General features: G+C 62.5%; 33 protein-coding genes and 2 rRNA genes (2 of these 35 cut by a window edge). 22 read left to right on the top strand and 13 right to left on the bottom strand.

The window, feature by feature from the left end:
- The 8 genes from REH59_RS24775 to REH59_RS24740 form a co-directional block, all read left to right on the top strand.
- A 23S ribosomal RNA gene (locus REH59_RS24775) occupies positions 1-1877 on the top strand; it begins 1016 nt to the left of the window's first position.
- Positions 1878-2008: 131 nt separating this feature from the next.
- Positions 2009-2124, top strand: a 5S ribosomal RNA gene (gene rrf / locus REH59_RS24770).
- Between the two features lie 306 nt (positions 2125-2430).
- Positions 2431-5913 carry an exodeoxyribonuclease V subunit gamma gene (gene recC, locus REH59_RS24765; protein ID WP_014859462.1) on the top strand — a complete coding sequence of 1161 codons (3483 nt, stop codon included), beginning with the start codon at positions 2431-2433 and terminating at the stop codon, positions 5911-5913.
- Positions 5910-9584, top strand: a complete 3675-nt coding sequence (gene recB / locus REH59_RS24760; RefSeq protein ID WP_014859461.1) for an exodeoxyribonuclease V subunit beta — start codon at positions 5910-5912, stop codon at positions 9582-9584. Before recC ends, recB begins: the two co-directional genes overlap by 4 nt.
- Positions 9581-11656 (top strand): exodeoxyribonuclease V subunit alpha, encoded by a 2076-nt coding sequence (gene recD, locus REH59_RS24755; protein ID WP_014859460.1) that lies wholly within the window; start codon positions 9581-9583, stop codon positions 11654-11656. Before recB ends, recD begins: the two co-directional genes overlap by 4 nt.
- 100 nt (positions 11657-11756) lie before the next feature.
- Entirely contained in the window at positions 11757-12323 is a 567-nt protein-coding gene (locus REH59_RS24750) for a YfiR family protein (RefSeq protein ID WP_014859459.1), read from the top strand.
- Positions 12320-13591, top strand: a complete 1272-nt coding sequence (locus REH59_RS24745) for a diguanylate cyclase domain-containing protein (RefSeq protein ID WP_014859458.1) — start codon at positions 12320-12322, stop codon at positions 13589-13591. The genes REH59_RS24750 and REH59_RS24745 overlap by 4 nt, the downstream gene beginning before the upstream one ends.
- 4 nt (positions 13592-13595) lie before the next feature.
- Positions 13596-14087: an OmpA family protein gene (locus REH59_RS24740; protein WP_128573579.1), complete on the top strand. Its 492-nt coding sequence runs from the start codon at positions 13596-13598 to the stop codon at positions 14085-14087.
- 270 nt (positions 14088-14357) lie between these two features.
- On the opposite strand, the gene REH59_RS24735 is transcribed toward REH59_RS24740, so the two are convergent.
- Positions 14358-15308, bottom strand: coding sequence for a LysR family transcriptional regulator (locus REH59_RS24735; protein WP_014859456.1), 951 nt, complete (start codon positions 15306-15308; stop codon positions 14358-14360).
- 132 nt (positions 15309-15440) lie between these two features.
- Here REH59_RS24735 and REH59_RS24730 point away from each other — a divergent pair, with 132 nt between their 5' ends.
- Positions 15441-16967 (top strand): CoA-acylating methylmalonate-semialdehyde dehydrogenase, encoded by a 1527-nt coding sequence (locus tag REH59_RS24730; protein WP_003251574.1) that lies wholly within the window; start codon positions 15441-15443, stop codon positions 16965-16967.
- A 10-nt stretch (positions 16968-16977) separates the two neighbouring features.
- On the top strand, positions 16978-17865 hold the full coding sequence (gene mmsB, locus REH59_RS24725) for a 3-hydroxyisobutyrate dehydrogenase (RefSeq protein WP_014859455.1): 888 nt from the start codon (positions 16978-16980) through the stop codon (positions 17863-17865).
- A gap of 191 nt (positions 17866-18056) precedes the next feature.
- On the opposite strand, the gene REH59_RS24720 is transcribed toward mmsB, so the two are convergent.
- Together REH59_RS24720 and dmeF are read right to left on the bottom strand one after the other, a co-directional pair.
- On the bottom strand, positions 18057-18401 hold the full coding sequence (locus tag REH59_RS24720; RefSeq protein ID WP_003251579.1) for a cupin domain-containing protein: 345 nt from the start codon (positions 18399-18401) through the stop codon (positions 18057-18059).
- A 96-nt stretch (positions 18402-18497) separates the two neighbouring features.
- Positions 18498-19442 carry a CDF family Co(II)/Ni(II) efflux transporter DmeF gene (dmeF, locus tag REH59_RS24715; protein ID WP_014859454.1) on the bottom strand — a complete coding sequence of 315 codons (945 nt, stop codon included), beginning with the start codon at positions 19440-19442 and terminating at the stop codon, positions 18498-18500.
- Between the two features lie 70 nt (positions 19443-19512).
- Between dmeF and REH59_RS24710 the strand changes: the two genes are divergently transcribed.
- On the top strand, positions 19513-19788 hold the full coding sequence (locus tag REH59_RS24710) for a metal/formaldehyde-sensitive transcriptional repressor (RefSeq protein WP_003251584.1): 276 nt from the start codon (positions 19513-19515) through the stop codon (positions 19786-19788).
- 106 nt (positions 19789-19894) lie between these two features.
- Here REH59_RS24710 and REH59_RS24705 read toward each other — a convergent pair whose 3' ends face one another.
- Entirely contained in the window at positions 19895-20776 is an 882-nt protein-coding gene (locus REH59_RS24705) for a LysR substrate-binding domain-containing protein (RefSeq protein ID WP_014859453.1), read from the bottom strand.
- A 77-nt stretch (positions 20777-20853) separates the two neighbouring features.
- On the opposite strand from REH59_RS24705, the gene REH59_RS24700 reads away from it, so the two are divergent.
- The gene (locus REH59_RS24700) at positions 20854-21618 is read left to right on the top strand and encodes a sulfite exporter TauE/SafE family protein (RefSeq protein ID WP_014859452.1); all 765 of its coding nucleotides are present in this window, start codon (positions 20854-20856) and stop codon (positions 21616-21618) included.
- Here REH59_RS24700 and REH59_RS24695 read toward each other — a convergent pair.
- Positions 21608-21922 carry a putative quinol monooxygenase gene (locus REH59_RS24695; RefSeq protein ID WP_003251589.1) on the bottom strand — a complete coding sequence of 105 codons (315 nt, stop codon included), beginning with the start codon at positions 21920-21922 and terminating at the stop codon, positions 21608-21610. The two genes, REH59_RS24700 and REH59_RS24695, sit on opposite strands and share 11 nt — an antisense overlap.
- Before the next feature lie 164 nt (positions 21923-22086).
- On the opposite strand from REH59_RS24695, the gene REH59_RS24690 reads away from it, so the two are divergent.
- The 3 genes from REH59_RS24690 to ggt all read left to right on the top strand — a co-directional run bounded on the left by REH59_RS24690 (position 22087) and on the right by ggt (position 25542).
- Positions 22087-22677, top strand: a complete 591-nt coding sequence (locus REH59_RS24690; RefSeq protein WP_012053714.1) for an NAD(P)H-dependent oxidoreductase — start codon at positions 22087-22089, stop codon at positions 22675-22677.
- A 183-nt stretch (positions 22678-22860) separates the two neighbouring features.
- The gene (locus REH59_RS24685; protein ID WP_003251593.1) at positions 22861-23757 is read left to right on the top strand and encodes a LysR family transcriptional regulator; all 897 of its coding nucleotides are present in this window, start codon (positions 22861-22863) and stop codon (positions 23755-23757) included.
- Positions 23758-23874: 117 nt separating this feature from the next.
- Positions 23875-25542, top strand: a complete 1668-nt coding sequence (gene ggt, locus REH59_RS24680) for a gamma-glutamyltransferase (protein WP_014859451.1) — start codon at positions 23875-23877, stop codon at positions 25540-25542.
- Between the two features lie 121 nt (positions 25543-25663).
- On the opposite strand, the gene REH59_RS24675 is transcribed toward ggt, so the two are convergent.
- Together REH59_RS24675 and REH59_RS24670 are read right to left on the bottom strand one after the other, a co-directional pair.
- Entirely contained in the window at positions 25664-27631 is a 1968-nt protein-coding gene (locus tag REH59_RS24675) for a methyl-accepting chemotaxis protein (protein WP_370626823.1), read from the bottom strand.
- A gap of 123 nt (positions 27632-27754) precedes the next feature.
- Positions 27755-28645, bottom strand: coding sequence for a neutral zinc metallopeptidase (locus tag REH59_RS24670; protein ID WP_003251596.1), 891 nt, complete (start codon positions 28643-28645; stop codon positions 27755-27757).
- Positions 28646-28844: 199 nt separating this feature from the next.
- On the opposite strand from REH59_RS24670, the gene pcaH reads away from it, so the two are divergent.
- Complete coding sequence (gene pcaH, locus REH59_RS24665) at positions 28845-29564, top strand: protocatechuate 3,4-dioxygenase subunit beta (protein WP_003251597.1); 720 nt, start codon at positions 28845-28847, stop codon at positions 29562-29564.
- A 10-nt stretch (positions 29565-29574) separates the two neighbouring features.
- Positions 29575-30180 (top strand): protocatechuate 3,4-dioxygenase subunit alpha, encoded by a 606-nt coding sequence (pcaG, locus tag REH59_RS24660; protein WP_003251601.1) that lies wholly within the window; start codon positions 29575-29577, stop codon positions 30178-30180.
- A 188-nt stretch (positions 30181-30368) separates the two neighbouring features.
- Here the strand turns inward: pcaG and trmA are convergent, their stop codons facing one another.
- The 3 genes from trmA to REH59_RS24645 all read right to left on the bottom strand — a co-directional run bounded on the left by trmA (position 30369) and on the right by REH59_RS24645 (position 34196).
- Positions 30369-31454: a tRNA (uridine(54)-C5)-methyltransferase TrmA gene (trmA, locus tag REH59_RS24655; RefSeq protein WP_014859449.1), complete on the bottom strand. Its 1086-nt coding sequence runs from the start codon at positions 31452-31454 to the stop codon at positions 30369-30371.
- Positions 31451-32746: an NCS2 family permease gene (locus REH59_RS24650; RefSeq protein WP_003251606.1), complete on the bottom strand. Its 1296-nt coding sequence runs from the start codon at positions 32744-32746 to the stop codon at positions 31451-31453. The genes trmA and REH59_RS24650 overlap by 4 nt, the downstream gene beginning before the upstream one ends.
- Positions 32747-32975: 229 nt before the next feature.
- On the bottom strand, positions 32976-34196 hold the full coding sequence (locus REH59_RS24645; protein ID WP_003251608.1) for an MFS transporter: 1221 nt from the start codon (positions 34194-34196) through the stop codon (positions 32976-32978).
- Between the two features lie 343 nt (positions 34197-34539).
- On the opposite strand from REH59_RS24645, the gene REH59_RS24640 reads away from it, so the two are divergent.
- The 3 genes from REH59_RS24640 to REH59_RS24630 are packed head-to-tail and all read left to right on the top strand — an operon-like array spanning position 34540 to position 37152.
- Positions 34540-35976, top strand: coding sequence for a cytochrome ubiquinol oxidase subunit I (locus REH59_RS24640; protein ID WP_010955309.1), 1437 nt, complete (start codon positions 34540-34542; stop codon positions 35974-35976).
- 3 nt (positions 35977-35979) lie between these two features.
- On the top strand, positions 35980-36987 hold the full coding sequence (cydB, locus tag REH59_RS24635; protein ID WP_003251612.1) for a cytochrome d ubiquinol oxidase subunit II: 1008 nt from the start codon (positions 35980-35982) through the stop codon (positions 36985-36987).
- A 9-nt stretch (positions 36988-36996) separates the two neighbouring features.
- The gene (locus REH59_RS24630) at positions 36997-37152 is read left to right on the top strand and encodes a DUF2474 domain-containing protein (RefSeq protein WP_003251614.1); all 156 of its coding nucleotides are present in this window, start codon (positions 36997-36999) and stop codon (positions 37150-37152) included.
- A gap of 105 nt (positions 37153-37257) precedes the next feature.
- Here the strand turns inward: REH59_RS24630 and REH59_RS24625 are convergent, their stop codons facing one another.
- Complete coding sequence (locus REH59_RS24625) at positions 37258-38382, bottom strand: methyltransferase (protein WP_014859448.1); 1125 nt, start codon at positions 38380-38382, stop codon at positions 37258-37260.
- 96 nt (positions 38383-38478) lie between these two features.
- On the bottom strand, positions 38479-39186 hold the full coding sequence (locus REH59_RS24620) for an autoinducer binding domain-containing protein (protein ID WP_014859447.1): 708 nt from the start codon (positions 39184-39186) through the stop codon (positions 38479-38481).
- A gap of 215 nt (positions 39187-39401) precedes the next feature.
- On the opposite strand from REH59_RS24620, the gene REH59_RS24615 reads away from it, so the two are divergent.
- Entirely contained in the window at positions 39402-40178 is a 777-nt protein-coding gene (locus REH59_RS24615; protein WP_003251619.1) for a ferredoxin--NADP reductase, read from the top strand.
- Positions 40179-40453: 275 nt separating this feature from the next.
- On the opposite strand, the gene mscL is transcribed toward REH59_RS24615, so the two are convergent.
- Positions 40454-40873 carry a large-conductance mechanosensitive channel protein MscL gene (mscL, locus tag REH59_RS24610; protein ID WP_014592354.1) on the bottom strand — a complete coding sequence of 140 codons (420 nt, stop codon included), beginning with the start codon at positions 40871-40873 and terminating at the stop codon, positions 40454-40456.
- 176 nt (positions 40874-41049) lie between these two features.
- Between mscL and radA the strand changes: the two genes are divergently transcribed.
- On the top strand, positions 41050-41705 hold the start of the coding sequence (radA, locus tag REH59_RS24605) for a DNA repair protein RadA (protein ID WP_003251626.1). It continues 715 nt past the right edge of the window; 656 of the gene's 1371 nt are visible here — the first part of the coding sequence; it begins with the start codon at positions 41050-41052; its stop codon lies beyond the right edge, outside the window.

Raw genomic sequence — 41705 nt, 5'->3', positions numbered from 1 at the left:
GAAACGATGTGGGAAGGCTTAGACAGCTAGGAGGTTGGCTTAGAAGCAGCCACCCTTTAAAGAAAGCGTAATAGCTCACTAGTCGAGTCGGCCTGCGCGGAAGATGTAACGGGGCTCAAACCATGCACCGAAGCTACGGGTATCATCGTATGATGATGCGGTAGAGGAGCGTTCTGTAAGCCTGTGAAGGTGAGTTGAGAAGCTTGCTGGAGGTATCAGAAGTGCGAATGCTGACATGAGTAACGACAATGCGAGTGAAAAACTCGCACGCCGAAAGACCAAGGTTTCCTGCGCAACGTTAATCGACGCAGGGTTAGTCGGTCCCTAAGGCGAGGCTGAAAAGCGTAGTCGATGGAAAACAGGTTAATATTCCTGTACTTCCAGTTATTGCGATGGAGGGACGGAGAAGGTTAGGCCAGCCTGGCGTTGGTTGTCCAGGTTTAAGGTGGTAGGCTGAAATCTTAGGCAAATCCGGGATTTCAAGGCCGAGAGCTGATGACGAGTTGCCTTTAGGCGACGAAGTGGTTGATACCATGCTTCCAAGAAAAGCTCCTAAGCTTCAGATAACTGGGAACCGTACCCCAAACCGACACAGGTGGTTAGGTAGAGAATACCAAGGCGCTTGAGAGAACTCGGGTGAAGGAACTAGGCAAAATGGCACCGTAACTTCGGGAGAAGGTGCGCCGGCGAGGGTTAAGGACTTGCTCCGTAAGCCCATGCCGGTCGAAGATACCAGGCCGCTGCGACTGTTTATTAAAAACACAGCACTCTGCAAACACGAAAGTGGACGTATAGGGTGTGACGCCTGCCCGGTGCCGGAAGGTTAATTGATGGGGTTAGCGCAAGCGAAGCTCTTGATCGAAGCCCCGGTAAACGGCGGCCGTAACTATAACGGTCCTAAGGTAGCGAAATTCCTTGTCGGGTAAGTTCCGACCTGCACGAATGGCGTAACGATGGCGGCGCTGTCTCCACCCGAGACTCAGTGAAATTGAAATCGCTGTGAAGATGCAGTGTATCCGCGGCTAGACGGAAAGACCCCGTGAACCTTTACTATAGCTTTGCACTGGACTTTGAATTTGCTTGTGTAGGATAGGTGGGAGGCTTTGAAGTGGGGACGCCAGTTCTCATGGAGCCATCCTTGAAATACCACCCTGGCAACTTTGAGGTTCTAACTCAGGTCCGTTATCCGGATCGAGGACAGTGTATGGTGGGTAGTTTGACTGGGGCGGTCTCCTCCCAAAGAGTAACGGAGGAGTACGAAGGTGCGCTCAGACCGGTCGGAAATCGGTCGTAGAGTATAAAGGCAAAAGCGCGCTTGACTGCGAGACAAACACGTCGAGCAGGTACGAAAGTAGGTCTTAGTGATCCGGTGGTTCTGTATGGAAGGGCCATCGCTCAACGGATAAAAGGTACTCCGGGGATAACAGGCTGATACCGCCCAAGAGTTCATATCGACGGCGGTGTTTGGCACCTCGATGTCGGCTCATCACATCCTGGGGCTGAAGCCGGTCCCAAGGGTATGGCTGTTCGCCATTTAAAGTGGTACGCGAGCTGGGTTTAGAACGTCGTGAGACAGTTCGGTCCCTATCTGCCGTGGACGTTTGAGATTTGAGAGGGGCTGCTCCTAGTACGAGAGGACCGGAGTGGACGAACCTCTGGTGTTCCGGTTGTCACGCCAGTGGCATTGCCGGGTAGCTATGTTCGGAAGAGATAACCGCTGAAAGCATCTAAGCGGGAAACTTGCCTCAAGATGAGATCTCACTGGGATCTTGAATCCCCTGAAGGGCCGTCGAAGACTACGACGTTGATAGGTTGGGTGTGTAAGCGCTGTGAGGCGTTGAGCTAACCAATACTAATTGCCCGTGAGGCTTGACCATATAACACCCAAGCAATTTGCTGACGCAGATTGCGGTGGTGAAGACGAAAGACCCGAAAATTCGTAAGACCACAAATATCGCATATCCGAATTCGCTGGGCTGTCCATCTGGACATTCTGGCAACAGAATTTCTTGACGACCATAGAGCATTGGAACCACCTGATCCCATCCCGAACTCAGTAGTGAAACGATGCATCGCCGATGGTAGTGTGGGGTTTCCCCATGTGAGAGTAGGTCATCGTCAAGATTCATTTCGCAAAACCCCTATCTGCGCATGCAGGTAGGGGTTTTGTCTTTGTGGGCAAAAAAGGAGATGGCACCGGCTTCGCCGGTGTTCGCGGGTAAACCCGCTCCTACGGGGAAGGGGGCAACGCCAGGCAGGGGCGCACACTCTCCAGGCCACCAACGTCACCTCCCCTATGGATCGGGAGTGCCACGCTGCGGATGGCACCGCGTTGAAGTGCCCGCTCCCACAGCCTGATGGCATTCGGCCGTTTCATGTGCGCGTGATATCGTTCCCCTCTCAGCCATCAGCGCCTCCAGAGACCTTCCGATGCTCAACACCGCCCATCTCCACCCTGGCTTCATGATCGTCCACGGCAACCGCCTCGACGACCTGCGTAGCCTGGTAGTGAGCTGGATGCGTCGCTACCCGCTGGCGCCTCTGGAAAACGAAATTGCCCTGGTGCAAAGCAATGGCATCGCCCAATGGCTGAAGCTGGCCCTGGCTGAAGATCCGCTGGAAGATGACCAAGGCGGCTGCGGCATCGCCGCTGCCATCGATGTGCAACTGCCCGGTAGCTTTATGTGGCAGCTCTACCGCAGCGTGCTTGGCCGTAGCGAAATTCCCGAAGTGTCTCTGCTCGACAAGGCACCACTGACCTGGCGGCTGATGCGCCTGTTGCCAGCGCTCATCGAGCGCCCGCATTTCGAGCCACTGCGGCGCTTCCTCACCGACGACAGTGACTTGCGCAAGCGCTACCAGCTAGCCGAGCGCCTGGCCGACCTGTTCGACCAGTACCAGGTCTACCGTGCCGATTGGCTCAAGGACTGGGCCAGTGGCGAGCACGTCATCAACACGGCCCGCGGCGAGCGCAAAGTACTGCCGCCAGGCAACCGCTGGCAAGCCGAGTTGTGGCGAGCATTGCTCGAGGATGTTGGCGAGCAAGGCATGGCGCAGAGCCGCGCCGGAGTACACCAACGTTTCATCGAGCGCATCAACAGCCTGGAGCAGGCGCCTGCAGGGCTGCCACCGAGGGTGATCGTGTTCGGTATCTCTTCGCTGCCGGCCCAGGCCCTGGAAGCGCTGGCAGGCCTGTCGCGTTTCAGTCAGGTATTGCTGTGCGTACACAACCCATGCCGCCACCACTGGGCCGATATCGTCGCCGACAAGGACCTGTTGCGCCACCAGTACAAACGCCAGCAACGCAAGCAAGGCATGCCCCTGCAACTGGACGACCAGACGCTGCACCAGCATGCCCACCCGTTGCTGGCTGCCTGGGGTAAACAAGGCCGCGACTACATCAACCTGCTCGACAGCTATGATGACCCGGGCAGCTACCAGGGCGTATTCAGCGACGGCCGCATCGACCTGTTCAGCGACGGTTCGCCCACCACGCTGCTCAACGAACTGCAGGACGACATCCTGGAATTGCGCCCGCTCGCCGAGAGCCGCGAACGGTGGCCACCAGTCGACACCACAAAAGACCGCTCGATCCGCTTCCATATCGCGCACAGCCCGCAACGTGAAGTGGAAATCCTCCACGACCAGCTGTTGGCCCGCTTCAGCGCCGACCCGACTTTGCGCCCGCGCGACGTAATCGTCATGCTGCCGGACATCGACACTTACGCGCCGCATATCCGCGCCGTCTTCGGCCAGTTGCAGCGCAACGACCCGCGCTACATCCCGTTCACCCTGACAGACCAGGGCCAGCGTGGTCGCGAGCCTTTGCTGATCGCGCTTGAGCACCTGCTCAAACTGCCTGACAGCCGCTTCGCGGTCAGCGAAGTGCTCGACCTGCTGGACGTGCCGGCAGTCCGCGCCCGCTTCGGCATCCGCGAAAACGATCTGCCCACGCTGCACCGCTGGATCGAGGGCGCTGGCATTCGTTGGGGCCTTGACGCTGCGCAGCGGGCGAGCCTGGGCTTGCCCGCCGGGCTCGAACAGAACAGTTGGCGTTTCGGCTTGCGCCGCATGCTGTTGGGTTATGCCGTGGGGGTGGGTGAGGCCTGTGATGGTATTGAGCCCTACGATGAAATCGGTGGCCTGGACGCGGCACTGATCGGCCCGCTGGTCGCGTTGCTCGATGCGCTCGAAGTCGCCTGCCAGGCCTTGTCCGAGCCTGCCACCGTCAGCCAGTGGGGCGAGCGACTGCATGCCTTGCTGCACGTGTTCTTCCTCGCCGAGGACGAGGGTGATGAATTCCTGTTGATGCAGTTGCAGGATCTGCGTGATAGCTGGCTTGAGGTGTGCGAGACCGTCGGCCTGCACGACCCGCTACCGCTGACCGTGGTGCGTGAAGCCTGGCTGTCGGGCCTCGATCAGGGCAAGCTGTCACAACGTTTCCTCGCCGGCTCGGTCAACTTCTGCACACTCATGCCCATGCGCGCGATCCCGTTCAGGGTGGTTTGCCTGCTGGGCATGAATGATGGCGATTACCCGCGTGCGCAGCCACCGCTGGACTTCGACCTGATGGCCAGCGACTATCGCCCCGGCGACCGCTCACGCCGCGAAGACGACCGTTACCTGTTGCTTGAAGCGCTACTGTCAGCACGTGACCAACTGTATGTCAGCTGGGTCGGGCGCAGTATCCGCGACAATAGCGAACGCCCGGCCTCGGTGCTGATCGGCCAGTTGCGCGATCACATCGCTGCGGGCTGGCATTTGGCCGACGCGCAGCAGGGCCAGCTCGCGAAACCGGGCGAGCAACTGTTGCACGCACTGACCCAGGAGCACCCGCTGCAGCCGTTCAGCCCTCGGTACTTCCAGAAGGGCAGCCCATTGTTCAGCTATGCCCATGAATGGCAGGTGCTGCACCAGCAAGGTGAGGCAGACGAGCAGAGCGAGCCGGGCCTGCCGCCTTATCAGGACGCTGAAGCCCTGAGTCTGCACCAGTTGAATGACTTCTTGCGCCACCCGGTACGGCACTTCTTCAGCCAGCGCTTGAAGGTGTACTTTGAGGCGCTGGAAGCGCCGACCCCGGACGAAGAGCCCTTCGTCCTCGATACCCTGCAACGTTACGGCGCCAGTGAAAGCCTGCTTGGCGCCGCCTTGGCCGAACCGGACAACGCTGAACAGGCCTTGCGCGCCCAGGCCCGACGCCTGCAGGCCTGCGGTTTGCTGCCGCTAGCCGGTTTCGGCGAACTGCTGCAAAACGAATTGATCGAACCGCTGCCGGACCTGCTGCAACGTCACCAACAATTGCTGCAACGCTGGCCACAGCTGGTCGAGGGCGCTTTACCGGTGCATTTCGAGCACGGTCAGCACCGTCTGGAGGGCTGGCTGGGCCGGGTGTTCCAGGCGGAAGATCAGAGCCTTCTCAGTATCACCACAGTACCCAACACCATCAGTGCCGGGCGCAACAACCTGAAGTGGCACCGTCTTATCGCGCCCTGGGTTACGCACCTGGCGGCCTGTGCAGCGGGCTACCCCTATAACAGTGCATTGGTAGCCAGTGACCTGACCCTGTTGCTTGCACCGCTGCCGCAAGCGCTGTCCGCGCAACTGCTGGGCGACCTGTTGGTGGCCCGTCAGGCGGCAATGAATGCGCCGTTGCCAGTCGCGGCCAAGACCGCGTTCGCCTGGTTGGCCCAGGACGATGCCGATAAAGCCATGGCCGCAGCAGCTCGCGCCTACGAAGGCGACGAACGCACCAGTTTTGGCGAGCGAAGTGAGAGCATTGCGCTGGCTCGCCAGTTCCGAGATTTTGCAGCACTCACCGCTGACGAAACGTTTGAAGGCTGGTGCGAGACCTTGTACCGCCCGTTGTTCACCGCCCCTTGGCAGACCTTGGGCAACCCGGAGAAAGGCGCATGACCCAGGACCGTCCTCTGGCACTGAGTTTCCCCCTGCACGGTAGCCAGCTGATCGAAGCCAGCGCCGGCACGGGCAAGACCTTTACCATTTCGGCGCTGTACCTGCGCCTGATCCTCGGTCACGGTGGCGAACAGGGCTTCGAGCGCGAGCTGCTGCCACCGCAGATCCTCGTGGTGACCTTCACCGACGCCGCCACCAAAGAGCTGCGCGAGCGTATCCGCGCCCGCCTGGCTGAAGCCGCACGGTTCTTCCGTGGCGAACTGGAAGGGGCCGATCCGCTGTTGCACCAACTGCGTGACGATTACCCACAAGAGAACTGGCCGCGTTGCGCCGGCCGGTTGGAAATCGCCGTGCAGTGGATGGACGAGGCTGCGGTATCGACCATCCATGGCTGGTGCCAGCGCATGCTGCGCGAGCATGCCTTCGACAGCGGCAGCCTGTTCACCCAGACCCTGGAAACCGACCACAGCGAGTTGTTGGGCCAGGTCATGCGCGATTACTGGCGGCGCTTCTGCTATGGGATGCAAGGTGACGCACTGGCCTGGGTGCGCGGCAACTGGGGGAGTCCAGACGCCTTGCTGCCGCGCATTCGCCCACTGTTCGGCCGTGTGCGCGCCCAGCAGGATGGGCCAGAGCCCGCCGCATTGATCCAGGCATCGCTGCAGCAACGTGGTGCACAGTTGGCCCGGATCAAGGCGCCATGGGCACAGTGGGCCGAGGAACTGCGGCAAATCTGCCGCGATGCGCTGGCCGCCAAACAGGTCGACGGCCGCAAGATGCAAGCCCGTTACTTCGAGCCCTGGTTCGACAAGCTCTGCGCTTGGGCCAGCGATGAGCAACTGGTAGAGCTCGACTTGGGCACCGGCTTTACCCGGCTGACCCCGGCGGGCATGGCCGAGGCCTGGAAGGGAGAACCTCCCGAGCACCCAGCCCTCAACGCCATGCAGCACTTGCAGCAACAACTGCAGGCCCTGGACAGCCCGGATGCCCCTCTGCTCGAGCACGCGGCCAGTTGGGTATCGGCACGTTTCGAAGTGGAGAAGCGCCGGCGTGCAGAAATGGGCTTCGACGACATGCTCGTGCGCTTGCAGCACGCACTCGCCAGCGAGGCCGGCGAGCGCCTGGCCAGCCTGATCCGTGAGCAGTTCCCGGTAGCGCTGATTGACGAATTCCAGGACACCGACCCGGTTCAGTACGGCATTTTCGAGCGCATCTACCAGATCAGTGAAAACCGCGCCGAAACCGGTCTGTTCATGATCGGGGACCCCAAACAGGCGATCTACGCCTTCCGCGGTGCCGACATCTACACCTACCTTGCGGCGCGGCGCGCCACCAGCGGCCGTCTGCACAGCCTGGACACCAACTACCGCTCCAGCAAAGCCATGGTGGCGGCGGTCAACCAGGTGTTCCTGCAGGCCGAGGGGCGTGAAGCGGGGCGGGGTGCATTCCTGTTCCGCGAGGCCGATGACAACCCGCTGCCATTCATCGAGGTGCGCGCTAAGGGGCGTGGCGAACAGCTGCTGATTGACGGTGAAGTCAGTGCAGCCCTGCAATGCTGGCAGCTGGAAAGTGAAGAGCCAGTCTCCAGCAGCGTTTACCGCCAGCAACTGGCCGCCAGTTGCGCCAGCCATATTGTGGCCTTGCTCAATGGCGGCCAGCAGGGCACGGCGGGCTTCCAGAATGCCGAAGGCGAATTGCGCGCCTGCTTGCCCTCGGACATTGCCATCCTGGTGCGCGATGGCCATGAGGCGCAGATGGTCCGCGCCGAACTGGCCGCACGCGAGGTGCGCAGTGTCTACCTGTCTGACAAGGACTCGGTGTTTGCCGCCCAGGAAGCCCACGACCTGCTGGCCTGGCTGAAGGCCTGCGCCGAGCCTGACTCAGAGCGCCTGCTCAAGGCTGCTTTGGCCAGCCTTACACTGGGCCTGTCGCTGGCTGCGCTGGACCGGCTTAACCAGGACGAGCGGGTCTGGGAGAGCTGGGTGATGCGCTTTCGCCTTTACCGCGACACCTGGCAGCGCCAAGGGGTGTTGCCGATGTTGCGCCACCTGCTGCATGACTTCCAGCTACCGCGTACGCTGATCCGCCGCAGTGATGGCGAGCGGGTGCTGACCAACCTGCTGCACCTGGCCGAGCTGCTGCAGCAGGCCGCTGGCGAGCTGGACGGCGAACAGGCGCTTATCCGCCACCTGGCCGAGCACCTGGCCAGTTCCGGTCAGGCCGGTGAAGAGCAGATCCTGCGCCTGGAGAGCGACGAACAGTTGGTCAAGGTGGTGACCATCCACAAGTCCAAGGGCCTGGAATATCCCTTGGTCTACCTGCCATTCATCTGCACCAGCAAACCGGTGGATGGTAGCCGTCTGCCGCTGGCCTGGCATGACAGCGAAGGTAACGCCCACCTCACCCTCACACCCGATCAGGAGCAGATCGAGCGTGCTGACGACGAGCGCTTGGCCGAAGACCTGCGCCTGCTCTACGTGGCCCTGACCCGCGCCCAGCATGCTTGCTGGCTGGGTGTCGCCGACCTCAAGCGCGGTAATCAGAAGAGCTCGCAGCTGCACCGCTCGGCGTTTGGCTACCTGCTGGGGGGCGGCCTGGCCCTGGCTGGCTCGGCGCAGCTGACGGACTGGTTGCAGGCGTTGGCGGCGAAGTGCCCGCACATCACTTGCCCAGGCCTGCCGCAGGCGGATGAGCAGATGTATCGCATGCCACACGCCGAACGTGAGCTGCTGCCAGCACGCAGGCCACGCCATGCGGCTGCCGAGCACTGGTGGATCGCTTCGTACAGTGCCCTTCGTGTCGGCGATCAGACCCTCGGCGCCGACAGCTCGCAGGCCCAGCAACTGCTGGATGACGAGGTGCCCGATGCCCAGGTGTTGCGCGAGGTCCCGGCCGACAGCGGCGATATCCATCGCTTCCCACGGGGGCCTAACCCCGGCACCTTCCTCCATGGTTTGCTGGAGTGGGCAGGCCGTGAGGGCTTCAGCGAGGTCAGCGGTAACCCTCAACTGATAGAGCGTACCGTTGGCCAGCGCTGCAACCGCCGTGACTGGGCCGGCTGGATCCCTACCCTGAGCCACTGGATGCAACGTTTGCTGGGCGAGGCGTTGCCGCTGCCGGGCAGCGACCAGAGCGTAACGCTGGGCCAGCTGCGTCATTACCAGATCGAAATGGAATTCTGGTTCGCCAGCCACCGGGTCGACGCAGAACAACTCGATCGCCTGGTGGCACACCACACCCACCCCGGTCTGGCGCGCCCAGCTGCGCAGCCGACCGTGCTAAACGGCATGTTCAAAGGGTTCATCGACCTGGCGTTCGAGCTGGACGGGCGTTACTACGTGACCGACTACAAGTCCAACTGGCTGGGTGCGGACATCCAGGCCTACGATGCCATGGCCATGGAAAAGGCGATTCTTGAGCACCGCTACGACCTGCAGTATGTGCTGTACCTGCTGGCCCTGCACCGCCAGTTGCGCGCGCGGCTGGCGGACTACGATTATGACCGCCATGTTGGCGGCGCCCTGTTCATCTTCCTGCGCGGTGCCAGCAGCAGCGGCCACGGCGTGTACCACGCCAAGCCACCGCGTGAGCTGATCGAAAGCCTCGATGCACTGTTCCGTGGCGAGCACGCGCCGGTACAGCAGGACCTGTTTGCCGGAGTTGCGCCATGAGCCGAAGCCTTGTCGACCTGTTGCCCACCCCGTTGCACGCCGAGCACCTGCTGGCGCTGGCACCGCAGCACAACAGCGCTGACCTGCTGCAATTACTCGACCGTTGGGTTGAGCGGGGCTGGCTACGTGCCCTGGACCGCGCATTCGTGTCGTTCCTGGAAGAGCGTGCCCCCGGCAGTGATCCCTTGCTATTGCTGGCAGCGGCGCTGGCCAGTCACCAACTGGGGCACGGACATGTCTGCCTCGACCTGCAACAAACCTTGGCCGAGCCGGATTTCGCCCTGTCGTTGCCGCCGGAAGGTGACGCCCTTATCGGCCCTTTGCTACTGCCATCGCAACTGCTGGCCAACCTTGACTTGAATGCCTGGCTTGAGCGCATCGTCGCCAGCCCGCTGGTGGCCGCAGGTGATACGCCTGGCCAGCAAGCGCGGCCGCTGGTACGCAGTGGCGAGCGCCTTTACCTGCGCCGTTACTGGCGTTACGAACGGCGCATCGACCATGCCCTGCGCCAGCGCCTGAGTCAGGCCGAAGCCCCCCCTTCAGACCTGCCAGAGCGCCTGGCGCAACTGTTCGAGGGCGGCGCGCCAGCTGGCCAGTTGGACTGGCAGAAGCTCGCCTGTGCCTTGGCCACCCGTGCCGGTTTCAGCATCATCACGGGTGGCCCCGGCACCGGCAAGACGACCACCGTGGTGCGCCTGCTGGCGTTGCTGCAGGCACCGGCAGTGGAGCAGGGCAGGCCACTGCGCATCCGCCTGGCTGCACCGACCGGCAAGGCCGCTGCGCGCCTGACCGAATCCATTGGTCAGCAAGTCGAGCGACTGCAAGTCAGCGCCGAAGTACGCGGGCAAATCCCTACTGAAGTCAGCACCGTGCATCGCCTGCTCGGCAGCCGCCCAGGCTCGCGGCACTTCCGCCATCATGCTGGCAACCCGTTGCCGTTGGATGTGCTGGTGGTCGACGAAGCGTCGATGATCGACCTGGAAATGATGGCCAACCTGCTCGATGCCTTGCCGCCGCGGGCGCGTCTGGTGCTGCTGGGCGACAAGGACCAGTTGGCCTCGGTCGAGGCCGGCGCGGTACTGGGTGACCTGTGCCGGGATGCTGAGGAGGGCTTTTACTCGCCGGCGACTGCAGCGTGGCTTCAGCAGGTCAGTGGCGAGTCGCTGGCCGGCAGTGGCCTCAAGGCCGGCGATGAGCAGCGCCACCCGTTGGCTCAGCAAGTGGTGATGCTGCGGTTTTCACGGCGTTTCGGTGAAGGCAGCGGTATTGGCCAGTTGGCCAGACTGGTCAATCGTCAGGATGCTCACGCGGCGCGCAACCTGCTGGCCGCGCCGCCTGCTGACGTGCACAGCCTGTCGCTCAAGCACGAGCAGGATCGTGCTTTCGACCGCCTGTTACTGGACGGTCTGAACCGCGGTACCGATGGACCGCAAGGCTACCGCAGCTACCTGCGCACCCTTGGGCGTTACCGGCCAGCACTTGATACCGCCTTTGACGACCCCGCCTGGGAGCAATGGGCGGGCAAGGTGTTGCGCAGTTTCGAGGATTTCCAGTTGCTGTGTGCGGTGCGCCGGGGCGCCTGGGGGGTCGAAGGCCTGAATGAACGGGTGGCGCGGGTGCTGCACAATGCCGGTCTGATCGACAGCCAGCAGCCTTGGTACGAAGGACGCCCGGTGCTGGTGACCCGCAACGACTACGGCCTGGGCCTGATGAATGGTGACATCGGTATAGCCCTGCGCTTGCCGGATGAGCAGGGCCAGCCGCTGCTGCGTGTGGCCTTCCCGCGCAACGACGGCAGTGGTGGGGTGCGGTTCGTTCTGCCGAGCCGGCTCAACGAAGTGGAAACGGTATTCGCCATGACCGTGCACAAGTCCCAGGGCTCGGAGTTCAGCCACACTGCCCTGGTGCTGCCGGATGCGCTCAACCCGGTGCTGACCAAGGAACTGGTGTACACCGGCATCACTCGGGCCAAGCACTGCTTCAGCCTGGTCGAGCCACGCCAAGGCATTTTCGAAGAAGCGGTGGCGCGCAAAGTACGGCGTATTTCCGGGTTGATGCTCGAGCAGGTCTAGGGCCATGACACCCATTACACGTGGCTGCAGGCTCATACATTAAAGCGGCCATGTGCTATCGTTGCGCCGATATCGGAAGGGGCTTAAAGGGATTTCCCACATGAACGTGGCCGCAAGGCGAGTGACAAGCTGTGCGCTTTCGCTATTGCTGGCCGTCCTGCTCCTTTCTGCAGGCGCTGCCCGGGCAGACCCCGGCACAACCGCCGCCCAGGCACAGCAACGCGCCAAGGCAGTCACCCAGGTAGTACTGGGTATCTTCAGTTACGCCCGCTGGCCCGTCGAACCCTCTCCTTTGCGCCTGTGCCTGGTCGGCCCGACCGAGTACGCCGACGATCTCATCAAGGGCCATGTCCAGGAGTCCGGCCGGCCGCTGCAGGTGCGGCGCTTGCTGGCAGAAGACACCCAGGTCGCCCAGGCCTGCGATGCCCTCTACATTGGCAAGCTTGACCAGGGCCAGCGGGATCGGCTGTTCCAGCGTATCGGCGGCCACCCGGTGCTGAGCATCAGCGAGGCGGATGACCCCTGCACGGTCGGCAGCCTGTTCTGCCTGCGGGTCAGCGACCAGCAGGTGGCCTTTGAAGTCAATCTCGACTCGGTGGCACGCTCTGGCGTGCGTATTCACCCCAGCGTGCTGCAATTGTCGCGGCGCCGGGCGGAGCAGCCATGAAACCGACCCGCAAGCGTACCGTGCGCCCGACCCTGCGCTCGGTGCTGGGCCGTGGTCACCTTAGCGTCGCCTTGCTTGCCGTTGGCCTGGCGGGTATCTCCCTCACCCTGCTGGGCGTGCTCGCCCTGCGTGTCTATGCCAACCATAACCTGCAGTTGATCGCCCGCTCGATCAGTTACACGGTAGAGGCGGCGGTGGTGTTCGATGACAGCGCCGCCGCCAATGAATCGCTGGCGTTGATTGCCAGTACCGAAGAAGTGGCCGAGGCCAAGGTCTTCAACAACGAGGGCGAGCAACTGGCGCACTGGCAACGCGACAATACCGGCATGCTCGCGCAGCTGGAGGTGCAGGTTGCCAGCACCTTGCTGGATGAGCCGGTCATTCTGCCGATCGTGCACCAGCAACAGCAGGTCGGGCATATCGAACTGGCAGGCCAGGGCAGGAGCCTGTTGCTGTTCCTGCTCAGTGGCTTGGCCGGTATCCTGTTCTGCACGGTCCTCAGCGCCCTGGCTGCCCAGTATCTGTCGCGGCGCCTGCTCAGCGATATCACCCGCCCGCTGCGTGGCCTGGCCAGTGTCGCCCATGCCGCCCGCCGCGAGCGCAGCTTCGACCGGCGCGTACCAGAAGCGCCGATTGCCGAGCTGAACGAGCTGGGTAATGACTTCAATGCCCTGCTGGATGAACTGGAGGTGTGGCATAGCCACCTGCAGAGCGAAAACCAGACCCTTGCCCATCAGGCCAGCCACGACAGCCTGACCGGCTTGCCCAACCGCGCCTTCTTTGAAGGGCGCCTGAGCCGCAGCGTGCGGAATGCGGCGCGTCAGCAGGACCACCTGGCACTGCTGTTCCTCGACAGCGACCACTTCAAGCAGATCAACGACACCCTCGGCCACGCCGTGGGTGACGAGGTGTTGATCAGCGTGGCCGAACGTGTGCGCGCCCAACTGCGCGAGCACGATCTGGTGGCGCGCCTGGGGGGCGACGAGTTTGCCGTGCTGTTGACGCCGTTGCATACGCGCAAGGACGCCGAACACATTGCCGAGAAGATCGTTGCCAGCATGAAGCTGCCGGTGCAACTGGACAGTGGCCGCAGTATCTCCACCTCGCTGAGTGTCGGTATTGCCTATTACCCGGATGACGGCGCTGACCCCGCCAGTCTTCTCAATGCCGCCGATGCGGCAATGTACCAGGCCAAGCGCGAACGCCGTGGCCATTGGCAACTGGCGCAGACGGAACGGTCCGCCAACGAAATCAGGAACAGGAGTTGAACCCGTGATGCAAGCTTTACGTTTTCCGCTTTGGGCCTTGTTGCTCGCCATGCTGGCGCTAACGGGTTGCCAGAGCGCCCCCCCGAAAGGCCTTACCGCAGAACAGATTGCCGTGCTCAAGCGCGAAGGTTTCACCCCGACCGATGAAGGTTGGGCCTACGACTTGTCTGGCAAAGTGTTGTTCGGCAGCGATCTGGACAGCCTCAATGGCCAGAGCCAGGCGATTGTCGAGCGCATCGGCAAGGCGCTGCTCGGCGTTGGTATCCAGGGCGTGCGGGTGGACGGGCATGCCGACTCGTCGGGCAAGGCGGCGTATAACCAGCAGCTGTCCGAGCGCCGCGCGCAAAGCGTGACCAAGGCGCTGGTGGGGATTGGCATGCAGGCGCAGAACATTCAGAGCCGTGGCCTGGGCAGCAGCCAGCCGGTGGCGGACAACCGCACCAGCGCCGGGCGTACCGAGAACCGTCGAGTGTCCATCGTGGTAGCGTCCTACTGATCGTCGCCGCTCGGGCAGTCACATATATATCCTGTGGGAGCAGTCAACGCGCTGTCTGGCACCGGCTTCGCCGGTGTTCGCGGGCAAGCCCGCTCCCACAGGGTCTGTGCTTGACTTTGGAAATGCGCAGCCCCATGAGTCACATATCCCCTGTGGGAGCGGGCGTGCCCGCGAAGCAGGCAACGCGCTGTCTGGCACCGGCTTTGTCGGTGTTCGCGGGCAAGCCCGCTCCTACAGGGGCTGTGTTGCCTTCGGAAATGCGCAGGCCCATCAGTCCTGGGCGAAGCGCATCTCGCGGGTTTGCCCCATCAACAATGGCGCATTCGCCTCGGTCACCGACCGGATGTAATCCCACAGCAAGGTAATCCGCTTCAGCTTGCGCAAATCCTCCCGGCAATACATCCAGAACTGCCGCGTCACCTCGATCTCCTCCGGCAACACCGTGACCAATCGCGGGTCCTGCGCGGCGAGGAAGCACGGCAATATTGCCAGCCCACGCCCCTGCAGCGCTGCCGTGTACTGCGCGATCACGCTGGTACTGCGCAAATGTGCGCTGGCGTTGGGGATCAGGTTGGCCAGGTACAGCAGCTCGGAGCTGAACGCCAGATCATCCACGTAACTGATGAAGGGGTGTTTGGCCAGGTCCGTCACCTGGCGGATCGGCGCGTGGCTGTCCAGGTAGCCCTGGGTGGCATATAGCCGCAGGCGGTAGTCGCACAGCTTGCAGCACACATAAGGCCCATGCTCGGGCCGCTCCAGCGCGATGACGATGTCCGCCTCACGCTTGGACAGGCTGATGAAGTGCGGCAGCGGCAGGATGTCCACCGAAATCGCCGGGTAGGCGTCGACGAAGTGGCTTAGCTGCGGCGTGATGAAAAAGCTGCCAAAGCCCTCCGTGCAGCCCATGCGCACATGGCCCGACAACGCCACCCCCGACCCGGACACCTGCTCGCACGCCATGTGCAGCGTGCTCTCGATCGATTCGGCATAGCCCAGCAGGCGCTGGCCCTCGGCGGTCAGCACAAAACCGTTGGTGCGCGACTTTTCGAACAGCAAGGTGCCCAGCGCGCCCTCCAGCGAGCTGATGCGTCGCGACACGGTGGTGTAGTCCACGCTCAGCCGTTTGGCGGCACTGCTGGCCTTGCGGGTGCGAGCCACTTCGAGGAAGAACTTCAAATCGTCCCAGTTGAGCGCGCTCAGGGATGTGAGGTCTTTTTGCATGATGATCCGGTTTTTTTGTGCGTTCTTGTTGGATGTTTGCACATCTATACTCGAAACAAGCCTCAGGACGCCACCCCGCGTTTGCCCGGCGCTGGCGATCTCGTCCCGACAACAATTCCAAGGAGAACGCAGATGAACGCACCGCAATCCCCTAACAGCACCAAGGTCGAGCAGGTCAAGCTGCTGATCGACGGCCAGTGGGTCGAGTCCAAAACCACCGAATGGCGTGACATCGTCAACCCGGCCACCCAAGAGGTGCTGGCGCGCGTACCGTTCGCCACCGTCGAAGAAGTCGATGCAGCCGTGGCCGCTGCTCACCGCGCTTTCCAGACGTGGCGTAACACCCCGATCGGCGCGCGCATGCGCATCATGCTCAAGCTGCAGGCGCTGATCCGCGAACACACCAAACGCATTGCCCAGGTGCTCAGCGCCGAGCAGGGCAAGACCCTGGCCGACGCTGAAGGCGATATCTTCCGCGGCCTGGAAGTGGTCGAGCACGCGGCGTCCATTGGCACCCTGCAGATGGGCGAATTTGCCGAGAACGTCGCCGGCGGTGTCGATACCTACACCCTGCGCCAGCCGATCGGCGTATGCGCTGGCATCACCCCGTTCAACTTCCCGGCAATGATCCCGCTGTGGATGTTCCCCATGGCCATTGTCTGCGGCAACACGTTCGTGCTCAAACCGTCCGAGCAGGACCCGCTGTCGACCATGCTACTGGTCGAGCTGGCGCTGGAAGCCGGCGTACCGGCCGGTGTGCTGAACGTGGTGCACGGCGGCAAGCAGGTAGTGGATGCCATTTGCACCCACCAGGACATCAAGGCGATTTCCTTCGTGGGCTCTACTGAAGTCGGCACGCACGTTTACAACCTTGGCAGCCAGCATGGCAAGCGTGTGCAGTCAATGATGGGCGCCAAGAACCACGCGGTGGTGTTGCCTGATGCCAACCGCACACAAACCATCAATGCGCTGGTGGGTGCTGCCTTCGGCGCGGCGGGCCAGCGCTGCATGGCGACCTCGGTGGCGGTGTTGGTGGGCAAGGCCCGCGAATGGTTGCCGGATATCAAGGAGGCTGCCAGCAAGCTCAAGGTCAATGCTGGCTGTGAGCCGGGCACCGACGTTGGCCCGGTGGTATCCAAGCGGGCCAAGGAGCGTGTGCTGGGCCTGATCGAAAGCGGTATCAAGGAAGGCGCCAAGCTGGAACTTGACGGCCGTGACGTCAAGGTGCCGGGCTACGAGCAAGGCAACTTCGTCGGCCCAACCCTGTTCTCGGGCGTGAAGACCGACATGCAGGTGTATACCCAGGAAATCTTCGGCCCGGTGCTGGTGACCCTGGAAGTCGATACGCTCGACGAGGCCATCGCCCTGGTCAACGCCAACCCGTTCGGCAACGGCACCGGCCTGTTCACCCAGAGCGGCGCTGCGGCCCGCAAGTTCCAGAGCGAAATCGATATTGGCCAGGTCGGCATCAACATCCCGATCCCGGTCCCCGTCCCGTTCTTCAGCTTCACCGGCTCGCGTGGCTCCAAACTCGGTGACCTCGGGCCGTACGGCAAGCAAGTGGTGCAGTTCTACACTCAGACCAAGACCGTCACGGCTCGCTGGTTCGATGACGACAGCGTCAACGACGGTGTGAACACCACCATTAGCCTGCGCTAAGGAGTACGTCATGCGTATCGCATTCATCGGCCTGGGCAACATGGGCGCGCCCATGGCCCGCAACCTGATCAAGGCCGGACATCAGCTGAACCTGTTCGACCTGAACAAGGCCGTGCTGGCTGAGCTGGCAGAACTGGGCGGGCAGATCAGCCCCTCGCCCAAGGACGCGGCGGCCAACAGCGAGCTGGTGATCACCATGCTGCCGGCCGCAGCCCATGTGCGCAGCGTGTACTTGAGCGAGGACGGCGTACTGGCCGGCATTCGTCCTGGCACGCCGACCGTTGACTGCAGCACCATCGACCCGCAGACCGCACGTGATGTGTCCAAGGCCGCAGCGGCAAAGGGTGTGGACATGGGGGATGCGCCGGTTTCCGGTGGTACTGGCGGCGCGGCGGCCGGCACCCTGACGTTCATGGTCGGCGCCAGTGCCGAGTTGTTCGCCAGCCTCAAGCCGGTACTGGAGCAGATGGGCCGCAACATCGTGCACTGCGGGGAAGTGGGTACCGGCCAGATCGCCAAGATCTGCAATAACCTGCTGCTCGGCATTTCGATGATCGGCGTGTCCGAGGCCATGGCCCTGGGTAACGCGTTGGGTATCGATACCAAGGTGCTGGCCGGCATCATCAACAGTTCGACCGGGCGTTGCTGGAGTTCGGACACCTACAACCCGTGGCCGGGCATCATCGAAACCGCACCGGCATCGCGTGGCTACACCGGTGGCTTTGGCGCCGAACTCATGCTCAAGGACCTCGGTCTGGCTACCGAAGCGGCACGCCAGGCACACCAACCGGTGATTCTCGGTGCCGTGGCCCAGCAGTTGTACCAGGCCATGAGCCTGCGAGGCGAGGGTGGCAAGGACTTCTCGGCCATCGTCGAGGGTTATCGCAAGAAGGATTGATGCAAGAGGTGGACTTCATCGCGGGCCAGGTGGCCTTCCCTCTGTAACTGCGCACCAGAGGGAAGGGCGTCTGCTCCGCGATTTTTTTGTCCACGCTTACAGGTATTGCGCGGCCGTTGTAGGCGCGGGTTCACCCGCGAATGCTGCAGAAGCCTCACCGCCGCATTCGCAGCTAAACCCGCGCCTGCAGGTCAGGCGAAGACGAAATACTTACGTACAGTCTCGACCACTTCCCACGTACCTTTCATGCCCGGTTCGATCACGAACACATCACCCGCCTTCAGGTGCTTGGGCTCTTCGCCTTCCGGGGTGATGATGCAATAGCCATCAAGGAAGTGGCAGAACTCCCATTTATCGTAGTTGACCTCGAACTTGCCCGGGGTGCAGATCCAGGTGCCCATGATCTTGCTGCCGTCGGCCGACAGGTAGGCATTGAGGTTGACGGTGTGCGGATCGCCGCCGATGCGCTTCCACTTGGTGGCGTCCACGACCGGCGTCGGGCAGGTTTCGCGCAGGACGGTGATGAAATCGGACATGGCACAACTCCTGGTGACTGGCTGAATGACGGGTCACCATAGGCCCAACGGCCGCGCAGCAGTTGCCTGGGCTCGACGTCCAGGTGTCTGGTCGCGCTATGGCAGGCGGTTTACCTCGACAGTGATGTGCGCCAACTCTTCGTGCACGGCCAGGGCCTGGCGCACGCCGTCGGCATTCAATGTGGCCTGGGTGGCCAGGCCAAGAATGCAGGCGTATTGGTCCCTGCCCACCCGCCAGACATGCAGGTCGGTGATACTGGCCGGCGCCGGCAATTGCGCGACCACTGCGCGGATTTCCGCCACAACCGGGGCGTCCATCTCGGCGTCCAGTAACACTCGCCCGGTATCGCGCAGCAGGCCACGGGCCCACAGCGCGACCAGCAGCGCACCGACGAGGCCCATCGCTGGGTCGAGCCAACTGGCGCCCCAGAACTTGCCGGCCAGCAAGGCAGCAATGGCCAGCACCGAAGTGGCGGCATCGGCCATCACATGCAGGTAGGCCGAGCGCAGGTTCAGGTCGTGGTGGTGATGGTGGTGGTGGTGGTGATGGTGATGATCGTGGCTGTGAGGGTGATGGTCATGATGATGGTCATCGCGTAGCAGCCAGGCGCAGATGAGGTTGACGGCGAGGCCCGCCACGGCAATCAAGATAGCCTCGTCATAGTGGATCTGTCCCGGCACCAACAGCCGTTCCACCGACTGGAACGCCATCAGTCCGGCCACGCCCAGCAATAGCAATGCGCTGGAGTAGCCGCCGAGAATTTCGATCTTCCAGGTGCCGAAGGCAAAGCGCCGGTCACCTGCATAGCGCCGAGCGGCAGCGTAGGCCAGCAAGGACAGGCCAAGTGCCAGGGCGTGGGAGCTCATGTGCCAGCCGTCGGCCAGCAGCGCCATGGAGTTGAAGTACCAGCCTCCGGCAACCTCCGCCACCATCATCACTGCGGTCAGCCAAACCGCCAGGCGGGTTTTGCGCTCAGCGCCCAGGTTGCTGGTGTGGAACTGGTGGCTGTGCTGCCAGCGGTCTGAGGTTTGTGTCGCCATGGTTTATCATGCTCCCGGAAGATCGAGAAAAATACTATACCCCAGTATACCTAGCATGGCGTGAAACCCAATGGCACATACCCTGAAGAGCAAGAAGCAGCTGTTGACCCGGGTGCGCAAGATCAAAGGCCAAGCCGCCGCCCTGGAGACGGCGCTGGAGCAGGACAAGGACTGCCTGGCGATCCTGCAGCAGATCGCTGCCGTGCGCGGCGCGGTGAACGGGCTGATGGCCGAGGTGATGGAAGGGCACATCCGCGATCACCTTGTGGCGGACGGCCTGAGTGCCGAGGAACGGCAGGACGAGGCAGACAAGGTGGCGGCGTTGCTGCGTTCTTATCTGAAGTAGGAGGTCGCCGTACCCTTTCACGAATACCCCAGGGGGGTATCAATACCTTCACGGACCGAGCGGTACGCGAACGCGTTTGTGGAAGCAGGCGTGCCAGCGAAGGCTGTCAGTGGATAAGGGCGGATACCAGTCCGGCGGCATAGCCTGGTAATGCCGCGAAATCCCGCGCGCACACCAGCAGCCGGCGGTTGGCCCATGGCTCCTGCAGCGCCACCCAGTGCAACGGCAGCATCCCTTGCCAGCGCTGCACCGCTGCCAGCGGCACCACCCCGATTCCGGCCCCGCCCGCGACCATGCGGATCACCCCATCAAACCCCTCTGCTCGTACCCGAACCTGCATGCGCTGCCCCTCGTGCAGCGCTTGCTCTTCCAGGTACAACCCCAATGCACTGCCGGCCCCCAGGCCGACATAGCCATGGGCCAGGCTGTCGACGAAACTTGGCGCCAGCGCACTGGCCAGGGGGTGGCCCTGTGGCGTCACTAGCACCAGCGGGTCGTCTCGAAACGGCCGGGTCTGCAGGTGCTCGTTGGGGGCGGCTGTGGACACGATGCCCAGGTCGGCCATGCCTTGGGTAATTGCCTGCACGATGCGCAAACTTGGCAGTTCTTGCACATCCACACTGACTCCAGGGTTTTCAGCCAGATAGCTGGCCAGCAGTTCGGGCAAGTATTCGGTCAGCGCTGCGGTGTTGCACAGCAGGCGCACTTGGCCTTGCTGCCCTTGCGCGTACAGGCCCAGGTCGAACTGCAGGCGTTCGACTTGCTGTGTTATCAGCCGTGCATGCTGCAAGAGTGCCTGGCCAGCCGGCGTTGGTTGGACGCCACGGCGGTTACGTTCCAGCAAGGGAATGCCCAGCGATGCTTCCATGGCGCGGATGCGCGCACTGGCTGCTGGCAGTGACAGATGGCTGCGGCTGGCGCCGGCGGTGATGTTGCCGCACTCCAGGGTGTGCTGGAACAGCTTGAGGTCGATCAGGTCGAAATGCATGTGGCTCTGTCCTGGCAAGAGGCTGGCTGAGTATATGGCAGATTCTCACGTCGCCCGGGGCACGGCATCATCGGCCCATGACTACCTTGCTCGCGTTTTACCAGAACATTGGCCCGGCACTGTCTTTGCTGGTTGTACTGACCTTTCTGCTGGCGGGCGCAGTGAAGGGGGTCATCGGCCTGGGCCTGCCCACCATTGCCATGGGCCTGTTGGGCCTGGCTATGCCACCTGCGCAGGCTGCCGCGTTGTTGATCGTGCCCTCGACACTCACCAACCTGTGGCAGCTGGCCAGCGGCGGGCATCTGCGAGGGTTGTTGGTCCGCCTGGGGCCAATGCTGGCATTGATCGTTGTCGGCACCTTGCTGGGTAGCGCCTGGCTGGGAATCAGCAGTGGCCCCTGGGCTGGGCACGCGTTGGGGGCCGCCTTGCTGGTCTACGCGTTGTATGGGGTGGTCGGCCCGGGCCTGCAGGTGGGCCCGGGACACGAGCGCTGGCTGGGACCGCTTTGCGGGCTGGTCACGGGTGTGGTCACGGCGTCGACCGGGGTGTTCGTGATGCCAGCGGTGCCTTACCTGCAGAGCCTGGGCTTGAGCCGCGAGCAGATGATCCAGGCCCTGGGCCTGTCGTTTACGGTGTCGACCCTGGCCTTGGCCCTAGGCCTGGCCGGGCAGGATGCCTTGGGGGGCCAGGCGTTGGGGGCGTCGCTGCTGATGCTGGCGCCGGCTTTGCTCGGCATGCTGGCGGGCCAGTGGCTGCGTCAGCGGATCAGCGCGCTGCTGTTCAAGCGTTGCTTTTTCATCGGGTTGGCCGCACTCGGCGTCCATCTGCTGATCAACGGCTAGCGGACGAAGCGCTGAGCATGTCGACCCTCTGGATATCGAAATCGCGCTCCAGGTAATCCATGCGTTTTTCGAAGAAGGCAGCCATGTGCGGGAGGGCCGAGTGCACGTCCAGCGCGGCCTTGTCGGCCCACACTTCGAAGAACACAAACAGGCTCGGGTCCTGCTGGTCGCGCAGCATGTGGTATTCGATGCAGCCGGGTTCCTGGCGGCTTGGCTCGACGTAGGGACGGAACAGGTTTTCGAACGCATCAGCCATTTCCGGGCGGGTCTTGGCTTTGAGGATAAAGGCGAACGGCTCACTCATGGGGCGCTACTCGGTGATGGGGGGGTGACGCTATTCTACGGCAATAATGTATTGCTCATTCGTGACTTCTGGTCAATTGTATTTTGCCCCGTCACCGCTGTATCCCGCCCCCGCGAGCCTCTAACCTGCCGGCATCAATTTTTGACTCGGCCGTGGAGGCCAGCATGAAAAAGATCCTTCTGCTCAATGGTGGTAAACAGTTCGCTCACTCCGAAGGCCGCCTCAACGCGACCTTGCACGAAGCGGCCATCGCTCACCTGGACCGCGCCGGCTTCGATGTGCGCCAGACGTTCATCGATGGCGGCTACGATGCCCAGGAAGAGGTGGAGAAATTCCTCTGGGCCGATGTGGTGATCTATCAGATGCCCGGCTGGTGGATGGGCGCGCCGTGGACCGTCAAGAAGTACATCGACGACGTGTTCACTGCCGGCCACGGCAGCCTGTATGCCAATGATGGCCGTACCCGTTCGGACCACTCGCAGAAATACGGCAGCGGTGGTCTGGTGCACGGCAAGCAATACATGTTGTCGCTGACCTGGAACGCGCCGCAGCAGGCGTTCGATGACCCCAGCGATTTCTTTGAAGGCAAAGGGGTGGATGCCGTGTACTTCCCGTTCCACAAGGCCAACCAGTTCCTGGGTATGACCGGCCTGCCGACCTTCCTGGCTGTGGATGTGATGAAGCGCCCGGATGTGCCGGCGGCGTTAGCAGCTTATGAGGCCCATCTGGACAAGGTGTTTGGCAAGGCACAGTAATTTTTTGCCTGGACTGGCCTTGCCGCGGGCTTGCCCACTCCTACAGGTATTACGCAGGTTTCAAGGACTTTGCAGTATTTGTGGGAGCGGGCAAGCCCGCGAAGAGGCCCGTTCAGGCGCCGCTGGACTTGGCCTCGACAAGCGGTTATCTAATCCTTGCACAGACCAACCACAGGCCCTGATGTGAAAACCCGATCCGAAGAACTCCAGGTATTCGTCGCCGTCATCGACTGCGGCTCGATTTCCGCTGCTGCCGAGCAGATGGGCCAGACCCCGTCTGCCGTCAGCCGCACCCTGTCGCGCCTGGAGGGCAAGCTGGGCACCACGCTGGTCAACCGCACCACCCGGCGCATGGACCTTACCGAAGAGGGGCGCTACTTTCTTGAGCGCTCGCGGCTGATCCTGCAGCAGATGGACGAGATGGAAGAGCGTCTGTCGATGAACCGCCAGACCCCGACCGGGCGATTGCGCATCAATGCCGCTGCGCCGTTCATGCTGCATGCCATCCTGCCGTGGATTGGCGAGTTCCGCCGCCAGTACCCGGGCATCGAACTGGAGCTCAACACCGACGACCTGATCATCGACCTGCTGGAGCAGAGCACTGATGTGGCGATCCGCATCGGAGAGCTGGCCGACTCCAGCCTGCACGCGCGCAGCCTGGGTTGTAGTCCGGTGCAGGTGCTGGCCAGTCCGGCCTACCTGGAGCAGCACGGCACGCCACGGCAGGTCGAGGAGCTGGCCAACCACTGTCTGCTCGGCTTCAGCCAACCGGAGTCGCTCAATCATTGGCCGCTACGTCACGCTCAGGGCGATCGCTGGAGCATCCGCCCGGCGTTGGTCGCTTCCAGCGGCGAAACCCTGCGCCAGCTGGCGTTGGCCGGGGAAGGCATCGTCAGCCTGTCGCACTTCATGACCCACGAAGATATCCGCACAGGGCGCCTGCAGGTGCTGCTGAGCGAGGCCAACAATGGCTACCGTCAGCCGATCCACGCGGTGTATTACCGCAACACCCAGTTGGCACTGCGCATCCAGTGCTTCCTGGATTTCATCCAGCGCAAGCTGGCGATGTACGCCTGCTGAGTTGCCTGATCGCGACAAATCCTGTCCACAGGCGGCGAAACTTCCGACGGTTGATTGCACAGTCGAAGCGCTTCGGCCTTACTGACTGCTCAACAAAAACAACACCAAGGAAGTGTCATGCGTATTGTCCCTTTCCAGTATCTGGCTCTCGCAGCCTCGATCCTGAGCTGTTCCTCAGTTTACGCCGCCACCCTGGAGGGCGGCGCGGTGGCCGCCCCCGATCAATATGGTGCACAGGTGGCCGCCGATATTCTGAAAAAGGGCGGCAACGCGGTGGACGCGGCAGTAGCGACCGCCTTCACCCTGGCGGTGACTTACCCAGAGGCCGGTAATATCGGCGGTGGCGGCTTCATGACCCTGTTTGTCGATGGCAAGCCTTACTTTCTCGACTACCGCGAAGTCGCGCCCAAGGCCGCCACGCGCAACATGTACCTGGACGACAAGGGCGAGGTCATCGAGAACCTCAGCCTGGTCGGGGCACGCGCCGCAGGCGTACCCGGTACGGTAATGGGCCTGTGGGAGGCGCACCAGAAGTTCGGCAAGCTGCCCTGGAGCGAGTTGCTGACCCCGGCCATCGGCTATGCGAAAAATGGCTTCAAGGTGGCGGAAAAGCAGTACCAGTACCGCAACGATGCCCAAGGCATGTTCAAGACGGCGACCAACTTCAACGATTACTTCGGCAACATGAAGGTCGGCGAGCTGTTCAAGCAGCCGGAAATGGCCCAGACCCTGGAGCGTATAGCCGACAAGGGCGTGAGCGAGTTCTATCAAGGCAAGACCGCCGATTTGCTGGTGGCGCAGATGCAGGCTGACAAAGGCCTGATTACCAAAGATGACCTCAAGGATTACAAGGCGGTATGGCGTGAACCGATGGCCGTGAGCTGGCGTGGCAATGTGGTGTATACCGCGCCACCGCCGAGCTCAGGCGGTGTGGCGCTTGCCCAGTTGCTGGGCATCAAGGAAGACCGCGCGGCCGACTTTAAAGGGGTGGTGCATAACTCGGCGCAGTACATCCACCTGCTGGCCGAGATCGAGAAGCGGGTGTTCGCCGACCGCGCCGATTACCTGGGCGACCCGGCCTTCACCAAGGTGCCGGTGGACCAGTTGGTGGCCAAGGATTACCTGGCCAAGCGCGCAGCCCAGGTCAACCCGAAGGCCATTTCCGACACCGACAAGGTCAAGCCGGGCCTTGAACCGCACCAGACCACGCATTTCTCGATCGTCGACAAGCAGGGCAACGCGGTCAGCAATACCTACACCCTCAACCTCGACTATGGCAGTGGTGTGGTGGTGAAGGGCGCTGGTTTCCTGCTCAACGACGAGATGGATGATTTCAGCGCCAAACCGGGGGCGGCGAACGCCTTTGGCGTGGTCGGCGGTGATGCCAACGCGATCGAACCGGGCAAGCGCATGCTGTCGTCGATGAGCCCCAGCCTGATGACCCGCGATGGCAAGGTCGAGCTGGTAATCGGTACCCCGGGCGGTTCACGGATCTTTACCTCGATCTTCCAGGTGATGAACAACCTGTACGACTACGGCATGCCGCTGGACAAGGCGGTGGCGGCGCAGCGCGTGCACCATCAGTTGCTGCCCAAGGACACCATTTACTTCGACAGCTATGCGCCATTGACCGGGCCGGTAGCTGATGAGCTGAAGAAGATGGGCTATGTGCTGGAGGACCAGGGCTGGGAAATGGGCGACATCCAGGCGATCCGGGTCGATGGGGCGAAGCTTGAGACCGCTTCCGACCCACGTGGGCGTGGGGTAGGGATGATCGTCAAGTAGTACCTGTCAGAACGCCGGGAGGGCTTTGCCCTCCTATCGCGACACAAGGCCGCTCCCACGAGGACCCGCGTTGGGGCCTTGTGTCGTGAAAGGGCCGCAAAGCGGCCCCAGGTTCCAAAGGTCAGACGCGGAACTGGCTGACCAGTGTCTGCAACTGCCCACCCAACCGCGCCAGCTCCACACTCGACGCTGCCGTCTCGTCACTGGCTGCTGCGGTTTGCTCTGACACATCACGCACATTCAGGATGCTTCGGCTGATCTCTTCAGCCACCGCACTCTGCTGCTCTGCCGCCGCAGCAATCTGCTGGTTCATCGACTGGATGCTCGATACCGTACTGGTAATGCTCTCCAGCGATGACCCGGCCTTTCGCGCCAGTTCGACGCTGCTGTCGGTCAGGGTACGGCTGCCCTGCATGGCATTCGCCACTTGCTGAGTACCGTGCTGCAGGCTGGCAATCAGCTCTTCGATTTCTTCGGTAGACTTCTGCGTGCGCTGGGCCAGGCCGCGCACTTCGTCGGCAACCACGGCAAAGCCACGGCCTGCCTCGCCGGCACGCGCTGCCTCGATCGCTGCGTTGAGCGCCAGCAGGTTGGTCTGTTCGGCCACCGACTTGATCACGTCCATCACGCTACCAATTTTCTGGCTTTCCTGCTGCAGCAGGTTCATGGCCTCGGTGGAGCGGTGCATGTCTTCGGCCAGGCGTTCGATCTGGCCAATCGCTTCGCCCACCACGCGGTCGCCGGCACGGGCTTCGTCATCGGCACCTGTAGCTGCATGTGAGGCCTGCTCGGCATTGCGCGCCACTTCCTGAACGGTAGCGGCCATTTCGTGCATGGCGGTGGCCACCTGGTCGGTCTCGACTTTCTGGCTGTTGGCGCCCGCGCTGGTCTGTTCGGTGACTGCCGACAGCTCTTCGGCGGCGCTGGCAATCTGGGTGACGCCATCGCGGATGCCGCTGATCAGCTCGCGCAGGGTGGTGCCCATGCGCGCGATGCCTTGCTGCAGCACGCCCAGTTCGTCACGGCGGGTGACGCGCATGTGCTGGGTAAGGTCGCCACTGGCGATTTTTTCCACGGCCACCAGGGTGTCTTGCAACGGGCGGGTGATCTGGCGGGTGATCAGCACCGCCGCCAGCACGCCGACCAGCAGCGCCAGCAGTGTGGCGATGGCCTGCAGGCTGCGGGCCTGGGTACTCTCGATGTCACGGCGCTCTAGCTGGATCTGGTACAACGCGTCGCTGCGCTTGACGATGTCGGCACCCTGCACGGTCATTTCGGCGCGCGAGGTGGTGATGTTGGCAACCGCGTCGCGGAACTGGCGTACGGCGTCACGATAGGCCAGTACTGCGTTTTCGAACTGTTGCAGGCGCGCGTCTTCGCTAGGCAGCTGGCGCTTGAGGTTGTCGATATCGGCCAGTGCCGCATCCAGCTGGCGCAGGGCGGCCTGCTCGTTGGCGCTGCTGTTCTCGGCGATGTAGCCACGCACATCGATGCGTACCTGCAGCAATTGCTGGCGGGCCTTGCTGATCAGCTGGTACTGGGCCAGGCGCGCACTGTCAGCCTCGGGGCGAGCCATCACCTCCTGGCTGAGCGCATCCATGGCCTGGTCGGCGCGGATGGCCGAGCTGTTCATGGAAACGCGCGCTGCGCGGGTGGCGTCGTAGCCCTGGCGCATCTTGTTCAGCGACAGCTTGTAGGCGCTGATGGTATCGCCAAGCTCACCCAGCAGCTTGACGTTCTCCGGGCTTTTGAAGGTGGTGGCCAGGTAGGCCTGCTGCTTGCTGAATGCGTCCAGCTTGGCCAGGGTGTTGGCGGCGGCGGTATCGTCGCCGTTGGCGATCATGTACTGCAGGCGCGCAATGCGCAGATCGGTGAGGTCCTTGTTCAACTGGCCAATATCGCCCATCCAGTTGCTACGGTCGATCAGGCTGCCCAGGCTGGTCCAGCCGGTGAGGGCCAGCAGGCCAGTGAGGACCAGCACCAGGCCGAAGCCCAGGCCGAGTTTAAGGTTGACGCTGATGTTGGCGAACCAGCTGTTCATGCACGCTCTCCAGAAGTTGATTTCGCTCTCTTGATCTTCGATCGCCAGGCGTTTTTGTTCTGGATGCCCGCTGATTCGTGCAGGGGTTATCGGCCATGATTGGGGAAGCTGAAACGCTTTTTCAGCAAAATGTCAGCAAGCGGTCTCACTCGGTCCCTGTTGCACCGGGTATCAGAGGGTACGTGCACTGAAGGTGTCGCAGCGGTTCACTTCACCTTCGGCAAACCCGGCCTTGAACCAGCGCACCCGCTGCGCCGAGGTACCGTGGGTGAACGAGTCTGGCACTACGCGCCCGCGGCTTTGCTGCTGCAGGCGGTCGTCGCCAATGGCATTGGCCGCATTCAGCGCTTCCTCGACATCGCCTGGCTCCAGCCAGTTCAGGCGTTTCTGCGCCTGGTAGGCCCATACCCCGGCCAGACAGTCGGCCTGCAACTCCTGGCGCACCAACAGGCCGTTGTCGCCCTCCATGCGCTGGCCGGCGCGTCGTGCGGCGTCGACCTTGGCCGAAACGCCCAGCAGTGTCTGCACATGGTGACCGATTTCATGGGCGATCACGTAGGCCTGGGCGAAGTCGCCAGCTGCAGCGAAGCGGGTTTCCATTTCACGGAAGAACGACATGTCCAGGTACACCCGCTGGTCCGCCGGGCAATAGAACGGCCCAACCGCTGCCGAGGCAAATCCGCAGGCCGAATTGACCTGGCCGCTGAACAGGACCAGTTTGGGGTCACGGTATTGTTTGCCGGCCTCGGCGAACAGGGCTTTCCAGGTGTCTTCGGTGTCACCCAGAACCGAGGCGACGAACTCGGCTTGCTGGTCGTTGGCCGGTGGCGCCTTGCCGCCCGCACCACTGGGCGCCGTCTGCTGTTGTTGCTGCTCCATCTGCCCGGCAAGCTGGCCAAGAATCTGCAACGGGTCCTGCCCGGTGAGCCAGCCGATGCCGACGATCAGCAGGATTGCCCCAAGCCCCAGCCCCTTGCCGCCGCCGAAACGCATGCCGCCGCCGCCACCTTCGCCTCGGGCATCGACCACGTTGTCGCTGCGTCGGCCTTTTCGCCATTCCATGAATGCTCTCCGAGCGTGAAACAAGAAGACAAAGATTAGTTCACGAAGGTGGAACCTGTCAGGCCGAGGTGTTTATCCATAACCATTTGGTTATGTATCAAGGGGTCGATTTCAATGTTCATCGTCCGCGACCTGCCGGAAACTGTAAGTCCGCCTGCCACACTCAGGCGTTCTCATAATTCCAAGAGAGGAAACCGGCATGCCCGCCCAGGACAACAGCCGCTTCGTGATCCGTGATCGCAACTGGCACCCCAAAGCCCTTACGCCTGACTACAAGACGTCCATTGCCCGCTCGCCGCGCCAGGCACTGGTCAGTATTCCGCAGTCGATCAGCGAAACCACTGGTCCGGATTTTTCCCACCTGGGCTTCGGCGCCCATGACCATGACCTGCTGCTGAACTTCAATAACGGTGGCCTGCCAATCGGCGAGCGCATCATCGTTGCCGGCCGTGTCGTCGACCAGTACGGCAAGCCTGTGCCGAACACCTTGGTGGAGATGTGGCAAGCCAACGCCGGCGGCCGCTATCGCCACAAGAACGACCGCTACCTGGCGCCGCTGGACCCGAACTTCGGTGGTGTTGGCCGGTGCCTGACCGACCGCGACGGCTACTACAGCTTCCGCACCATCAAGCCGGGCCCGTACCCGTGGCGCAACGGCCCGAACGACTGGCGCCCGGCGCATATCCACTTCGCCATCAGCGGCCCATCGATCGCCACCAAGTTGATCACCCAGCTGTACTTCGAAGGTGACCCGCTGATTCCGATGTGCCCGATCGTCAAGTCGATCGCCAACCCGCAAGCTGTGCAGCAGTTGATCGCCAAGCTCGACATGAGCAACGCCAACCCGATGGACTGCCTGGCCTACCGCTTCGACATCGTGCTGCGCGGCCAGCGCAAGACCCACTTCGAAAACTGCTGAGGACCCCGCCATGCCAATCGAACTGCTGCCGGAAACCCCTTCGCAGACTGCCGGCCCCTATGTGCACATCGGCCTGGCCCTGGAAGCGGCCGGCAACCCGACCCGCGATCAGGAAATCTGGAACCGCCTGGCCAAGCCAGACGCACCAGGCGAGCACATTCTGCTGCTCGGCCAGGTGTATGACGGTAACGGCCACCTGGTGCGCGACTCGTTCCTGGAAGTGTGGCAGGCCGACGCTAACGGCGAGTACCAGGATGCCTACAACCTGGAAAACGCCTTCAACAGCTTCGGCCGCACCGCCACGACCTTCGATGCCGGTGAGTGGACGCTGCATACGGTCAAGCCGGGTGTGGTGAACAACGCTGCGGGCGTGCCGATGGCGCCGCACATCAACATCAGCCTGTTTGCCCGTGGCATCAACATCCACCTGCACACGCGCCTGTATTTCGATGATGAGGCCCAGGCCAATGCCAAGTGCCCGGTGCTCAACCTGATCGAGCAGCCGCAGCGGCGTGAAACCTTGATTGCCAAGCGTTGCGAAGTGGATGGGAAGACGGCGTACCGCTTTGATATCCGTATTCAGGGGGAAGGGGAGACCGTTTTCTTCGACTTCTGAGGTGACGCTTGGGGCCGCTCTGCGGCCCATTCGCGGGCAAGCCCGCTCCTACAACGATCTGCGTACGCCGAGCAATGGGCCGTACGCCGAACAATGGGCTGTACGCCGAGCAACGGGCTGTACGCCGATCAATGTAGGAGCGGGCTTGCCCGCGAATGGGCTGCAAAGCAGCCCCGGCAATACAACGATCAGCGCCGAACCAGCAGAACCCCACTCTCCATATGGTGGGTATACGGGAACTGGTCAAACAATGCACAGCGCTCGATGCGGTGGGTGTCCTGCAACTGGGCAATGTTCGCTGCCAGCGTTTCCGGGTTGCACGAGATGTACAGGATGCGTTCGAAACGCCGGGTCAGCTCGCAGGTATCCGGGTCCATCCCTGCCCGCGGTGGGTCGACGAACACGGTACCGAACTGATAACTCTTCAGGTCGATGCCTTCCAGGCGACGGAACGGCCGCACCTCATTCAGTGCCTGGGTCAGCTCCTCTGCCGACAAGCGTACCAGCCGCACGTTATCCACAGCGTTTTCGTCAAGGTTGCTCAGTGCGGCATTGACCGACGTCTTGCTGATTTCGGTGGCCAGCACCTGGCGTACACGCGTGGCCAGCGGCAGGGTGAAGTTGCCGTTGCCGCAATACAGTTCCAGCAAGTCATCCTCACGCTCGCCCATGGCCTCGAAGGCCCAGCTGAGCATCTTCTGGTTCACTGCGCCGTTGGGCTGAGTGAACGCACCCTCCGGCTGGCGGTAACTGAACACGCGGCCAGCCACATCGAGTTTTTCCACCGCGTAGTCGCGGCCGATAACCAGGCGCTTGCCCTTGGAACGGCCGATGACGCTCACCCCCAGCGCTTCAGCCAGTTGCCGTGCTTCCACTTCCCAGGCCTCGTCCAGCGGGCGGTGATAGCACATCGTGATCATCGCATCGCCAGCCAGGGTGGTGAGGAACTCCACCTGGAACAGGCGGTTGCCCAGTTCTTCGCTGGCCTGCCAGGCTGCCTTCAGGCGTGGCATCAACGCGTTGATGCGTTCGCTGGCAATGGGGAAATCGTCGATCAGGATTGCCTTGTGCTTCTCGCCTGGGGCGAACATGGCGTAGTGGCGCTGGCCATCCTCGCGCCACAGGCGGAACTCGGCGCGCAGGCGGTAATGCTCGCGCGGTGAGTCGAAAACAGCCGGTTCCGGCGCGCCGAACGGTGCCAGCAGCTCGCGCAGCCGGACCACCTTGGCGTCCAGTTGGGTGGCGTAGGAGGAGGGGTCGAAAGCAGCACTCATGCGTTGAACCAGCCTAGCTTGATGACGAACAGGATGGAAAGGATCACCAGGGCCGGGTTCAGGTCGCGACGGCGGCCGGAAATCAGTTTGACGGCGGTCCAGGCGATGAAGCCGAAGGCGATACCATTGGCGATCGAGTACGTCAGCGGCATGGCCAAGGCAGTTACCACCACCGGTGCGGCTTCGGTGACGTCGTCCCAGTTTATTTCCGCCAGGCCCGAGGCCATCAGCACGGCGACGAACAGCAGCGCTGGAGCGGTGGCGAAGGCGGGCACGCTACCGGCCAGTGGGGCGAAGAACAGCGCCAGCAGGAACAGCACAGCAACCACGATGGCCGTCAGGCCGGTGCGGCCACCGGCGCTCACGCCCGCAGCGGACTCGATATAGCTGGTGGTGGTCGAGGTGCCCAGCAGGGAGCCGGCCATGGCGGCGGTGCTGTCGGCGATCAGGGCGCGGCCCATCTTCGGCATGTGGCCGTCCTTGCCCATCAGGCCGGCGCGCTTGGCCACGGCGATCAGGGTGCCGGAGTTGTCGAACAGGTCGACGAACAGGAACGCGAAGATCACGCTGATCAGGCCCACATCGAGGGCACCGGCGATGTCCAGCTGCAGGAAGGTGGGTGCCAGTGAAGGTGGCATCGACACGATCCCGCCGAACGGCGTGACGCCCATGGCGATCGACGCGACGGTGACGGCCAGGATGCCGATCAGCACCGCGCCGCGCACTTTTAGCGACTCAAGGCCGACGATCAGGAAGAAACCCAGTGTGGCGAGAATCACCGACGGCTGCTTGAGGTCGCCCATGCCCACCAAAGTGGCTGGGTTATCGACGACGATGCCGGCGTTATGCAGGGCGATCAATGCCAGGAACAGGCCGATCCCCGCGGCAATCGCCGAACGCAGCGGCAGCGGGATGCTGTTCACGATCCACTCGCGGATGCGGAAGATCGACAGCAGGAAGAACATCACCGCCGACAGGAACACGGCTCCCAGTGCCACCTGCCAGGTGTGGCCCATGTGCAGCACCACGGTGTAGGTGAAGAATGCGTTCAGGCCCATGCCCGGTGCCAGGGCGATCGGGTAGTTGGCAATCAGGCCCATGGTGGCGGAGCCGATGGCCGCTGCCAGGCAGGTGGCAACGAAGATCGCGCCTTTGTCCATGCCGGTCTCGCCGAGGATGCTCGGGTTGACGAACAGGATGTAGGCCATGGCCAGGAAGGTGGTGACGCCCGCGAGAATCTCGGTGCGCACGTTGGTGTTGTGTGCTCTTAGTTGAAACAGCCTTTCCAGCATGCCCGCTCCCCAAGGCGCCCCCGGCGCCATGAATGTATCGACCCCATCAGCAAAGCACAGACCGTACCGGATGCTGTGGTTTTGTGTGGGGAGGAAAAAAGCCGCGCATGATACCAGCATGCATGGCGGGGGCCTATGGCCGTTGGGGAATGGGTTTTTCTGGCCCTGCGCGGGTAACGTCCCCTGCAGGCGCGGGCTTGCCCGCGAACAGGCCGGCACGGGTGACGCATTACCCGTTATGCAACCGATCCCGCTTGGCCAGGGTAGGGAACAGTTTTATCCACACCCCGGTCACCACCAAGGTGCCCACCCCGCCCAGCACTACCGCCGGCACTGTACCAAACCAGTGCGCGGTCACCCCCGATTCGAACTCACCGAGCTGGTTCGAGGCACCGATGAACAAGCCGTTCACTGCGCTCACCCGCCCACGCATTTCATCCGGTGTCTCCAGCTGCACGAACGAACTGCGAATGACCATGCTGATCATGTCTGCCGCACCCAGTACCACCAGTACCGCCAGCGAGAACCAGAACGAGGTCGACAGGCCGAAGGCGATGGTTGCCACGCCGAACACGCCGACCGCAGTGAACATCGTCCGCCCGACGTTGCGCTGGAACGGGAAGCGCGCCAGCCAGAGCGACATCAGCAAAGCCCCCACCGCTGGCGCCGAGCGCAACAGGCCAAGCCCCATCGGACCGGTCAGCAGGATGTCTTTGGCAAATACCGGCAGCAACGCGGTGGCCCCGCCCAACAATACGGCGAACAGGTCCAGCGAGATGGCGCCGAGGATGTCGGGCCGGCTGCGAATGAAACGGATGCCAGCCAGCAGCGATTCGATGCTGGCGCGTCCGCGCTGGGCGACCTGGCCGTGCGCCTGCAGGCTCAGGGTCAGCACGCAGGCAATGGCGTACAGGGCCACCGTCGGGCCATACACCCACATGCTGCCAAAGGCATACAGAAAGCCGCCCACCGCCGGCGCCACGATGGTCGCCGACTGGGTGGCCGAGGCCGACGCCGCCACTGCCCGCGGGAACAGCCCGGCCGGTACCACGTTGGGCAGCAGCGCCTGGGTTGCCGGCATTTCGAATGAGCGGGTGGCGCCGAGCAGGAAGGCCAGGGCAAAGATCAGTTCGCGGGTGACGTTGTCGGTGGCACTGCCCACCGCCAGCGCCAGGGCAATCAGCCCCTGAAGGCTCTGGCACAGGGCGGCGACCTTGCGCCTGTCATAGCGGTCGGCGACATGGCCGGTGTGCAGCATGAACAGCACCCGTGGGGCGAACTCGACCAGGCCGACCAGGCCCAGGTCCAGGACGTTGCCGGTCAATTGGTAGAGGTGCCAGCCGATGGCCACGGTGAGCATCTGGAAGCCGCTGGCGGTGAACACGCGGGCCAGCCAGAAGGCCAAAAAAGGACGATGGTGACGCAACAACTGCGGTGCGGAATCGGACATCGGAAACCAGGGGCCTCGGCGCAGTAGAGGGGGTGCGCAGCGTATCACCTGTTTGTAACAAACGGTTACTGTTTGCTCGGGTCGGCACTTTTCCACTGTTAATTAAAGAGGGTGAGGCAACAGGTCACGCGGCAATCCACCACACGGCCCACCGGGCCATTCGGGACTATGCTTCCTAGCATTAATTGATCTGGGTCAATCGTTCCAGATCAATGAAATGGCCGCCTGGCCGGAATCCCTGCGATCGAACAGAACAATTCAAACACGCCGTACTCGACCCAGTGGGGGCAGTGGGCGACGGGGCCACAAGCCCGGCCGCCGGATTATCTGAAGAGGAAGCACCATGTTCGGAATAGAAGCCTTAGAGCTCGCCCGAATGCAGTTTGCCTTTACCGTGTCGTTCCACATCCTGTTCCCGGCCATCACCATTGGCCTGGCCAGCTACCTGGCAGTCCTCGAAGGCCTATGGCTGCGGACCCACAACCAGGTCTACCGTGACCTCTATCACTTCTGGTCGAAGATCTTCGCCGTCAACTTCGGCATGGGCGTCGTCTCCGGCCTGGTCATGGCCTACCAGTTCGGCACCAACTGGAGCCGCTTCTCCGACTTTGCCGGCGCCGTCACCGGCCCGCTGCTCACCTACGAAGTACTGACTGCGTTCTTCCTCGAAGCCGGCTTCCTGGGCGTCATGCTGTTTGGCTGGAACCGCGTCGGCCGTGGTCTGCACTTCTTCTCCACGGTGATGGTAGCGCTCGGTACGCTGGTCTCGACCTTCTGGATTCTCGCCTCGAACAGCTGGATGCAAACCCCGCAAGGTCACGAGATCATCGATGGTCGGGTGGTGCCGGTGGACTGGTTTGCGGTGGTGTTCAACCCCTCCTTCCCCTACCGCCTGATGCACATGGCCACTGCCGCGTTCGTGTCCACCGCGTTCTTCGTCGGTGCCTCGGCGGCCTGGCACCTGCTGCGCGGGCGTGACAACCCGGCCGTGCGCAAGATGCTGTCGATGGCCATGTGGATGGCACTGATCGTCGCCCCGATTCAGGCAGTGATCGGCGATTTCCACGGCCTCAATACCCTCAAGCACCAGCCGGTGAAAATTGCCGCGATCGAAGGCCACTGGGAGAACGTGCCCGGTGAGCCGACTCCGCTGATCCTGTTCGGCATTCCCGACATGGAGGCCGAGACTACCCGGTTCAAGATCGAGATCCCGGCGCTCGGCAGCCTGATCCTGACTCACAGCCTGGACAAGCAGGTGCCGGCGATGAAGGAGTTCCCGCCCGAGGACCGGCCTAATTCGACCATTGTGTTCTGGTCGTTCCGGATCATGGTCGGGCTTGGTTTCCTGATGATCTTCGTTGGCCTGTGGAGCCTGTGGTTGCGCAAACGCGGCACGCTGTACAGTTCGCGCCCGTTCCTGCATGTGGCCCTGTGGATGGGCCCATCGGGGCTGGTCGCGCTGCTGGCCGGGTGGTTCACCACCGAAATTGGCCGCCAGCCCTGGGTGGTGTACGGCCTGATGCGCACGGCGGACGGTGTTTCCAACCACAGCTACGCCCAGCTCGGCTTCACCCTTGTGGCGTTCGTGGTGGTGTACTTCGCCCTGTTTGGCACCGGCCTTGGCTACATGATGCGCCTGGTACGCAAAGGGCCGCAGACCGGCGAGGGTGACGAGCACACACCGGGAGGCCCAGGCCAGAAACGCACGCCGGCACGGCCTTTGTCCGCCGCCGATGATGGCCGCGAGGCCACCTCTGCCAGCCTGAACGAGGGGAACTGAACCATGGGTATCGACCTTCCACTGATCTGGGCCGTGATCATCATCTTCGGCGTCATGATGTACGTGGTGATGGACGGATTCGACCTGGGGATCGGCATGCTCTTCCCCTTCGTCAAGGGCGAGCAGGACCGTGATGTCATGATGAACACTGTCGCGCCGGTATGGGACGGCAACGAAACCTGGTTGATCCTGGGCGGTGCCGGACTGTTCGGTGCCTTCCCGATGGCATATGCCGTGGTCCTCGAGGCCCTGTACCTGCCCCTGATCCTGATGCTGATCGGCCTGATTTTTCGAGGCGTGGCCTTCGAGTTCCGCTTCAAGGCCAAGGCCGACAAGCGGCACATCTGGGACAAGGCTTTTATCTGGGGTTCGCTGATCGCCACCTTCTTCCAGGGCGTGGCGTTGGGCGCGTTCCTGGAGGGGTTCAAGGTGGTCGACCGGCATTTTGCCGGTGGCACCCTGGACTGGTTGACCCCATTCAGCCTGTTCTGCGGGCTGGGGTTGATCGTGGCCTACACCTTGCTGGGTTGCACCTGGCTGATCATGAAGACCGAAGGGCCGCTGCAGCAGAAGATGCACGATATGGCCCGGCCGCTGGCGCTGGTGCTGCTGGTGGTGATCGGTATCGTCAGCCTGTGGACGCCCATCGCCTACCCGCAGATTGCCGACCGCTGGTTCAGCATGCCCAACCTGATCTGGTTCATGCCGGTGCCGCTGCTGGTGCTGGTGACCTTCTACGGGTTGCTCAAAGCGGTGGCACGCAACGCGCACTACACGCCGTTCCTGCTCACGCTGGTACTGATCTTCCTTGGCTACAGCGGCTTGGGAATCAGCCTGTGGCCTAACATCATCCCGCCGTCGATTTCGATCTGGGATGCCGCAGCGCCACCGCAAAGCCAGGGCTTCATGCTGGTGGGTACCCTGTTCATCCTGCCGTTTATCCTGATGTATACCTTCTGGAGCTACTATGTGTTCCGCGGCAAGGTCACCCACGAAGACGGCTACCACTAGGAGGGCCGCATGATGGCTGGCAAACATGGTTTGGAAGACAAGAAACCGCTGTGGCAGCGACTGGGTTGGCTGTTGCTGATCTGGGCAATGAGCGTCGCAGCGCTGGGTGTGGCGGCCTGGGTGATGCGGCTGTTCATGGGGGCGGCGGGGCTGACCACACATTGATAAAGAGCGGCAGCGGGCTTGCCCGCGAAGCAGGCAACGCGCTAGATGGCACCGGCGTTGCCGGTGTTCGCGGGCAAGCCCGCTCCTACGGGGGCGGTGGCGCGCTTACTTGCGGGCTTTCAGAATGACGAACTTGGGCGTTGCCGCCACCTGCTCCACCCCCCGGAACAACCGCGCCAGCTTGCTGTGATAGCCCAGGTGCCGGTTACCCACGATGTACAGCGCCCCACCTACCACCAGCGCTTCACGCGCCTGCTGGAACATGCGCCAGGCGAGGAAATCGCCCACTACCTGCTGTTGATGGAACGGCGGGTTGCACAGCACCACGTCCAGCGACTGCTTCTCCAGCCCGGCCAGGCCATCGGCCGCGAAGAAGGTCGCCGGGCGCTCGCCCAACGCTGCCAGCCAGTTCTCCTGCGCCGATTGCACTGCCATGTACGACTCGTCGACCAGGGTGTACTCGGCATCCGGGTTGGCCAGGGCGCTGGCGATCGCGAGTACGCCGTTGCCGCAGCCCAGGTCTGCCACCCGCGCACGGCCAAGGTCGCGTGGTAGATGCGGGAGGAACGCCCGCGTCCCGATATCCAGGCCTTCACGGCAGAACACGTTGGCGTGGTTGACCAAGTCAAGTGCCGGCACGTCGAGGCGGTAGCAGCTGGGGTAGGGGGACTTGGCGAGCGGCCGCTCGGCAACCGTTGCTGTCAGCAAACGGGCCTTTTTCAGGGCCAGCGAAGCCTGTACGGGGCCGATGTACTTTTCCATCAGGTCGCCGGCCGCCCGCGGCAGGTGCTTGATCATCGCCCCGGCAATCACCTGCGCACCGGGTGCCAACTGGCCTTGCAGGCGGATAAGTTGTTCTTCCAGCAGGGCCAGGGTCTTGGGTACACGCACCAGCACCCGGTCGAAGGGGCCTTGCCAGTGTTCGCTGGCCGGTACGAACGGCACACTGTCGAACGGCAGGCCATTGCGCGCCAGGTTCTTTTCCAGGGCCAGGTGCCCCAGGTGCGAGTCACCGCTGCTGACCACCTGCAGCTGGCCCGCCAGGCTGGCGGCCAGGGCACCGAAGCTGTCATTGAGCACCAATACCCGGCAATTGGCGTCGGGTGCCTGATCGTGTAGCTGCGCAAGCAGGTACTCGTCGGCGGCATCGAAGGCCTGCAACGGGTCGTTGGCCTGCTCCGGCTGGCGGATCAGGTCGAGTTCGGCATAGGGGGTGGTCAACAGGGGCATGGCGTCTGGCTCGGGTACGAAACTGCCCGTTGCGGTTCGCGCCGGGCTTTGCCGGGCGATTCTACAGGGCTTTGCCCGAGGTCGCAGGTTCGAAGATCAGATCCAGCCACGCAAGGCGGCAATGGCAATGGCTCCGGCCTTGTTGGCTGCGTTGGTCTTGGTGATCACGCTGCGGATATGGAAATTGACCGTGCTTTGCGACAGCGAGAGGATGGAGGCAACATCGGCAGCGGTCTTGCCGGCGGCAGACCATTTCAGCACCTCCAGTTCGCGCTCGCTCATTTTCGGTTGGGGTGGGCATAGCGCGTTCAGATGGTGCTCGCCCAGTACCGCGTGGAGGGCGTGGCACAGCCACTGCACGCTCCCGGCTTTGTCGTACAGTTCGACCTCATCGATGGGGCCGTTTGGCCGAGCGACACTGATCTGGCTTTCGTTGTGCTGCTGATCGTGAAGCGACTGTGTCCAGCCGTGGCGCAAGCCATGCAGGCAGGCCATTTCGCGAAATTGCGGGGCTTCCTTGTAAAGCTCATCGGTCCACAGCACCGGCATCGTCGAGCTGTGGCTCAGGTTCGCCGCCGCGTCTTGCTTGTAGAAGTCGTCGCGCTGGTAGCGCTCGATCCACTCACTTGGGTAGTTGCTGTAGAGGTATAGCCTTGGCGTTTGCGTAGCGATCTGAATGCGGATGTTCAGCCCAAGGTAATCCATGTCCAGGTCCTGAGCCAGATGGACTGCGATGTCGAATAGCTTCTGCGGGCTGCGTTCGCTGACGAACGCCTGAAGATACTCGGGTTTCCAGTGAAGCATTTGAAACACTCCTTGGGGCGCGCAGGATCCAATCCGTTTGAGTACCCGGATGATTGTAGGAAAAGACCTACCATCCTGTTGGGATTTTTTTGTTATAGCGAACAGGATTTTCTGCGAGTTCGGCACGTTCACCCTGGATGAGGCCCTACAAAGCGGTGGTTTTTATCCTGGCCACTTTAGGCGACACTGTGCACACGCCAACCCTGGAGCCCGATATGACCGCTAGCGCCGAAAAGTTCACTCGCCAGACACTGCTTGACGTTCAGCCACTGACGCCGAACCTCTTCAGCCTGCGGGTTACGCGCGATGCGGGGTTCCGCTTCCGTTCCGGCCAATTCGCCCGGCTAGGTGTGACCAAGGCCGATGGTAGTGTGGTGTGGCGCGCCTATTCCATGGTCAGCGCCCCCCATGACGAGCATCTGGATTTCTTTTCCATCGTGGTGCCAGGTGGTGAGTTCACCAGTGAGCTGAGCCGTTTGGGGGCAGGCGATACGTTGCTGATCGACCGCCAGGCGTTCGGTTTTCTCACCCTCGATCGCTTCGTCGGTGGTCGTGACCTGTGGCTGCTGGCTACCGGTACCGGCATTGCGCCATTCATGTCGATCCTGCAGGACTTCGAGGCCTGGGAGCGCTTTGACAGCATCAAGCTGGTGTATTCAGTGCGCGAAGCGAAGGAGCTGGCCTATGTGGATGAAATTGCCGGGCTGGAACAGCGCGATTATCTGGCCGAGTACGCGGGCAAGTTGCAGTTCATTCCCGTGGTGACCCGTGAACAACACCCTGGGGCGTTGAATCAGCGGATTACGACGTTGATCGAGAATGGCGAGCTGGAGAGGGCGGCAGGGCTTGAACTCTCGCCGGAGCATTCGCGGGTGATGCTGTGCGGCAACCCGGAAATGATCGACGAAACCCGCAAGGTCCTCAAGGCGCGCGATCTGCAATTGAGCCTGAGCAAGCGGCCGGGGCAGGTGGCAGTCGAGAACTACTGGTAAGTCCATTGCGGCCGTTGCGGGGCCTGTAGGCGCGGGTTTACCCGCGAAAGGGCCGGGCCTGGTGGCCAATCTCCACCCGCCGTTCACCGTTGCTGCCGCCACCGTATTCGCGGGTAAACCCGCTCCTACGCAGATTGGTGGTGGACACACATCGGAGGTTGGACACAGGCCGCCGTGTAGGAGCGGGTTTACCCGCGAACACCGGCGAAGCCGGTGCCATCCACCGCATTGGTTTCTTCGCGAGCATGCCCGCTCCTACAGCGCCCCCGGCAATTTCAGGGCAAGCGGTTCTGGTTCTGCGTCTTGAGCAAATCGCGGATTTCGGTCAGCAGCGTCTCTTCAGCCGAAGGCACAGGCGGCGTAGTCGGCGCCACGGCTTCTTCACGCTTGAGCTTGTTGATCGCCTTCACGCCCATGAAGATGGCAAAGGCCACGATCAGGAAGTCGATCACGGTCTGGATGAACTTGCCATACGCCAGCATCACCGCTGGCACGTCACCTTCGGCAGCCTTCAAAGTAATGGCCAAGTCGCTGAAGTCCACGCCACCGATCAGCAGGCCCAGTGGCGGCATGATCACGTCGCCGACGAAGGACGAGACGATCTTGCCGAAGGCCGCGCCGATGATGATACCAACCGCCATGTCGACGACATTGCCTTTGACTGCGAAAGCCTTGAACTCGTTGAGCACGCCCATGTTTGGTTCCTTGTAACAAAAGGTGAGGTAAACGCAGTGTAAGCCACTTAAACGCTTCATGCGTTGTGTTCAGGGCTACTGACTGCAGTTAGAACGAATAGTTTTGTCGCATCTCGAGGCGTTCGAGACACGTCCTGCTCAGTTATCATGGCGAATTTTTCCAGGAGACCCCACCCATGGCCAAGGCCAAGCGCTTGTATGGCTGCACCGAATGCGGCGCGACCTTCCCCAAATGGGCCGGCCAGTGCGGCGAATGTGGGGCCTGGAACACCCTGGTCGAAACCATGATCGAAAGCGGCGGCGCTGCTGCACCCAGTAGCGGCCGCGCTGGCTGGACAGGACAGCAGGCGCAGATCAAGACCCTGGCCGAAGTCAGTGTCGAGGAAATCCCGCGTTTCACGACCAGCAGCACCGAACTGGACCGCGTGCTGGGTGGTGGCCTGGTGGATGGCTCGGTGGTGCTGATTGGCGGTGACCCCGGCATCGGCAAGTCGACCATTTTGCTACAGACCTTGTGCAACATCGCCGTGGGCATGCCGGCACTGTATGTCACGGGGGAGGAGTCGCAGCAGCAGGTGGCCATGCGCTCGCGGCGGCTGGGCCTACCTCAGGACCAGCTCAAGGTGATGACCGAAACCTGCATCGAGACGATCATTGCCACGGCGCGGGTCGAGAAGCCGCGGGTAATGGTGATCGACTCGATCCAGACCATTTTCACCGAGCAGTTGCAGTCGGCCCCGGGCGGCGTGGCCCAGGTGCGCGAAAGCACAGCGTTGCTGGTGCGCTATGCCAAGCAAAGCGGTACGGCAATCTTTCTGGTCGGCCACGTGAC

This window comes from Pseudomonas sp. BO3-4, assembly GCF_034044115.1.
Lineage (GTDB): Bacteria > Pseudomonadota > Gammaproteobacteria > Pseudomonadales > Pseudomonadaceae > Aquipseudomonas > Aquipseudomonas alloputida.
This window is presented reverse-complemented; position numbering and strand designations above follow the sequence as displayed.

Excerpts from the sequence above, each read along its gene's own strand:
- recC (WP_014859462.1), top strand. The coding sequence starts at position 2,431 with ATGCTCAACACCGCCCATCTCCACCCTGGCTTCATGATCGTCCACGGC.
- REH59_RS24745 (WP_014859458.1), top strand. The coding sequence starts at position 12,320 with ATGAAACCGACCCGCAAGCGTACCGTGCGCCCGACCCTGCGCTCGGTG.
- REH59_RS24690 (WP_012053714.1), top strand. The coding sequence starts at position 22,087 with ATGAAAAAGATCCTTCTGCTCAATGGTGGTAAACAGTTCGCTCACTCC.
- REH59_RS24750 (WP_014859459.1), top strand. The coding sequence starts at position 11,757 with ATGAACGTGGCCGCAAGGCGAGTGACAAGCTGTGCGCTTTCGCTATTG.
- REH59_RS24625 (WP_014859448.1), bottom strand. The coding sequence starts at position 38,382 with ATGCCCCTGTTGACCACCCCCTATGCCGAACTCGACCTGATCCGCCAG.
- REH59_RS24695 (WP_003251589.1), bottom strand. The coding sequence starts at position 21,922 with ATGAGTGAGCCGTTCGCCTTTATCCTCAAAGCCAAGACCCGCCCGGAA.
- REH59_RS24730 (WP_003251574.1), top strand. The coding sequence starts at position 15,441 with ATGAACGCACCGCAATCCCCTAACAGCACCAAGGTCGAGCAGGTCAAG.
- REH59_RS24735 (WP_014859456.1), bottom strand. The coding sequence starts at position 15,308 with ATGCAAAAAGACCTCACATCCCTGAGCGCGCTCAACTGGGACGATTTG.
- pcaH (WP_003251597.1), top strand. The coding sequence starts at position 28,845 with ATGCCCGCCCAGGACAACAGCCGCTTCGTGATCCGTGATCGCAACTGG.
- recD (WP_014859460.1), top strand. The coding sequence starts at position 9,581 with ATGAGCCGAAGCCTTGTCGACCTGTTGCCCACCCCGTTGCACGCCGAG.
- REH59_RS24720 (WP_003251579.1), bottom strand. The coding sequence starts at position 18,401 with ATGTCCGATTTCATCACCGTCCTGCGCGAAACCTGCCCGACGCCGGTC.
- cydB (WP_003251612.1), top strand. The coding sequence starts at position 35,980 with ATGGGTATCGACCTTCCACTGATCTGGGCCGTGATCATCATCTTCGGC.
- trmA (WP_014859449.1), bottom strand. The coding sequence starts at position 31,454 with ATGAGTGCTGCTTTCGACCCCTCCTCCTACGCCACCCAACTGGACGCC.
- REH59_RS24670 (WP_003251596.1), bottom strand. The coding sequence starts at position 28,645 with ATGGAATGGCGAAAAGGCCGACGCAGCGACAACGTGGTCGATGCCCGA.
- recB (WP_014859461.1), top strand. The coding sequence starts at position 5,910 with ATGACCCAGGACCGTCCTCTGGCACTGAGTTTCCCCCTGCACGGTAGC.
- REH59_RS24640 (WP_010955309.1), top strand. The coding sequence starts at position 34,540 with ATGTTCGGAATAGAAGCCTTAGAGCTCGCCCGAATGCAGTTTGCCTTT.
- mmsB (WP_014859455.1), top strand. The coding sequence starts at position 16,978 with ATGCGTATCGCATTCATCGGCCTGGGCAACATGGGCGCGCCCATGGCC.
- REH59_RS24710 (WP_003251584.1), top strand. The coding sequence starts at position 19,513 with ATGGCACATACCCTGAAGAGCAAGAAGCAGCTGTTGACCCGGGTGCGC.
- REH59_RS24615 (WP_003251619.1), top strand. The coding sequence starts at position 39,402 with ATGACCGCTAGCGCCGAAAAGTTCACTCGCCAGACACTGCTTGACGTT.
- ggt (WP_014859451.1), top strand. The coding sequence starts at position 23,875 with ATGCGTATTGTCCCTTTCCAGTATCTGGCTCTCGCAGCCTCGATCCTG.
- REH59_RS24700 (WP_014859452.1), top strand. The coding sequence starts at position 20,854 with ATGACTACCTTGCTCGCGTTTTACCAGAACATTGGCCCGGCACTGTCT.
- REH59_RS24620 (WP_014859447.1), bottom strand. The coding sequence starts at position 39,186 with ATGCTTCACTGGAAACCCGAGTATCTTCAGGCGTTCGTCAGCGAACGC.
- dmeF (WP_014859454.1), bottom strand. The coding sequence starts at position 19,442 with ATGGCGACACAAACCTCAGACCGCTGGCAGCACAGCCACCAGTTCCAC.
- REH59_RS24650 (WP_003251606.1), bottom strand. The coding sequence starts at position 32,746 with ATGCTGGAAAGGCTGTTTCAACTAAGAGCACACAACACCAACGTGCGC.
- REH59_RS24645 (WP_003251608.1), bottom strand. The coding sequence starts at position 34,196 with ATGTCCGATTCCGCACCGCAGTTGTTGCGTCACCATCGTCCTTTTTTG.
- REH59_RS24705 (WP_014859453.1), bottom strand. The coding sequence starts at position 20,776 with ATGCATTTCGACCTGATCGACCTCAAGCTGTTCCAGCACACCCTGGAG.
- mscL (WP_014592354.1), bottom strand. The coding sequence starts at position 40,873 with ATGGGCGTGCTCAACGAGTTCAAGGCTTTCGCAGTCAAAGGCAATGTC.
- pcaG (WP_003251601.1), top strand. The coding sequence starts at position 29,575 with ATGCCAATCGAACTGCTGCCGGAAACCCCTTCGCAGACTGCCGGCCCC.
- REH59_RS24630 (WP_003251614.1), top strand. The coding sequence starts at position 36,997 with ATGATGGCTGGCAAACATGGTTTGGAAGACAAGAAACCGCTGTGGCAG.